The 57,671-nt window shown below is 47.7% G+C and carries 54 protein-coding genes (2 of these 54 cut by a window edge); 50 read left to right on the forward strand and 4 right to left on the reverse strand.

What is annotated here, in order from left to right:
* Nucleotides 1-838: the 5' portion of a Mur ligase family protein gene (locus AXX12_RS01440; protein ID WP_066237087.1), read on the reverse strand. Its footprint begins 662 nt before the window's first position; 838 of the gene's 1,500 nt are visible here — the first part of the coding sequence; its start codon is at nt 836-838; its stop codon lies beyond the left edge, outside the window.
* A gap of 83 nt (nt 839-921) precedes the next feature.
* Between AXX12_RS01440 and AXX12_RS01445 the strand changes: the two genes are divergently transcribed.
* The 14 genes from AXX12_RS01445 to AXX12_RS01510 all read left to right on the forward strand — a co-directional run bounded on the left by AXX12_RS01445 (nt 922) and on the right by AXX12_RS01510 (nt 12,702).
* Nucleotides 922-1,728: a VanW family protein gene (locus AXX12_RS01445; protein WP_066237090.1), complete on the forward strand. Its 807-nt coding sequence runs from the start codon at nt 922-924 to the stop codon at nt 1,726-1,728.
* 105 nt (nt 1,729-1,833) lie between these two features.
* Nucleotides 1,834-2,871: a SpoIID/LytB domain-containing protein gene (locus AXX12_RS01450; protein ID WP_156478565.1), complete on the forward strand. Its 1,038-nt coding sequence runs from the start codon at nt 1,834-1,836 to the stop codon at nt 2,869-2,871.
* A 156-nt stretch (nt 2,872-3,027) separates the two neighbouring features.
* On the forward strand, nt 3,028-3,459 hold the full coding sequence (locus AXX12_RS01455; protein ID WP_066237093.1) for a YwiB family protein: 432 nt from the start codon (nt 3,028-3,030) through the stop codon (nt 3,457-3,459).
* A gap of 21 nt (nt 3,460-3,480) precedes the next feature.
* A complete protein-coding gene (gene argS / locus AXX12_RS01460) occupies nt 3,481-5,157 on the forward strand; it encodes an arginine--tRNA ligase (RefSeq protein WP_066237096.1) in 1,677 nt (558 codons plus the stop codon).
* 38 nt (nt 5,158-5,195) lie between these two features.
* The gene (gene rpoE / locus AXX12_RS01465) at nt 5,196-5,564 is read left to right on the forward strand and encodes a DNA-directed RNA polymerase subunit delta (protein ID WP_066237098.1); all 369 of its coding nucleotides are present in this window, start codon (nt 5,196-5,198) and stop codon (nt 5,562-5,564) included.
* Nucleotides 5,565-5,620: 56 nt separating this feature from the next.
* Nucleotides 5,621-7,231, forward strand: a complete 1,611-nt coding sequence (locus AXX12_RS01470) for a CTP synthase (protein WP_066237101.1) — start codon at nt 5,621-5,623, stop codon at nt 7,229-7,231.
* A 92-nt stretch (nt 7,232-7,323) separates the two neighbouring features.
* On the forward strand, nt 7,324-8,241 hold the full coding sequence (sppA, locus tag AXX12_RS01475) for a signal peptide peptidase SppA (protein ID WP_066237104.1): 918 nt from the start codon (nt 7,324-7,326) through the stop codon (nt 8,239-8,241).
* Nucleotides 8,241-8,828: a YIP1 family protein gene (locus AXX12_RS01480; protein WP_066237106.1), complete on the forward strand. Its 588-nt coding sequence runs from the start codon at nt 8,241-8,243 to the stop codon at nt 8,826-8,828. Before sppA ends, AXX12_RS01480 begins: the two co-directional genes overlap by 1 nt.
* A gap of 288 nt (nt 8,829-9,116) precedes the next feature.
* Complete coding sequence (locus AXX12_RS01485) at nt 9,117-9,515, forward strand: response regulator (protein ID WP_066237110.1); 399 nt, start codon at nt 9,117-9,119, stop codon at nt 9,513-9,515.
* An 88-nt stretch (nt 9,516-9,603) separates the two neighbouring features.
* On the forward strand, nt 9,604-10,233 hold the full coding sequence (locus AXX12_RS01490) for a hypothetical protein (protein ID WP_066237113.1): 630 nt from the start codon (nt 9,604-9,606) through the stop codon (nt 10,231-10,233).
* Between the two features lie 26 nt (nt 10,234-10,259).
* Entirely contained in the window at nt 10,260-10,904 is a 645-nt protein-coding gene (gene fsa, locus AXX12_RS01495; RefSeq protein WP_066237116.1) for a fructose-6-phosphate aldolase, read from the forward strand.
* A 39-nt stretch (nt 10,905-10,943) separates the two neighbouring features.
* Nucleotides 10,944-11,909: a class II fructose-bisphosphatase gene (glpX, locus tag AXX12_RS01500; RefSeq protein ID WP_066237297.1), complete on the forward strand. Its 966-nt coding sequence runs from the start codon at nt 10,944-10,946 to the stop codon at nt 11,907-11,909.
* 149 nt (nt 11,910-12,058) lie between these two features.
* The gene (locus AXX12_RS01505; RefSeq protein WP_231881740.1) at nt 12,059-12,454 is read left to right on the forward strand and encodes a hypothetical protein; all 396 of its coding nucleotides are present in this window, start codon (nt 12,059-12,061) and stop codon (nt 12,452-12,454) included.
* Nucleotides 12,455-12,465: 11 nt separating this feature from the next.
* On the forward strand, nt 12,466-12,702 hold the full coding sequence (locus AXX12_RS01510; RefSeq protein WP_066237120.1) for an anti-sigma-F factor Fin: 237 nt from the start codon (nt 12,466-12,468) through the stop codon (nt 12,700-12,702).
* A 189-nt stretch (nt 12,703-12,891) separates the two neighbouring features.
* Here the strand turns inward: AXX12_RS01510 and AXX12_RS01515 are convergent, their stop codons facing one another.
* Entirely contained in the window at nt 12,892-14,538 is a 1,647-nt protein-coding gene (locus AXX12_RS01515) for an alkaline phosphatase (RefSeq protein ID WP_082816636.1), read from the reverse strand.
* A gap of 228 nt (nt 14,539-14,766) precedes the next feature.
* Between AXX12_RS01515 and AXX12_RS01520 the strand changes: the two genes are divergently transcribed.
* The 10 genes from AXX12_RS01520 to phoU all read left to right on the forward strand — a co-directional run bounded on the left by AXX12_RS01520 (nt 14,767) and on the right by phoU (nt 26,929).
* Nucleotides 14,767-15,240 (forward strand): methylglyoxal synthase, encoded by a 474-nt coding sequence (locus AXX12_RS01520; protein WP_231881741.1) that lies wholly within the window; start codon nt 14,767-14,769, stop codon nt 15,238-15,240.
* Nucleotides 15,241-15,346: 106 nt separating this feature from the next.
* Nucleotides 15,347-16,732 carry a PhoH family protein gene (locus tag AXX12_RS01525; RefSeq protein ID WP_066237125.1) on the forward strand — a complete coding sequence of 462 codons (1,386 nt, stop codon included), beginning with the start codon at nt 15,347-15,349 and terminating at the stop codon, nt 16,730-16,732.
* Between the two features lie 270 nt (nt 16,733-17,002).
* Nucleotides 17,003-20,290 carry a transcription-repair coupling factor gene (gene mfd / locus AXX12_RS01530; RefSeq protein ID WP_066237128.1) on the forward strand — a complete coding sequence of 1,096 codons (3,288 nt, stop codon included), beginning with the start codon at nt 17,003-17,005 and terminating at the stop codon, nt 20,288-20,290.
* A 100-nt stretch (nt 20,291-20,390) separates the two neighbouring features.
* The gene (gene spoVT, locus AXX12_RS01535; RefSeq protein ID WP_066237131.1) at nt 20,391-20,960 is read left to right on the forward strand and encodes a stage V sporulation protein T; all 570 of its coding nucleotides are present in this window, start codon (nt 20,391-20,393) and stop codon (nt 20,958-20,960) included.
* A 222-nt stretch (nt 20,961-21,182) separates the two neighbouring features.
* Nucleotides 21,183-22,784 carry a putative polysaccharide biosynthesis protein gene (locus AXX12_RS01540; protein WP_066237133.1) on the forward strand — a complete coding sequence of 534 codons (1,602 nt, stop codon included), beginning with the start codon at nt 21,183-21,185 and terminating at the stop codon, nt 22,782-22,784.
* 2 nt (nt 22,785-22,786) lie between these two features.
* Complete coding sequence (yabN, locus tag AXX12_RS01545; protein ID WP_066237136.1) at nt 22,787-24,241, forward strand: bifunctional methyltransferase/pyrophosphohydrolase YabN; 1,455 nt, start codon at nt 22,787-22,789, stop codon at nt 24,239-24,241.
* A gap of 114 nt (nt 24,242-24,355) precedes the next feature.
* Entirely contained in the window at nt 24,356-24,631 is a 276-nt protein-coding gene (locus tag AXX12_RS01550; RefSeq protein WP_066237139.1) for an HU family DNA-binding protein, read from the forward strand.
* A gap of 92 nt (nt 24,632-24,723) precedes the next feature.
* Nucleotides 24,724-25,416 carry a response regulator transcription factor gene (locus AXX12_RS01555; protein ID WP_066237142.1) on the forward strand — a complete coding sequence of 231 codons (693 nt, stop codon included), beginning with the start codon at nt 24,724-24,726 and terminating at the stop codon, nt 25,414-25,416.
* An 81-nt stretch (nt 25,417-25,497) separates the two neighbouring features.
* Nucleotides 25,498-26,253, forward strand: coding sequence for a phosphate ABC transporter ATP-binding protein PstB (pstB, locus tag AXX12_RS01560; protein WP_066237145.1), 756 nt, complete (start codon nt 25,498-25,500; stop codon nt 26,251-26,253).
* Nucleotides 26,254-26,266: 13 nt separating this feature from the next.
* Entirely contained in the window at nt 26,267-26,929 is a 663-nt protein-coding gene (gene phoU, locus AXX12_RS01565; RefSeq protein ID WP_066237147.1) for a phosphate signaling complex protein PhoU, read from the forward strand.
* Between the two features lie 254 nt (nt 26,930-27,183).
* Here the strand turns inward: phoU and pnpS are convergent, their stop codons facing one another.
* Entirely contained in the window at nt 27,184-28,971 is a 1,788-nt protein-coding gene (gene pnpS, locus AXX12_RS01570; protein ID WP_066237149.1) for a two-component system histidine kinase PnpS, read from the reverse strand.
* Nucleotides 28,972-29,156: 185 nt separating this feature from the next.
* On the opposite strand from pnpS, the gene AXX12_RS01575 reads away from it, so the two are divergent.
* The 12 genes from AXX12_RS01575 to AXX12_RS01625 all read left to right on the forward strand — a co-directional run bounded on the left by AXX12_RS01575 (nt 29,157) and on the right by AXX12_RS01625 (nt 43,753).
* Nucleotides 29,157-30,299 (forward strand): MGDG synthase family glycosyltransferase, encoded by a 1,143-nt coding sequence (locus AXX12_RS01575; RefSeq protein ID WP_066237153.1) that lies wholly within the window; start codon nt 29,157-29,159, stop codon nt 30,297-30,299.
* 23 nt (nt 30,300-30,322) lie between these two features.
* Nucleotides 30,323-31,051 (forward strand): zinc dependent phospholipase C family protein, encoded by a 729-nt coding sequence (locus AXX12_RS01580; RefSeq protein ID WP_082816638.1) that lies wholly within the window; start codon nt 30,323-30,325, stop codon nt 31,049-31,051.
* A 138-nt stretch (nt 31,052-31,189) separates the two neighbouring features.
* Nucleotides 31,190-32,044 (forward strand): phosphate ABC transporter substrate-binding protein, encoded by an 855-nt coding sequence (locus AXX12_RS01585; RefSeq protein ID WP_066237156.1) that lies wholly within the window; start codon nt 31,190-31,192, stop codon nt 32,042-32,044.
* 232 nt (nt 32,045-32,276) lie between these two features.
* Entirely contained in the window at nt 32,277-34,034 is a 1,758-nt protein-coding gene (locus AXX12_RS01590; RefSeq protein ID WP_066237158.1) for a methyl-accepting chemotaxis protein, read from the forward strand.
* 9 nt (nt 34,035-34,043) lie between these two features.
* Nucleotides 34,044-34,346, forward strand: coding sequence for an STAS domain-containing protein (locus tag AXX12_RS01595; protein WP_082816639.1), 303 nt, complete (start codon nt 34,044-34,046; stop codon nt 34,344-34,346).
* A 147-nt stretch (nt 34,347-34,493) separates the two neighbouring features.
* The gene (pstC, locus tag AXX12_RS01600) at nt 34,494-35,378 is read left to right on the forward strand and encodes a phosphate ABC transporter permease subunit PstC (RefSeq protein WP_407922215.1); all 885 of its coding nucleotides are present in this window, start codon (nt 34,494-34,496) and stop codon (nt 35,376-35,378) included.
* Entirely contained in the window at nt 35,378-36,238 is an 861-nt protein-coding gene (gene pstA / locus AXX12_RS01605) for a phosphate ABC transporter permease PstA (RefSeq protein WP_066237163.1), read from the forward strand. The genes pstC and pstA overlap by 1 nt, the downstream gene beginning before the upstream one ends.
* A 17-nt stretch (nt 36,239-36,255) precedes the next feature.
* The gene (locus AXX12_RS01610) at nt 36,256-38,046 is read left to right on the forward strand and encodes a GGDEF domain-containing protein (RefSeq protein WP_066237166.1); all 1,791 of its coding nucleotides are present in this window, start codon (nt 36,256-36,258) and stop codon (nt 38,044-38,046) included.
* Nucleotides 38,047-38,477: 431 nt separating this feature from the next.
* The gene (locus AXX12_RS01615; RefSeq protein ID WP_066237169.1) at nt 38,478-39,446 is read left to right on the forward strand and encodes a SpoIID/LytB domain-containing protein; all 969 of its coding nucleotides are present in this window, start codon (nt 38,478-38,480) and stop codon (nt 39,444-39,446) included.
* 366 nt (nt 39,447-39,812) lie between these two features.
* On the forward strand, nt 39,813-41,462 hold the full coding sequence (locus AXX12_RS01620; protein ID WP_197470611.1) for a spore germination protein: 1,650 nt from the start codon (nt 39,813-39,815) through the stop codon (nt 41,460-41,462).
* The gene (locus AXX12_RS18640) at nt 41,455-42,558 is read left to right on the forward strand and encodes a GerAB/ArcD/ProY family transporter (RefSeq protein WP_197470612.1); all 1,104 of its coding nucleotides are present in this window, start codon (nt 41,455-41,457) and stop codon (nt 42,556-42,558) included. Before AXX12_RS01620 ends, AXX12_RS18640 begins: the two co-directional genes overlap by 8 nt.
* On the forward strand, nt 42,536-43,753 hold the full coding sequence (locus tag AXX12_RS01625) for a Ger(x)C family spore germination protein (RefSeq protein WP_066237175.1): 1,218 nt from the start codon (nt 42,536-42,538) through the stop codon (nt 43,751-43,753). The genes AXX12_RS18640 and AXX12_RS01625 overlap by 23 nt, the downstream gene beginning before the upstream one ends.
* A 9-nt stretch (nt 43,754-43,762) precedes the next feature.
* On the opposite strand, the gene AXX12_RS01630 is transcribed toward AXX12_RS01625, so the two are convergent.
* Nucleotides 43,763-43,990, reverse strand: coding sequence for a hypothetical protein (locus AXX12_RS01630; RefSeq protein ID WP_066237177.1), 228 nt, complete (start codon nt 43,988-43,990; stop codon nt 43,763-43,765).
* Between the two features lie 284 nt (nt 43,991-44,274).
* Between AXX12_RS01630 and AXX12_RS01635 the strand changes: the two genes are divergently transcribed.
* The 14 genes from AXX12_RS01635 to AXX12_RS01705 form a co-directional block, all read left to right on the forward strand.
* The gene (locus AXX12_RS01635) at nt 44,275-44,556 is read left to right on the forward strand and encodes a YabP/YqfC family sporulation protein (protein WP_066237179.1); all 282 of its coding nucleotides are present in this window, start codon (nt 44,275-44,277) and stop codon (nt 44,554-44,556) included.
* Nucleotides 44,557-44,559: 3 nt separating this feature from the next.
* Nucleotides 44,560-45,018 carry a spore cortex biosynthesis protein YabQ gene (gene yabQ, locus AXX12_RS01640; RefSeq protein ID WP_066237181.1) on the forward strand — a complete coding sequence of 153 codons (459 nt, stop codon included), beginning with the start codon at nt 44,560-44,562 and terminating at the stop codon, nt 45,016-45,018.
* A 74-nt stretch (nt 45,019-45,092) separates the two neighbouring features.
* Nucleotides 45,093-45,380: an FtsB family cell division protein gene (locus tag AXX12_RS01645; protein ID WP_066237184.1), complete on the forward strand. Its 288-nt coding sequence runs from the start codon at nt 45,093-45,095 to the stop codon at nt 45,378-45,380.
* Between the two features lie 86 nt (nt 45,381-45,466).
* Nucleotides 45,467-45,877, forward strand: coding sequence for a S1 RNA-binding domain-containing protein (locus tag AXX12_RS01650; RefSeq protein ID WP_066237187.1), 411 nt, complete (start codon nt 45,467-45,469; stop codon nt 45,875-45,877).
* A 253-nt stretch (nt 45,878-46,130) separates the two neighbouring features.
* On the forward strand, nt 46,131-48,542 hold the full coding sequence (gene spoIIE / locus AXX12_RS01660; protein WP_074431316.1) for a stage II sporulation protein E: 2,412 nt from the start codon (nt 46,131-46,133) through the stop codon (nt 48,540-48,542).
* Between the two features lie 281 nt (nt 48,543-48,823).
* A complete protein-coding gene (locus AXX12_RS01665; protein WP_066237197.1) occupies nt 48,824-49,594 on the forward strand; it encodes a threonine/serine exporter family protein in 771 nt (256 codons plus the stop codon).
* Nucleotides 49,595-49,613: 19 nt separating this feature from the next.
* Nucleotides 49,614-50,051, forward strand: a complete 438-nt coding sequence (locus tag AXX12_RS01670; RefSeq protein WP_066237200.1) for a threonine/serine exporter family protein — start codon at nt 49,614-49,616, stop codon at nt 50,049-50,051.
* 15 nt (nt 50,052-50,066) lie between these two features.
* A complete protein-coding gene (gene tilS / locus AXX12_RS01675; protein ID WP_082816642.1) occupies nt 50,067-51,473 on the forward strand; it encodes a tRNA lysidine(34) synthetase TilS in 1,407 nt (468 codons plus the stop codon).
* 2 nt (nt 51,474-51,475) lie between these two features.
* Nucleotides 51,476-52,015 (forward strand): hypoxanthine phosphoribosyltransferase, encoded by a 540-nt coding sequence (gene hpt / locus AXX12_RS01680; RefSeq protein ID WP_066237312.1) that lies wholly within the window; start codon nt 51,476-51,478, stop codon nt 52,013-52,015.
* Between the two features lie 129 nt (nt 52,016-52,144).
* Nucleotides 52,145-54,058: an ATP-dependent zinc metalloprotease FtsH gene (ftsH, locus tag AXX12_RS01685; protein WP_066237205.1), complete on the forward strand. Its 1,914-nt coding sequence runs from the start codon at nt 52,145-52,147 to the stop codon at nt 54,056-54,058.
* Between the two features lie 78 nt (nt 54,059-54,136).
* Complete coding sequence (locus AXX12_RS01690; protein WP_066237209.1) at nt 54,137-54,643, forward strand: CDP-alcohol phosphatidyltransferase family protein; 507 nt, start codon at nt 54,137-54,139, stop codon at nt 54,641-54,643.
* Between the two features lie 348 nt (nt 54,644-54,991).
* Entirely contained in the window at nt 54,992-55,291 is a 300-nt protein-coding gene (locus tag AXX12_RS01695; RefSeq protein WP_074431317.1) for a YhdT family protein, read from the forward strand.
* A gap of 5 nt (nt 55,292-55,296) precedes the next feature.
* On the forward strand, nt 55,297-56,751 hold the full coding sequence (panF, locus tag AXX12_RS01700) for a sodium/pantothenate symporter (protein ID WP_066237211.1): 1,455 nt from the start codon (nt 55,297-55,299) through the stop codon (nt 56,749-56,751).
* A gap of 119 nt (nt 56,752-56,870) precedes the next feature.
* Nucleotides 56,871-57,671 carry the 5' portion of a biotin--[acetyl-CoA-carboxylase] ligase gene (locus AXX12_RS01705; protein WP_066237214.1) on the forward strand. Its footprint extends 183 nt past the window's final position, so only the first 801 of its 984 coding nucleotides appear in the window; it begins with the start codon at nt 56,871-56,873; its stop codon lies beyond the right edge, outside the window.

The raw sequence follows: 57,671 nt of genomic DNA on the forward strand, positions 1-57,671 counted from the left end.
CATAAGCCTCTAAACCGTTAATTGGCCGATTAACCCGTAGCCGAAAGATACTGCCGCGGCGACTGGTTCGCAGCACTTGAATGCTAATGTCTGCTGCCATATTCACACCAGCGGTAATGATAGGACCGCCATAACTTTGTGCGATTGCCCGGCACTCCGGGTCAGCGGCGTTGATGATGAGCGGAGCGCCGGCCAAGAAGGAGGGGAAAAGCCGTTTAGCTGCGAGATAACTGGCAAAGTCACCATGAAAATCAAGATGATCTGGGCAAACGTTGGTTAAGATCCCGCAGGCGAACTTTACATGATCGACCCGATTAAGTTCCATACCCTGGGCAGATACTTCCATCGCTGCGTGAGTCACGCTTCGTTCTCGCATCTGCCGCAGAAAATGCTGCAAACTGATCGAATCCGGGGTAGTTAACTTGCTGGGCAATGAATAGCCGCCAAGATTTACGCTCACAGTGCCAATCATACCTGCACATAATCCGGCTGTGCGATACATTTGCTCAAGCATGGATACGACGGTGGTTTTGCCATTGGTGCCTGTTACTCCAACCAGAGATAGCTCTTTAGAGGGATGCTTGTAAAATTCTGACGCCAGCCAGGCGCAGGCAGCGCGCGCATTGGCAACATAATAGACCGGAATTCCTATATCGCTAAGCTTTTCGTTGGTGTCGGTTACAATGGCTGATGCGCCGCAGCGTGCAGCCTGACTGGCATACTTGTTGCCGTCGTCAGATCGACCGCGAATGGCGACAAAGATATCGCCTGGGCTGACATCTTCTGAGTGGCAGGTAATCCCGGTCGCAGTCTGGAGGATCTCTGCTAATTGATCCATTCTCTCACCTTCCTGCCGAAATAGCGATATATTTTATGACCTGTGAGCCTAATGGGTGACATTTTCTCGATAGGGAGACAAATATGAAACTAATACTAGTTTTGATCATTAGTCTCGCACTTAACGGCTGTTTCGCTAATCAGCCTGCACCAAAGCCGCTTAGCGTAAGTCCAACCGGCGTGACAGTAGAGGGAGTACCTGTCGGCGGACTAACTTCAGATCAACTCCAAGTCGCTTTAACTGAATTGGCACAACGGAAAAATACTTTTCCGCAGAATGCCGCTTTCGATTTAGAGGGGCGGGTTGTTCCTGAAAAAGTTGGTCAAATGCTAGATATTCAAGCAACGGCAGATCTTGTTAACGCTGCTCTGCCACATAGTGAAACGCCAGCAATTTATCAGCAGATCAGTCCAGCGATTACTGGCGGTACACTTGCAGCCGCAAAACGTATCGGCGGTTATGAGACTCCGATTATTGACAATCATCCAGATAGGGTGAAAAACATTGCGCTAACCGCTAGTCTGCTGAATAACACAATTATCGATCATGGTCAGGAGTTTTCCTTTAATGCATTAACCGGCGAACCCACTGTGGAGCGCGGCTTTCGCCGTGCCGGAGTTTTAAAAAACGGTCAAAAAGTGCAAGACATCGGCGGCGGTATGTGCCAAGTCTCTAGTACCATTTATAACGCTGCACTAGAGGCTGGGCTAAAAGTTACTGAGAGACACCCGCACTCCCAGCCTGTGAGCTACGTGCCTGAGGGGAGGGACGCGACCACTTTTACCGATAAAGATTTACGCTTCATGAATTCTACGCGCCAGTCCCTCATTTTGCGAGTCTTCATTGCTGGAAAAACAGTGAAGGCCGATATTTGGTCATTACCGCAATGAATCGTCACATTCCCTAACCCTCTGGGCTAAAACATTCTTAAGGATTCTTAACTTGCCTGTATAAAGAAAAAGTCTTCAAACCAAACTACTGTCGGAGGTGGGATCGTGCGCAGCAAAAATCAAACAACTATTGTACTCGTCGTTGCAATCGCTCTATTACTCATCGCAGGAATTTACACACTATTGCGCCCTCCTGCCCCTAAACCTGTACCCGAGACTCCGCCCCAGCAACAGCAAAAGCCACCAACTCCGCCGGACAAGCAGCCAGAGACGCCGCAACCGATTCAGGGAGTACCGCTTTTGGATATTTCTAAGTACAAGGTGGAACCAAACGTAACAGTTTGGCTGGCGGATAAAGGTCAGCGTGACAGTATGATGCTGGAAAAATATATTGAGGGCGTTATCGCGCAAGAGATGCAGCCAGACTGGCCGCTTGAAGCGCTTAAGGCACAGGCAATCGCCTCACGGACACTGACCTTGATCGCCATCGAAGCGGGGACCATCCGGCGTCTGCATCAAACCGATGTCTCGACCTCTAAGGAAGAACTTCAGGCCTATGCCCCGCAGAAAGTGAATGATACAGTGCGGGAAGCAGTCAGAGCAACCCGGGGGCAAGTTCTTCTCTATGCTGGAGGATTGGTTAATTCGATCTACAGTTCCTGTAACGGACAGATTGCAGCTACCAGAGAGGAAAGCTTTCCAACAGAAATTCCCCATGAAACTCCGTATTTTCAACCTGTTCAGGACAACTGCTTTGAGTATGCTCCAGCAAATATTCAAACCTGGACAGCTAAAATCCCGGCTTCTCAGGTGGCGTCAGCTATTGGCTATCAAGGCAATCCCGGCGACATCAGCATATTGCAGAAGGGGCCTTCAGGACGCATCTTATTTATTGGTGCGGGCGACAAGAAAGTGTACGGTTCAGATTTCCGCCGCGCCGTTGGTTATGATCGGCTAAAGTCCACGCTGGTAACAGAAATGCGGTATGCCGACGGAGACTTTCACTTTAAGGGCCTAGGTTGGGGTAACGGCGTCGGTCTCTGTCAATGGGGCGCGTACACTTTTGCTCAGCAAGGTAAGAAAGCGGAAGAAATTATAAAACATTATTACCAGGGAGTTGAAATTAAAACACTCTGGCAGTAGCGAAAAAACAAAAACATTTCGCCAGTCAGGCGAAATGTTTTTATTTTAGCAGGTGTTTCGACAACTTCGGCGAAATATACTCTGATTTCGACAGCAACTAATGTTGGCAACCTGGCATGATTCGGCTATAATATATTGGTGTATCAGGAGAATGCGATGGAAGATGTTATCGTTACAGTGATCGGAACCCAGCAAGGATTAGATGACGATCAAAATACGATCGAGCTTATTGCCAAAGGTCATTGCCAGCAAAAAGGCGAGATAACTTACATAACCTATAAGGAAGAGTTATCAGGGCTGGAAGGCACCACGACTTTGCTGAAGTTATATTCAGATCATGTATATTTAGTGAGGATGGGCCCATACGAGCAAAAACTGGAATTTGTTCCCGGGCGTAAAACATATAGCCTATATGTCACTCCCTATGGTAGCATGAAGCTAGGCGTTTTGACGCGTGACTTATCGCGTGATATTGTCAGTACCGAAAATCCGATTGATGGACAAACCATTCTGATCAGCTACGAATTGGAAGTTGAAGGGAAATGGCAGAGCTCCAATACCCTGAAAATCTCCTTTTCTAAGACTTGATCAAGTGAGAGGAAGAACACGATGGATATGAAAACCTTGCTTTGCGAAGCTGTGCTCGCGGCTGCAGAGTCTGCTAAACGAGAAGGCGTGTTTTCGCTTGATACGATGCCGCCAGTGCAGTTCGAAGAACCGCCGCAGAAAGAGTTTGGCGATTATGCCACAAACTTTGCCATGCAGGCAGCAAAAGCTGCTAAGACCAATCCTCGGGCCCTAGCTCAAGCCATTTCTGACCGCATTCAGGCACCTTGGCTGGAGAAAGTGGAGATTGCCGGTCCAGGATTCATGAACTTTTACCTAAAACCAGATTGGTTGTATGAAATGCTGGATCGTATCCTCAAAGCAGGCGACAAGTGGGGAAGTCTGACTGCCACTGTCCCCAAAAAAATTCAAGTAGAGTTTGTCAGCGCCAATCCTACCGGGCCGCTGCATGTTGGCCACGGGCGAGGCGCCGCGCTGGGGAGCGCATTGGTGAATCTTTTACGCGCTGCGGGACACTTGGTTGAGGCTGAATTTTACATCAATGATGCGGGCAATCAGATTGATAATTTGGCAGCATCAGTTAACGCCAGATATTTAGAACTATTGGGAAAACCCTTTCAGTTTCCTGAAGACGGCTATCATGGCCAGGACATTGTGCAAACAGCGCAGCGGATTATTGACCACAATGGTGACCGCTACCTAGCAGTAGAAGATTCTGAGCGATTGGCTTTATTCAAAGAACTTGCTTTAACAGAAAAGCTGGCTGCGCTTAGAGAAGATCTAGAAGCCTTTAAGGTAATGTTTGATGTCTGGTACTCTGAACGCAGCTTACACCAGCGCAACGCTATCAACGATACCTGCGACATGCTGACAGAAAAGGGTTATATGTATCGGCATGATGGTGCATTGTGGCTGAAGTCGACTGCCTATGACGATGATAAAGACCGGGTTGTTATCCGCGATAACGGCGTGCCTACCTACTTGGCCGCAGATATTGCCTATCATCGGGATAAGTTAGAACGCGGCTTTGATACGATCATCAATATCTGGGGCGCTGATCATCATGGCTATATTCCGCGTGTAAAAGCAGCTATCGCCGCCATGGGCTATGACCCGCAGCGATTAGAAGTGCTGATTTTGCAAATGGTTAGCCTCTTCCAGAACGGCGAACTGGTGAAGATGTCCAAACGTACTGGTCAGGGTGTAACTTTGACTGAACTGATGGAAGAAGTCGGCGTTGATGCTGCTCGTTTCTTCTTCATTATGCGCTCAGCCGACAGCCAACTGGACTTTGATCTTGATTTGGCGAAGTCGCGAACCAATGAGAACCCGGTATACTATATTCAATACGCTCATGCGCGTATTGCCAGCATTTTTCGCCAAGCAGAAGAAGCAGGTATCGATACCGGTGCAGCACTTCAGGCTGTCAGCACTGCTTCTCTGTCAGTTTTAAATCAGCCAGCAGAGATTGATCTAATTAAAAAAATGGGGAGTTATCCCGGGGAAATAGCCGACGCAGCCAGAGAACGCGCACCCCACCGGATCGCGCGATTTGCTCATGAATTAGCCGGATTATTTCATACCTTCTATAATCAATGCCGGATCATCGGTGTTGAACCTGAAATTCAAACTGCTCGTCTGGCACTGGTTGCAGCGGTGCAGTCCACTGTTCGCCATGCGTTGGCTATACTCGGCGTTACGGCGCCTGACAAGATGTAACAATGGTTTCGTAGTTTAATATTTCGCGGAGGTATTATATGTCTAAGGAACTCAGATCAGAGGCTGATATTGCCTATCGGATTTTGCGACAGGCTGGCAGCCCGATTCATTTTCGTGATTTGATCAATCAGGTGCTCGCCGAGAAGGGAGGCCCCATTTATTCGCGGGGGCATGCCATGGCGGAAGTTCATACCCAAGTTAATATCGATAGCCGATTTTTTCATGTAGGTAAAGGCGCGTGGGGATTGGTCGAATGGACGCCGCAGCGGGTTTCCGGGCGTGCGACTGAAGAAACGGCAGATAAGTCCTTTCAGTCTAATTTGCGTAGGGAGAAGCTGTTAGAGGAAATTCAGCAAGATTATGTCAAGCTGCCGACCGAGCCGGAAGACATTGATGATAATTCCTGACACGACAGACATCAAGCGAAGAGAAAGCCGGCATGAGCTGGTTATAGGAGGAGCAAATGGCTAAGTATATTTTTGTCACAGGCGGGGTTGTATCCTCGCTTGGAAAAGGAATCACCGCAGCGTCGTTAGGCCGGTTGTTAAAGAGCCGAGGTCTACAGGTTACCATTCAGAAATTCGACCCGTATATCAATGTTGACCCTGGTACAATGAGCCCTTATCAGCATGGCGAGGTGTTCGTCACTGAGGATGGCGGCGAGACAGATCTCGACTTGGGACATTATGAGCGCTTCATTGACATCAATTTAAGCAAGAGTTCTAGTGTAACTGCAGGCAAGGTATATTTGTCTGTCATCACTAAAGAGCGTAAGGGCGATTATCTTGGCGGTACTGTTCAAGTTATTCCTCATATTACGAATGAGATCAAGGAACGAATTTACCGAGTCGGCAAAGAAGACAACGCTGATGTCGTTATTACGGAAATTGGCGGAACTGTTGGCGATATCGAAAGTCTGCCTTTTTTAGAGGCGATTCGTCAAGTTAGAAAAGAGGTTGGTCGCGAAGACACTCTTTATATTCATGTTACTCTCGTTCCGTATATCACCGCAGCCGGCGAGTTGAAAACCAAGCCGACTCAGCATAGTGTTAAAGAATTGCGCAGCATCGGTATTCAACCGGATATTATTGTTTGCCGTACAGAACAGGAAATCTCTTCCGACATGAAGGACAAGATCGCCTTATTCTGCGATATCGATGCGGAGGCAGTCATTCAAAACAGAAATGCTGCCAGCATTTATCAAGTGCCGCTGATGCTTGCTGAGCAGGGCTTAGACCGTATTGCATTGGAAAAGCTGGGACTTAAAGATGGTCCTTCAGATATCTCCGGCTGGCGTGAAATGGTCAATAAAATCATGAACCCCTCGACAGCGGTAACCATCGCGATTGTCGGCAAATATGTAGCTCTGCAGGATGCCTACCTCAGCGTGTCTGAGGCTTTGCGCCATGCCGGCATAGCTAATTCGGCGGCCATCAACATCAAATGGGTTAATGCCGAAGAAATTGAAGGCGCACAAGACATGGAGCCATTTTTCCACGATGTAGACGGTATCTTGGTACCGGGTGGCTTTGGCGATCGCGGCATAGAAGGAAAAATTGCTGCGATCCAATATGCACGTGAACACAAAATTCCGTTTTTCGGACTGTGCCTAGGCATGCAATGCGCCGTTATCGAATTTGCGCGTCATGTCTGTGGTCTGGAGGGGGCGAACAGCAGTGAATTTGCTCCTGAGTCTACCTATCCGGTTATCGATTTAATGCTAGATCAAGCAAATGTAGTTGATAAAGGCGGCACAATGCGCCTAGGGGTTTATCCCTGCAAGGTGATGGAAGACACTCTCACCTGTAAAGCCTACCAGGAAGAAGTCATTTATGAACGTCATCGCCACCGTTTTGAGTTCAATAATGCGTTCCGTCAGCAACTGACTGACGCTGGCTTGGTGATCGGTGGTACCTTGCCCAATGGACGGTTAGTTGAAATTGTGGAACTGCGCGACCACCCCTGGTTTGTCGGAACGCAATTCCATCCTGAGTTTAAATCGCGGCCGACCAACCCTCACCCGCTATTTCGTGATTTCGTAAAGGCAGCACTGGCTTGCCGCCAAGCTAGATAATTTAAAGACGGCTCAGCCGTTATTAGCACTTCGGACTGTTGGTTTGCCAACAGTCCGAAGTGCTAATAGGCGTAAAATGAGGAGGGGATAGGATGTATAAAAAAGCTGTCATTGTCGTTATCCTCGTTCTGATCGTTGTCTCCTTAGTCGGACTAGTCCTCGTATCCAGTGAGCGAAGATCAGCGTCTGGCGAGGGTAAAATCGCATTAATATATGTCGACGGAGTAATCATGGGCGGCCGTGGGCAGACTTCCGTTTTTGGTGAAACCGGTGGAACTGACGCACTAATGAAGGAATTGCGTGAAGCGAGGGATGATGAATCGATTCGTGCAGTCGTGCTCAGGATTAATAGCCCTGGCGGCAGCGCCCCCGCTTCACAAGAAGTCGGCGAGGAAATTAAGCGACTGCGGCAGTCAGGGAAACCTGTGGTGACCTCGATGGGAGACGTCGCTGCTTCCGGTGGTTATTGGCTGGCCGCCGTTACTGACAAGATTTATGCTAATCCTGCTACCTTGACTGGTAGTATTGGCGTATACATACCCTATACGAATTGGGAAGAACTGTTTAAGAAAATAGGGGTTCACTCTGAAAAAATAAAGAGTGGGCCATACAAAGACATTTTATCCCCAGATCGTAGCCTTACCGCAGAAGAACGGGCGATTATTCAAACGATGGTAGATGATCTATACGAACAATTTATCACCGTTGTCGCTGAAGGACGCCACCTAGATAAAGAAACGGTGAGAAAGTTGGCTGATGGACGAATATATACCGGCAATCAGGCAAAGGCAGCAGGCCTTGTCGACGAATTAGGCAATCTCTACGATGCGCTTGACGCTGCCAGACAATTAGCCGGTATTCATGGCAAGGCGTCTATCAAAGAATTCGGACGCGGCAATCCTTGGAGTACGCTGTTTAGCAGTCAATTGAATTGGCAGCAGAACCTGTTAAGACAGGTGGAAGGAACGTTTACTCCACTGGCGATTTCACCGCTACGGCAGGTGGAATAATGGCTGTTGTCAGAGAGGCCAGTTCCATTTGGGAAACTTGGTATGATGTACTGTTTAATCCTGCTGATGCAATGAAGACAGTGGCCGCAGAGCAACGAAAAACTAGGGCATTACTCAGCTTGATAATTGGGATCATGCCGTTATGGGCGGCGTACTTCGCCATTAACGGACAAATCACCGAGCTGTCTGGTGCGATCATGGGACTCCATATTCTGGGTGAGGCTATCATCTGGGTTTGTGGCACAGCGCTGCTGCACATGGCATCTGCTCTTCTCGGTGGACGTGGCGAGGCGACTGGACTTTTATGCACTTTAGGTTATGTTGTTTTGCCACAGCTTTTTCTCATCCCGATCATCGCGATTGCCCAGTGTCTGCCTGCAGGATTTAGTGTCTTTACGATTGCCGCCGGGCTAGCGGTTTTAGCACTTTGGTCTTTTAGTCTTAAAGTGTTGGCCATACGGAGTTGCTACGGCTTTACAGCAGCTAAGTCGCTGTTAGTGCTATTGTCGCCATTACTCGTCTTGCTGACAGGAGTAGCCATGACAACCCTGTTGCTTGGCATTTCTGCTTTGACGATGGTTTTTTAAACTACCACTAAGTATATTCTTAATAAGCGCAGAGACACTAGGGAAAGATATTTTTATGATGCCAAAAAATGCAGACAGAGATTTAGCAAAAACTGCAAGGATGGCAAAAATTCTGAATTGCGGCAAACAAACCTACAAAAAAACTGATAAAACCCATTTTTTACCATTATGCTAGCAGGAAATTCGCTATGGAGTCCGAATAGGTTAGAATAGTTGCACTACTTCCCGTCCGGATGTATAACGAAGTAGGCTTTAGTAAAAAGCAATACCGATATGGAGTGATCGAAATTGTCGCTTTTACAGGCAACCATACTAATCGTTGACGACCAACCCGGGATTAGAAGGCTGTTGACAGAAGTGTTATCTGAAAACGGGTACACTGTTGAAACAGCTGCAAATGGTTATGAGGGACTGCAAAAAGCCAAAGAGTTGAAACCTGAATTGGTACTGATGGATATGAAAATGCCTGGAATGGATGGTATTGAAACGCTACGTGAACTGAGACGGTTGGGTCAGTGTCCCAAGGTTGTTATGATGACAGCTTATGGGGAACTTGACATGATTAATGAGGCGAAAGAACTGGGGGCGATTGCCTATATCACCAAACCGTTTGATATTGTTTCGCTATGTCAGTTAATACAAGACAATGTCAGAGATGATTCGCTATTGCATTTGCGGATTGGCTAATTAGCGAATCGATCGGGTTCTCTACTGCCCATCGGCAGGAATTTCATTGCCGCTGGCGAATGTGTCTTATGGGAAGGAGGGCAGGCTTATGGTAATTTACACCAGTGCCGCTCTTGCGCTTTACTGTTCGCATTGCGGTAAAATTCATACCCATAATATCTGCCGTTTCTCGCTGAACGCCTGCAATCAGACTGAATTGCGTTGTAGCTGCGGACATATGCAGGCCAAGATATCCCCTGCCCGAAAAGACCAATTTTTTCTGACGATTTATTGCGAACTATGCCGCAAAAATCATGTGTTGTGCGTCAACTTTACACATTCGGGCGCATCCGAATTGCGCAAGCTTTATTGTGCGAACAATAACCTTGAATTAGGATTTGTCGGCAAGCGTCAGTTGATCGAGCAAACCTTAGAACGACACAGATATGCGGTCAATCGTGCCCTGCCTGACCAGTCTGGAACAGATAATGAAAATTCACAAGTTTTATTGGATGTCTTAAATCGCGTTCATGACATTGCCGAAAGCGGCGGCGTTCGTTGTAACTGTGGCAGTGCAGCAATTCGGGCCGAAGTACTGGCTTCTTGTATCGAGTTACGTTGCCAGACCTGCGGCGCTAGTGTGGCGCTTGCTGCCCGCAATGACATGGATTTGGCTCGCTTAGATGAAGTGAAAAATATTGAGCTGTCATTATCTTGTCATTCTCGGCAAACCTATTAACCAGGAAATAGAATGGAGGGGTATTTGTGAAGCTCTTTATCGATAGCGCAAATATCGCTGAAGTCAAAGACGCTTATGCTCTTGGCATTATTGCAGGGGTAACGACAAACCCATCCCTGATCGCTAAGGAAAAGCAGGAGATTAAAGCGGTTGTAAAAGAGATCGCCCGTATTGTTCCTGGTCCTGTCAGTGCTGAAGTAATTAGTGACACATATGAGTTAATGCTTCCAGAAGCCCGTGAATTGGCCAAGCTGGCTGACAATATCGTGGTTAAAGTGCCTATCAATGTACAGGGGCTAAAGACAGTCAGCGCGCTTCGATCCGAAGGAATCAAGACCAACGTTACATTGATCTTCTCAGCCAACCAAGCGTTGCTGGCAGCTCGCGCTGGTGCTTCCTTCGTCAGCCCGTTTATTGGCCGATTGGATGATATTAGCGAAGATGGTACACAACTGATAAAGGATATTGCCGATATTTTCTCTATCCATGACATCGAATCCGAAATTATTGCTGCCAGTATCAGACATCCGCTCCATGTGACTCATGCGGCTCTGGCTGGTGCGCATATTGCAACAATTCCTTACAAAGTGTTGCTGTCACTGTTGGCGCATCCGCTAACTGATGCGGGGATTAAACGATTCTATGACGATTGGAAAAACGCCAACAGTTAATCATAATTTCAAGAATTACTTTAGAGGTGAACAATGAATATAGATCGCGAACTAGCAATGGAATTTGTCCGGGTTACAGAAGCCGCTGCTATCGCCTGTGGCCGCTGGATGGGCAAAGGAGATAAAATCGCCGCTGACCAAGCTGCCGTTGATGCAATGAGAACAATGTTTGACAGTGTAAACATTAGCGGAACAGTAGTGATTGGTGAAGGTGAAATGGATGAAGCGCCGATGCTCTACATCGGTGAGCAAGTTGGCGCTGGCGGCTTCGAAGTCGATATCGCGGTAGACCCGCTAGAAGGCACAAACCTCGTGGCAAAAGGTTTGCCAGGCGCAATCGCTGTCTTGGCAATTGCACCCAAAGGTGGTTTATTGCACGCTCCTGATATGTACATGGATAAGATCGCCGTTGGCCCGAAAGCTGCAGGGAAAGTCCATATTGACGCTCCTGTCAAAGAGAATCTTAAGGCAGTAGCGTCTGCGCTGGAGCGTAGAGTTGAAGACTTGACTGTCGTTATTCTGGATCGTCCACGCCACGCTAGCATTATTCAGGAAGTTCGTGATGCAGGAGCCAGGATAAAATTGATTACAGACGGTGACGTTTCGCCGGCCATCAACGTGGGTATTGAAGGCACTGGCGTACATATGATGCTGGGTATTGGCGGCGCGCCGGAAGGTGTACTTGCCGCTGCCGCGCTTAAGTGCCTGGGCGGCGATATGCAAGGTAAGCTGTGGCCGGAGAACGACGCGGATACTACCCGTGCGCAAAAAATGGGTATTACCGATATCAATAAGATTTTAACAATTAATGACTTAGTAAGTGGCAAGGATGTTATTTTTGCCGCTACAGCGATCACCCAGGGTGATTTGTTGAATCCGATCCGGTACTTTGGCGGCGGAGTACGCAGCCATTCGATTGTCATGAGACACAGCTCAGGTACTGTCCGCTTTATTGACGCAATTCATACCTATGACCGAACCCCGCTATTCATTAAACGGGCTTAGGGATCTTTAGGTCGAAGGATCAAAACTGCATAGCAAAACAGCCTCAGGTGAATGCTAGAACGAGCAACAACCTGAGGCTGTTTTTTTACTGTTTCGACTGATGTATAGCTCGGGTTCGAAAAGGAAATAATTAGTAAGGGAGTAGGCGAATGAGACTGCAAATGGCGTATGTTATCGCTTGTTTGACGGCAGGCACCAGTTTTCTGCTTAACCGGGCGTTGGTGAAGCTAATTGGCGCTCAAACGATAATCACGCTAAGCCCGGTGATAGAAGAAATGCTGAAAACCCTATTCCCGTATGCGTTTGACGCAGATATCTTCGTTACCCATGTAGTCTTCGGTTTGATCGAGGCGATCTATGACTGGGTACAAACCCGGGGCCGCATTGCAGCCCTATTAAGTATTGGCGGCCATGGTCTGTTTGGCCTTGCAACAGTGCTCACAGCCCAGGCGGCAGGGGTGTATATCGGCTTGGCCGCCGGTATTGTTACTCACTTGCTTTGGAACACCATAATGGTTAGATTTCCGCTCCGCAGCGCTGAATGAGGAGGTAGTCAATGCGTTTAGACTATGTATGTTCCCAGTGCGGGTCTGGTATTGATGAAATTTTTGTCCAGGAACTTGACGAGATTGCGTTTGGCTTTGATTGTCTGAACGATGCAGAAAGGCAAGAACTATTGACCTTTGATCCGGATAGCAATACTCTGACTGTCAAAACCCTGTGCGATTACTGTATAGCTGAAATGAAGCTTGATTTGTCCGCGCCCACTGCTAAGGTGCATTGGCTGCACTAACATACGGTGCAGAGGATACTACAAAAGCGCAAGTGGCTGGCAACTGCAGCAGTCATTCACAACAACCAAAGCAACAGTAATTTGGCTTGAATAAACAAAAAAAGAGCGGTCACCGCTCTTTTTTGTTTTAAATAGTTTCATTTGAGACCAAACCTGACTGCATGAATATTTTGCTGTTGTTGCAGTCGCTTAGAGGGCGGCTTTTACCAGCTCCACCGCTTGCATTGGTACATAAACCTTACCAAGCTTTGCAGTGAATATGGTCAAACCCTCCATTTGCTTGGTTCTCTGATCAATGATTATCGTGTTTGTGCTGAAGGGAAGTTCAGCGCGAACATTACCTTTTGTGACAACAAGACGTGGGTTTTCCTTATTCGATTGATCGATTTCTGTCTTAGCGCCAATGGCGGCAAACGCTTTATCGGCTTCAACAAATAATCGCTTGGTCGTGCTGGCAAGCTCAACTCCCAATCCTTTTGCGCTTATTTTAGCAATATCGGTATTCTCGATCGTCCCTTTAGGGGCGCCAGGTCCAAAACCATACATAAACAAGTCTTCACCCGTATGACCGTTCGTCGTCCAGCCGATCACCGATCGCTTTGAGATCATCGGGCCAACGGCATAGTTCATTTCGCCTTTTTTGGCTTTTTGCATGGTTGTGATTTCATCAGTCGTCAAGTCGGCGATCCCAAAATATTTTTCCATGATATCCCGGATATTAGCTTCAGAACGGTTACCTGCCAACATCTTTTCAATGCCTTCACCGGTCAGCATGGCTTTGCGCAGCGGTGAGACTAGGGCGCTATATGGCAGAGTATCATAATTTTTATCGGTGGATTTATTGCCAAGACTCATACCGCCATTGCCATGATCAGAGAAGGCCAGAACCAGAGTGTTACCATCTTTCTTGGCAAAATCCAATGCCGTCTTGACTGCATCGTCAAAAGCTAAGACATCACTGATTACACCCACAGGATCGTTCGCATGAGAAGCCCAGTCGACTTTGCTTCCTTCAACGAATAGGAAGAAGCCTTTATCATTCTTGGCGAGGATATCGATCGCTTTTTGCGTCATCTCAGCCAGTGAAGGCTCCTGTGGCTGAAGCTGTACGCGGTCAAAATCGTAAGCCATGGCATCTTCAGCAAACATACCCCAGACTTTTTTATTCTTTACCGCCAGCAGTTGTTCACGAGTTTCCACAAAATCATAACCTCGGGACTTCAGCACTTCAATCAGATTTTCACCATCTGTGCGTACACCGCCTTGACTCTTTGGCAACAGATATTGCTTACCGCCGCCAAACACTACATCAATGTTCAAATTAACCTGTTGTTCAGCAATATCATTGTAGTCGCCGCGATTGTGATTATGCGACGAATAGCCTGCTGGACTGGCATGCTGGATATTCGATGTAGCAATCAAGCCAGTCGATTTCCCTGCCAGTTTAGCCCCCTCCAACACGGAAGCAACCGGCTGATACTTCAATTCTTCGGCGAATGCTACGTCAGGCATACCTGCTCTAACTGGCAAAACGCCGATAAACTTGGAATTCGATTTGTTGCCTGTGGCGAATGCGGTTGAAGCCGGAGCGGAGTCGGTAATCAGCGATTCAGCACTATAGGTGCGAACCGAGCCGACGACGATTTCCTCCATAGCAAGCGGCTTACCTTTATACCAACGGGACACGGTGGTATGGGTCGCGCCAGAACCATCAACCATCAGGACGATTACGTTTTTCGGTTTAGGCGCAGCCAGCGCCGGCGTCGGGAGGAACTGAGCCGCAACCGTCACCAACAGCAAAAGAATGACCAGATGTCTGCCAAATAACTTGTTCAATGCAAATACCTCCTTAATGTAACCTATTTAATGCCTGTTTTTATTTTGCCAGATAATGGTCTGGAGGGTGTTACGGTTCGGTTAAGATCTGGTAAAGACCGCAGAAGACTTGCGTCTTTTTGGACGAGTTGTTTATATAGCTTTAACACGACCATAACATTCCGCTATACGGCATATGCGATAATAAAGGGGGCTTAGACAATAGTAATTTTGGAACGAGGAGAACATATGACGGCGAAATTAGTTCCGATGGAAAAGCAGAAAAGCATTGCTCTGATTGCTCACGACAATAAAAAGGTAGCTTTACTCGAATGGGCACGTTTTAACCGAGACTTATTGTCCCGGCATTTACTTTATGCGACAGGTACGACCGGACACATACTCGCCACCGAACTTGATCTCGAAATAAGCAGGTTTGTCAGTGGTCCTCTGGGCGGTGATCAACAGGTTGGATCTAAGATAGTTGAAGGTGTGGTGGATTTCATCATTTTTTTCTGGGATCCTCTCGAATCACAGCCGCACGACGTTGATGTCAAGGCTTTGCTTCGTATTGCAGTGCTCTACAATATTCCAGTCGCTTGTAATCGAACGAGTGCCGATTTTCTTATTTCCTCTCCCCTGATGGACAAAAAATACAGCCGAATTGTTGATATTGAATCTTCTTATCCTAGCAAGGCAGCACCACTAAAAATCGCAGAGTGAATGATGTGTTTCATGTACACTGGTTTCGCGAATAAATGATAATTAGAGTCCCGCCCCATTTTTGAAGACGCAGCAGATGGACGTCAAATTACGAAGGGGGATTTCGGTGGTCAAATGTTATGTGCTTGATACAAATGTACTTCTACATGCGCCCAATGCAATATTTGCTTTCAATGAACATACAGTCGTAATACCTGAAGTCGTAATTGAAGAACTCGATCGATTCAAAAAAGAAGCTTCTGATCGTGGGGCTAATAGTCGACATGTAAGCAGAGTGATAGATAAACTTCGACTAGAAGGGAATTTACTGGAAGGAGTCCCGCTTAATGAGGCAGGTGGCCTTCTGCGTCTTGAATCGAACCACCTAAATACTGAGATGCCTCTGCACTGGAGCCGGGATAAAGCCGACAATCGTATTCTGCAGGTCTGTAAAGGGCTGATGGAATCTGGACAACCAGCAATTCTAATTACTCGTGATACCAACTTACGGGTGAAAGCAACTATCCTAAAAGTCCCGGCTGAAGACTTCAGGAACGACAAGGTTGCGGATATTGACAGTCAATATACTGGACGTTTAACAGTCTACACATCAGGCGAGGTTGTTAACGCCTTCCATAAAGACGACACCCATTGGATTGACCCCGCAAAATTATATGTCTTTGATGAGACAGTCGGACTCCTTGTGCCCGCATCACTGGTAACCAATCAGTTTCTTGTTATCAAATCAACTGACAATGAACGTCACAGTGCATTAGGCCGATTTGATGGGCAAAAAGTTGTGCATCTTCGATTCCGGAATAGAAATCCCTATGACGTTATCCCACGAAATGTCGGGCAAATTTTCATGCAAGAATGTCTCATGATGAGTGCCGAAGAAGCGCCAATGGTAATTATCAAAGGTCCCGCCGGGACGGCAAAAACTTTTTACTCCCTGGCAGTTGGGCTATACAAGCATATGGAGGTACGTCCCAGAGAATACCATCACATTCTAATCTGTCGCCCGCACGCTCTTATGGACGAGACGCACGGGTTCTTGCCTGGCAGTGAATCGGAAAAACTTGAACCATACATGCGCTCAATCAAAGATAATTTATTCACGCTCTTATCAGGGGAATCTCTCTCCGAGGAAAAACATGTAGCGCAGGCCGAAGATACAGTAAACATGATGTTCGAGAAACGAATTATTCAAACCGAGGCGCTTGCTTACCAGCGTGGACGTTCACTTCAGAAATACTGGGTCATATTTGACGAAATGCAAAACTCAACACCTAGACAAGCCAAAGCCGTTCTGACTCGCTCTGGACTCGGGACAAAGGTGATTCTTCTTGGTGACCCGGCGCAAATCGATAATCCGCTACTTGACAGCCAGTCAAATGGATTAAGCTACGCCGGCGAAAAGATGATGGGGTCGAAGCTGTGTTTCCAGGTGGCTATGCTTCCTGAGGAGTGCGAGAGATCGCCACTGGCAGCAGAAGCGGCCAGCAGACTGTAGAATACACGGAACTTTGAAGACCGCAGCAATGTGCTGCGGTCTTCAAAGTTCCGTAAATACTCTGTAATATGCGTGGACTCGCCCGGCGCTTGCTAGCTTATGTGCTTCTTTGTAAATGTAAACTGGTTCTCTGTTGCTGCAGGACGCATTTCATGGTATTGTTAGGAATAGACTATTAGAAACAGCAAAACATAGCATGTGAGTACAGAGTTCCGCCGCCAATGTTGGTTTGGGCGGTCATTTCTGCTTGCCTAAAATGCCGAGGTGTGTATGAGTTATTTATTTGATTTTCTCAACCAGGACAAATCGTTTGCTCGGGCGACCGCCGCTTATGCGGCAGATCGCTTTCAAACGATGATTTATGGGCTGAGCGGTTCGCCAAAGAGTGCATTGATTGCCCATGGCTTTACGTGCAGTCCGCGCGCAACTCTGCTGATTACAGGATCGCAAGAGGCGGTCGAGCAATATCGGTTAGACTTTGAGACACTTTTACCAGGGGTGCCTGTTTGGGAATTGCCTGCCACCGATATTATTACCTTTTCGGCTGATGCCAAGAGTTTGGATTTGGCTGCAAAACGGATGCAGGTCCTAAGCGTTATGGCTACAGGCAAACCGGTGATTGTATTGGCAACTGGCGAGGCCGCGATGCAGAAGGTAATCCCACTAGCTGATTTCCTTAATAACCGCATTGTTTTGTCTGATTGCGGAGTGCTTGACCGGGATGAACTGTTGTCAACATTGGTTCGCTTTGGCTATGAACGGACTGATGAAGTGAATTCTGTCGGTCAATTTGCAGCCCGGGGCGGCATTATTGATGTGTTTCCACTGAATCGCGATTGGCCAGTACGATTGGAACTATTTGGCGACGAAGTGGATTCGTTACGTGAGTTCGATCCCCATACGCAGCGCTCCGTCAGTTCTGTCTCAACGGTCGAGGTTTTGCCAGTCATTGAGCCAGAACACAGTGGTAAGCTGACAGACCTATTTGCCTACCTGCCAGCTAAGGCAACAGTAATATTTGATGAGCCCTCACGGGTGAGAGAACAGCTGTCACGCTTAAGTCGCGAGAATCCAGCGATTAAAAAACAGGTTTGGGACTGGCAGAAGTTAGTCATTTCTGCTCAACAGCGCAACGTTCTTTATCTGTCTCTAATGGCGCAAAAGTCGCCTCATACTGAACCTGTTGAGATGATTAGTTGCACGATGCGCGGGATTGCCCCCTATCATCGGCAGATTGATTTATTGACAGAGGATCTGCGTGACTGGCAAGCAAAGGGAACTAGTGTGGTTATTTTTATGTCCTCACAGGAGAAGGCTGCCGCCTTCAGCCAGTCTCTGGCAGAGGAAGGCTTGACAGTGATTCTCGGCGGCGCGGACACGAAGCCGGTGCGGGGGGCAACGCTGATTATGCCTGGTGGTATCAGTGGCGGCTTCGAATTGTCGCATGCAAAGTCGGTGTGGCTGGCGGAAAAGGATATCTTCGGTCGTCAAAAGCTTAAGCGTCGCATGCGAATTGCTAAAGACAAGCAGATCCAATACTTTCGGGACATTAATATTGGTGACTATGTTGTGCACATCAACCACGGCATTGGCAAATATGTTGGGGTGGAGACTCTAGCTGTGGACGGAGTCCATAAAGACTATCTGTTCATCCGCTATGCGGGTGAAGATAAGTTGTATTTACCAACCGACCAAGTGCACATGCTGCAAAAATACATTGGCTCTGAAGGTGAAGTTCCGCGTCTAAGCAAGATGGGAGGCAGCGACTGGCTAAAGGCTAAGACTAAGGCCAAGGCTGCAGTTGCTGATATTGCGAAAGAATTGTTGGCTTTATATGCAGAGCGACAGGTGGCTAAGGGGTTTGCGTTCCCGCCTGACACAACCTGGCAGGCTGAATTTGAGGAAGCATTTGCTTATGAGGAAACCCCAGACCAGTTGACTGCTTTAGTTGAAGTAAAAGCAGATATGGAAAAGCCGCAACCTATGGACAGGCTGCTGTGTGGCGATGTTGGCTTTGGTAAAACTGAAGTGGCCATCAGAGCTGCGTTTAAAGCTGTCGTTGGCGGTAAACAAGTCGCTGTACTTGTTCCCACCACGGTGTTAGCGCAACAGCATTTCCAGACGTTTAGTGCTCGCTTTGCCGGATTTGGCCCAGTGGTCGATGTGATCAGCCGTTTTCGCAGCGCAAAACAACAAAAAGCGACGATCGCCAAACTGGCTGCCGGGCGAGTTGACATTCTCATCGGCACGCACCGCATACTGCAATCTGATGTGGCGTTTAAGGATTTGGGTCTGCTCATTGTTGATGAAGAACAGCGTTTCGGCGTTTCACAAAAGGAGCAACTGAAGCGGTGGAGAGCTGATGTCGATGTCCTGACACTAACCGCTACGCCGATTCCCCGCACTCTTCATATGTCACTATCGGGAACACGCGATATGAGTATTATCGAGACGCCGCCGGAAGACCGTTTCCCAGTCCAAACCTATGTTGTCGAGTATGAAGAAACCATTATTCGTGAGGCGCTGCGCCGCGAGCTAAAGCGTGGCGGACAGGCGTATTTCGTTTATAACCGGGTACAGACGATTGACAAAATGCATGAACACCTCAGTGAGATGTTGCCAGACGCGCGTATTCGTACAGCTCATGGACAGATGCCGGAAGAGCTGCTAGAACAAGTCATGTTTGAGTTTTACGAAGGCCAGTTTGATATCTTAGTATGTACCAGTATTATCGAGAATGGACTCGATGTGGCGAACGCTAACACGATGATTGTCTATGATGCTGACTTCTTTGGCTTATCCCAACTGTATCAGATGCGCGGCCGGGTTGGCCGGTCGCACCGTATGGCATTTTCTTATTTTACTTATCGACGTGATAAAATATTGACTGAAGTGGCGGAAAAGCGCTTGCAGGCCATTAAAGAGTTTGCTGAGCTGGGTGCTGGATTTAAGATCGCGATGCGTGATCTCGAGATTCGGGGGGCTGGCAACCTCTTAGGCGCGCAGCAGCATGGACATATTGCCACCGTTGGTTTTGAACTATACTGCCGACTGCTCGAAGAAGCTGTGCAGGAACTTAGGGGAGGCGGCCAAGTGATCGAAAAGCCGCCTGATCCAGTACTGGAGCTCAACACCGAGGCCTATCTTACCGGTGAATACATCGCCGACGCGATGCATAAAATGGAGATATATCAACGGATTGCTGCTATTCGTAATGAAGAACAAATTGTCGACTTAGTGGATGAACTGGTGGACCGGTTTGGCGATATGCCTGCCCCGGTACTGAATTTGTTGTCTGTGGCCAGAATCAAAAATTTGGCCCGGCTTTGTGGCATTCGTTCGCTGATCGAACGCAAAGATAGCTTAGAAATCCAGTTTACCGCGAATCCTAACGTCAATCCTAACGCGATTATGGACCTGAAGTCACGCTATCCTGGCCGTATTAGCCTGCTGCCCGGACCGCCGCAAAGCATCCGATTGAAGACGGCAAAACTAACGATGCCTGTGCTCGAATGGCTTGAAAAATTACTTGCTGCCATGTGTAATTTATCCCAGTAAATGGGTGATTTGAATCTGTGAGCAAATGAATAAAACCCTCCGACGGGATATATACTATCACTGAACACCTGTAAAAAACTGTAGAAAAGGGGGGATGCTGGTGAAAGCGACTGGAATTGTGAGAAGAATCGATGATCTGGGTAGAGTAGTTATTCCGAAAGAAATTAGGCGTACGATGCGGATTCGCGAAGGTGATCCTTTGGAGATATACGTGGATCGCGAAGGCGAAGTCATTCTCAAGAAGTATTCGCCCGTTGGTGAGTTGGGCGATTTTGCTAAAGAATATGCTGATTCATTGTTCGAAGCCGTCGGTCATATTATCTTGATTGCTGACCGAGACAATATAGTCGCCGTCGCTGGTGCGTCTAAGAAGGAATTTTTGAACAAACCAATTGGTCAAGTTGTAGAGAAGGTGATGGAAGACCGTAAAGCGGTTCTCATCAATAATCCCAACGAACGTAAAAATACAAAAAGCGGCTGCATTATAGACTCAGATGATGATGAGCCGTGCAAGTTTACTGCCGAAGTTCTTGCTCCTATCGTGGTCGAAGGAGATGCCATCGGGGCCGTTATTATTTGCTCTCGTGAACCTAATACACAAATGGCTGAGATGGAGCAAAAACTTGCTGAAACAGCGGCAGGCTTCCTTGGGAAGCAGATGGCTCAATGAATGCTGAGGTAATGACGTAGCTTTGGAGCAAAGTAGCGGACAGGGAGTTCGCTACTTTTCTATTGCCAGCTACTCGCGAGGATCAGGGTGTTGCATAACCGCATAGGGGAAAAGAATGGTAACGCTGACTCTATTCTGTTATAATAAGTGAGATATACGATGCCAATTGGTGCTAAAACCTTGGTATATTATGAGAGACAGATTTAGGAGAGGATGACTCGATTGAGTAGGGATACATTCTTAAAAGGCGCACTGATCCTGACTGCGGCCGGCGTCATCGTCAAAGTGATTGGCTCGGTGAATCGGATATTGCTGTCGCGGTTGTTGGGCGGCGAAGGTATCGGGCTATACCAGATGGCTTACCCGATCTATCTCTTGGCTCTTAGCATATCATCAGCGGGAATTCCGATTGCTATCTCGATTATCGTCGCAGAAAAAATTGCTTTGCGGGATTATCGCGGTGCTAATCGCGTATTTCGCATTTCACTGGCCCTACTTGCTGTGACAGGCGTTGTTTTTACGATTCTCTTATATAACGGCGCTTCCTGGCTAATTGACCATCAATTTGTTCGCGATCCGCGTGCTTATTATGCAATTGCCGCATTGGCGCCAGCTATCTTCTTTGTTACTGTTTTATCCAGTTTTAGAGGCTACTTCCAGGGCATGCAGATGATGACTCCCACAGCGGTTTCCCAGATTGCTGAACAGCTTTTCCGTGTTGTCACCATGATCCTGTTTGCCTATCTGCTATTACCGCGGGGGCTTGAGTTTGCGGCTGCGGGCGCTAGTTTTGGCGCCGGTCCAGGCGCTGCGGCCGGTTTGCTGGTTCTGATTTACTTTTATTGGCGGTATCGTCCACGATTAAAGAGCAATATCGAGCACCAGCCTAGCGTCATCCAAGAATCCGGCTGGAGTATTATCCGTCGCATAGTGAGTCTTGCCCTGCCTGTTTCCCTTGCCAACATTATGATCCCGGTCGTTTCAAACATTGATCTGTTTATCGTGCCTGCCCGTCTGGAAGTTGCAGGTTATACAGTGGAGCAGGCAACCGAGCTGTTCGGTTATTTGACTGGTATGGCTGTACCGCTCGTCAATCTGGCGACTATTTTGACCTCTTCCTTGGCTGCCAGCCTTGTGCCGGCTATTTCTGAAGCATATACACTGGGCGATCATGAGACAATATATCAACGCACTTCGACAGCGATGCGGATCGCCAATCTGATCACCATCCCCAGCTTCGCCGGCCTGTGTCTATTGGCTACGCCAATTTCGCAAATGCTTTACGGCACACCCAATGCGGGAACATCAATTGCTGTGATGGCCTTAGGGATCTTTCTACTGGGAGTGCATCAAGTCACAACCGGTGTTCTGCAGGGATTGGGCCATACTGCCATCCCGGTGGCCAATATGGTCATTTCAGCTGTGGTCAAAACCATTCTTAGCTGGGTACTAACCGCTATGCCGGCCTTTGGCATTATTGGTGCCGCTTGGGCGACGAACGCTGACTTTGGCGTTGCCGCTATCTTGAATGTTTATTTTGTCTATCGCTATGTCGGCTTTGGTATTGGTGTGAAAGACCTGTTGAAGATTGTGGCCGCCACTGCTGCCATGGGTGGGGCTGTTCTCTTGGCCTATGATCTGGTCATGTCGAAGACCCTGCATAATACTATTGCTACTCTCTCGTCGATCGTTATTGGCGGCGGCGTCTATGGTGCTGTGTTGCTGCTGGTGGGTGGTATTAGTGCTAGTGACATAGAACGTTTGCCGCGGGTCGGCAAATTTTTGGCTAAAATTATTCGAACATTGGGATTGTCGAGGCGATGAAAATGGATATCACCATCGTGGGATTAGGACCCGGTCCGCTGGCGCTGATTACGCTAGAAACCTTAGAAAAAATTCAGACAGCAGACGTGCTGCTGTTGCGCACCACCCGCCACCCGGCCGTAGCTGATTTGACGGCTAGGGGCATCAAATACCAGGAGTATGACCGTCTCTACGATGAATTGCCAACCTTTGACGCAGTTTATCAGGCCATAGCCACTGACGTGATTGATCGGGCGAGCCAGGGGCTGCGAGTCGTTTACGCCGTCCCCGGCAGTCCGTTAGTAGCTGAGAAGACGGTACCGCTAATCAGAGAACAAGCTGCCGCTGCTGGCATAACCACAAAAATCCTGCCAGCCATGAGCTTTCTCGACATGCTGTACGCTAGGCTTGGCATCGATCCGCAAAATGGGCTGACGATTATTGATGCAGCTGAGATTGCACGCTTGCCAGAGACGGATACAGCACTGATTGTCACTCAACTGTATAATCGGCAAGTCGCATCAGACGCAAAATTATCGTTGATGGAGCTATTGCCTGATGATTATGAGGTATCTCTTTGCTTGCGCTTAGGACTGAATTCTGAGGTTGTCCGTAGGCTTCCTCTGTATGAACTGGATCGTCAACAAGATATTGATCATTTAACGACGTTATACGTTCCACCCTATCAGCGGCAGATTGAGACATTTACCTTGAATCCATTGATTGATGTCATGGCACGTCTACGTTCACCAGGCGGTTGTGTCTGGGATATCGAACAGACCCATGCAAGCCTCAGACGCTATATCGTCGAAGAAGTATATGAAGTGCTTGAAGCCATCGATGAAGCGGATGGGGACAAGCTGTGCGAAGAACTGGGCGATCTATTGCTGCAAATTGTCTTTCATGCCCGTATGGCTGAAGAAACTGGCGTATTCAGCATGCAGGATGTTGTGCATACTGTTACTGAGAAGATGGTGCGCCGTCATCCACATGTATTTGGTGAAATTTCGGTGCGAGATGCTGCTGAAGTCATTGTCAACTGGGATAAGATCAAACAACAGGAGAAAGGCAGTGAGCGAACCTCTGTCCTCGACGGCATACCTAAGGGATTGCCTAGTTTAATGTATGCCTATAAGTTACAGGCTAAGGCAGCTAAGGTAGGCTTTGATTGGACAGAAATCGACCCTGTCTGGGGGAAAATAGCCGAAGAATTGACAGAACTGCGTGAAGCGCTGGAAGCAAAAAATCTGGATTCGGCTGAAGCTGAACTTGGTGATGTACTTTTCTCTGTTATCAACCTAGCACGTAAATACAACCTTGACGGCGAGATTGCCTTAAATCGTACCAACCGTAAGTTCGCCCAACGCTTCGGCTATATTGAGGCAAATCTTAAGGACAGAGGGCTCAAATGGCGAGAATGTAGCTTAGCAGATCTTGACAAACTGTGGGAAAAAGCTAAACTAAAGCTACCAGAGTAGGACTTTAGCAGGAAAAGTGCAGAAAAATGGTATTTTTTTTCGAAAGGGGAAGGAATAAAAAGACAAGCAGCGAATTAAGCTAAACGTAACAATTAGCACAAGGAGGCAATATTTATGAATAAGACAGAATTAGTTGCTAGCGTTGCCGAGAAGGCTGGTATGACCAAAAAGGATGCGGAAAAAGCTGTAAGTGCATTGCTTGATAGTGTTCAAGAAGCGCTTGCTCAGAATGACAAAGTTCAATTGATCGGTTTTGGTACCTTTGAGACCAGAGAACGCGCCGCTAGAACAGGCCGCAATCCCCAAACCGGCAAAGAAATCAGCATTGAGGCTTCTAAGTCGCCAGTATTCAAAGCAGGTAAAGCTTTGAAAGACGCTATTAACAAGTAGTTTTTTTGGGATAGAAAAAGACCAGGTTGTGTTTCAACCTGGTCTTTTCGGTATCTGGAAGCGCTAGTAAAATGTACGGGAGGGACGCCGCAATGTCAGGTAAGATTTTAATTGTTGATGATGAATTATCGATTCGAGAACTGATTAAATTCAATCTGGAAAAGGCGGGGTTTTCTGTACTCGAATGTGGTGACGGCGCCGAGGCTCTTCAACTAGTGAAAACCCAAAAGCCGGAGCTTCTAGTGCTTGATTTGATGCTGCCAGGCTTGGACGGAATCGAGGTATGCCGAAATCTTAAAAGTCACCGTGACACGTCAGGAATCCCAATCATCATGCTCACTGCGAAAAGTGATGAAATTGATAAAGTTATTGGTCTTGAGATGGGGGCAGATGATTATCTGACCAAACCGTTTAGCCCGCGCGAATTGATCGCTCGCGTCAAAGCCGTACTACGCCGCAGTCAGATGACCAGCGCACAAGAAGGTGAGCTTGCCATCGGGAAGCTGAGAATGAACTTCAGCCGCTATGAAGTCTTCCTTGGCAATGAAAAGCTGGAGTTAACGCCCAAGGAATACGAACTGCTCAAACTATTTGTGACAAATACCGGCAGAGTATTCAGTCGTGAAAAACTGCTGGAAAAGGTATGGGGCTATGAATATTTCGGCGATACCCGGACAGTGGACGTGCATGTACGTCATATTCGGGCAAAACTAGAACAGGATCCAGAAATTGCTGACGCGATTGAAACTGTTCGCGGTGTGGGATATCGTATGCGAGAAATTTAACAGAAATTTAACCTGTCTTTAACAAATAATTTAGGCTAAGCGTGGTATAGTACCTGCAGAGACTGCCGCAGGAGGATCATAATGGACGTAAAGATTCAGGTTAGTAAACTCAAATTGTATTATGGTGAGGCGCTTGCCCTCAAAAAGATATCGCTCGATGTTGAGAAAAATCACGTCCTGGCGCTAATCGGACCTTCCGGTTGCGGCAAATCAACGTTTCTCAGGACGCTGAACCGGATGAACGACCTTATTCCGGGTGTAAAGATTGAGGGCGACGTGCTCATCGATGGCGAAAACATCTATCATCCCAGCACAGATGTGGTTATGTTGCGCAAACGTGTAGGCATGGTTTTTCAGAGACCGAATCCGTTTCCAATGTCGATTTACGAAAACGTCGTTTATGGGCCGCGGATACACGGCCAGAGCGCCAAAAGCAAACTTGACGAAATTGTAGAGAAAAGCTTAACAGCAGCCGCGATTTGGGACGAGGTAAAGGACCGCCTGCGAAGCTCAGCCATGGGACTTTCCGGCGGACAGCAGCAACGGCTATGTATCGCTCGCCTATTGGCAGTCGAACCGGAAGTATTGCTGATGGATGAACCATGTTCGGCGCTTGATCCGATTTCGACCATGAAGATAGAAGAATTGATTACCGAACTGAAAAAGAAGTACACGATTGTGGTGGTTACACATAACATGCAACAAGCCGCCCGCGTGTCTGACCACACCGCGTTTTTCCTAAACGGCGATTTGGTTGAGAACGGTAAAACGGACGCCATGTTCACCAGACCTCACGACAAACGCACCGAAGACTATATCACCGGTAGATTTGGTTAGAGGAGAGCGAAGAATGAGCGTTAGACAAAGCTATGATCATGAATTGGAAGCTCTGCGTCAAGACTTGTTGACAATGGGAAATTTTGTCGGAGAAGCGATCCAGCAAGCTGTTCAGTCTCTGATTAAGCAAGATGTTGAGCTGGCTAACCAGGTCATTGCAGGTGATGACGTTGTCGACAGCATGGAAATTGACATTGAAGATAAATGCATGGTGCTGATTGCCACTCAGCAGCCGTTGGCCCGTGATCTACGAATCATTGGCGCGGCGATGAAGATCAGTACAGACTTGGAGCGCATGGGCGATCACGCATATGATATTGCGAATGTCGCGCTTCGCTTGGCTGATAAACCGCCGCTCAAAGAGTTTATTGTTATTCCTCGCATGGCCGAATTAGCTCAGCAGATGGTGAATGACGCGCTTGACGCTTATGTTCGTTTAGATACTCTGCTTGCAGAACAGGTCTGTGAAGCAGATGACGAAGTGGACCGTCTCTATGATCATGTGTTTCGGGAGCTCCTGACCTATATGATCGAAGACCCGCGTAATATTTCCCAAGCCACACAACTAATATTTGTGGCCCGTTACCTGGAGCGAATTGCTGACCATGCGACAAATATCTGTGAGTGGACCATATTTTTGGTAACCGGCCAACGCATGCGCAAAAAGAGTATTTGAAGATAGAAAAAAAAGAGCCTTGAAAAGCAAACGCTTTTCAAGGCTCTCCTCTTAAGCAAGGGCCGCCGCTCATAGAAGAACGATACCACAGAGTGCACAGAGGTCGCAGAGTGGACACAGAGGGGAACAAATGAGTATGGTATTTTCTATAGGAAAACCGTATTTAGTAACCCTCTGCGGGTACCCTCTGTGTTACTCTGCGGTTAACGTTCTCCGTCTCCGTAACTCCTAAAGGGCCGCCGCAACTGTTTATCTTACTTTTTCTCAGCCAGCGGCAGTGTAAAGCTAAAAGTCGTTCCAGAGTTTACTTTGCTTTTCACCCAAATACGGCCGCCTAGCGCTTCGACGATGAATTTAACGATGGCCAGCCCCAGGCCTGTTCCACCGGCAGAGCGGGAACGCGCTTTCTCCACTCGATAAAAGCGTTCGAAGATCAACGGTAAATCACTTGCGGGAATACCAATGCCGGTGTCTGTAATAGAGACCTGCGCCAGACCTTCACTAAACTGACTGCAGATCGTTACATTGCCACCGGCTGGAGTGTATTTGATGGCATTATCTAAGAGATTGATGAGTACCTGTTTGAGCCAGTCAGGGTTAGCCAGAACCGTAAGCGGTATCGAGTTATCTACTTTGATCGTCAGTGATAGCTCTTTGTGCTGCCAATGTGGTGACAGCTCTTTGGCAACAGTATCGATGAATAGATTAAGGTCAACAGGCTCAAGATAGACATGGTGCCGGTATTCACTCGAATCCAGTTTAGCTAGCTGTAGTAGATCGCTAACCAGGCGCTGCATCCGTTCTGCTTCGGAGTGGATGATAGTGAGGAATTTCTTGCTCAGATCTTGGTCTGAGAGGGCGCCGTCAAGAAGCGTTTCGGCGAAGCCTTTAATTGCAGTTAACGGGGTTGCTAACTCATGAGAGGCGTTGGCGACGAAGTCAACTTGGCGTTCATGTAGTTCCTGTAAAGCGGTTATATCGTGAAACACACATAACACGCCGCTAACATCGCTTTCATTGGTGAACGGGGCGAGTGCAAGCTGAAACACCCGTTTTTTGCCACGCAACTCAATTTTCAATTCAATGGATCGATTCTCTCTAACTGTTACTGACTCTTGCAATGCACGGTCGAAAGCGTTGTTGCCAATGACCTGGATGTTATGCATACCTAACATCGAGTAGGTGATGTCGAAAGTGGTTCTGGCCATTTCGTTGTAGGTTTCCATCCGGCCATAGCGGTCAAACAGAATAACAGCGTTGTCCATGTGAGCCAAAATTAGCTCAAGTTTTCGCTTTTCAGCCAGCGTTTCACTGACTGTATCATCAAGGCTTGAAGCAAGTTTGTTCAGAGTATGTGCTAATAGCTCGATTTCGTCGCCGGTTCGGATATGAACTCGCTTATCTAGATGTCCTTCAGCCATTTTCTGAGCCACTCGAGTGATTTCTTCCAATGGAGAAGTGAATTTTCCTGCTAAGCGAATGCTGATAAGAATGGCAAGCAGCGAAGTGATAGCAAAGGCTGCGAACAATACTGAGCGGACATTAGCGAAATTGGCCTCAATCGGGGCAAGACTACTAGCTAGGCGAACCACTCCGACAATCTTGCCTTGCTCTGTTATTGGTACAGTGGTATAAATAAAGTTTTCCTTCATGGTATTGCTGTAACGAATGGAACTGCCGGTTTTTCCTGCCAGCGCATCAATTACTTCTGGGCGGTCGCGATGATTATCTAAACTATCCAGTGGCTCATACGAGTCGGCGATTACCGATCCTTCAGCCGTGATGACCGTTATCCGCAAGCCTATTTGGCTGCGCATTTCTTTTATTTTCTCATTAAGCTGCGAGCGGCTTCCAGGGGTAAGGTAATAAGCACTCACTAATTCTTCGGTGATTCTAGTCTGCATGATCAACTGAGCAGTCAAATTTTCCACATTAGAGCGATGAAAATACCAGAGTATATAAGTTCCCAGCGTCGCCAATGATCCGACTGTCAGCAACAGCAGCGTGATAATCAAGCGAGTACGAATGCTTCGTATCAACATAAATCTGCTCCTTCTCTAACGACGTTTGTATTAACAGTAGAGGATATTTACCAGAAATACAAGATGCTGTTGAAATAATCCTTTATTAGTATTGCGCTTAACGTGATAACAACATAGCGTTAACAAACATTTCCCTAGCACATGCTAGAATTAAACTGTACTCTATGTCGAAGGAGGTGAAGGTAGTGTCACAGCGTCCTAAGACCATATTGCTTGTATCTGCTTCAATTGGAGCAGGCCATACGCAGGCTGCGCGGGCGATTCAGGCCGCCTGGAACTCAACCTTTCCCGGGGATACTGTAATTATCGTAGACTTTATGGATGAACAGAATTCGTATCTAAATTATATGATTAAAGAAACCTATCTCAAGATGATTGAAGTAACACCGTTTCTTTATGATGTGCTCTACCATCTGTCACAGGGACTTCGACCAGCATCACGACGGCAAAATCTTTTTTCTTGGTTTTTGAAAAAGACAATGCAGAATATTTTAGCCACCTATCAGCCGGATATTGTCATTTGCACCCATCCTTTCCCTTGCGCCGCTATGGCTTATTTGAAACGGCATCACCGAGTTACCGCCCCATTGGCCGGGATTATTACCGATTTTACTGTCCATAGCACCTGGATATATTCAGAGGTAGACCTCTATGCCGTTGCGGCCGAAGAGTTAAAGGATGATTTGCTCAGCTATAAAATCCCGTCAAACCACGTTGCTGTTACCGGCATACCAATACGACCGCCGATTGCGCCGGAAACGAAGGTTGACTTCAGAGAACTGGGCTTGCAACATGCGGATAATCCTGTCGTGTTGGTCATGGGTGGCAGTCTTGGTATTGGTCCACTGCAGGAGGTCGTGCTTGCCCTAGACTCCATTTCTGCTCCCTTGCAGATTGTTGCTGTGACGGGAAAAAATCCAGAGCTTGCACGCGAACTCAACCGATCAATCAAAAGTCTGAGACACTCTGTAACCGTGTTAGGATATACTCCACTCGTGAGAGAACTGATGCACGTTGCCAGTTTGCTTATTACTAAGCCCGGAGCGTTAACACTTAGCGAAGCCATGGCAGCCGGGCTACCTATGCTCTTCTACGAATCGTTTCCTGGTCAGGAAACAGACAATGCTTCCTTTCTCATTGCGCGAGGTGTAGCTGATTGGTTTCGACCGGAGCAACCGGAGGCGATAGTGCGTCTGCTAACCGATAGCGTCGAGCGCGAGCAGATTCAGAGAGCAATTTGCCGTATTGCGCAGCCAGATTCAGCCAAAGCTGCTGTCAGGGCCATTGCAGCACAGCTCTTAACGGCTAATCAGGCGTCAGGCATGTAGAAAGAAAGGGGATTGAAAGTACTATGCAATTTCAAGCGATAGCACAGGCTTCGGTTGTTGGCAGTGTAAAGATCTTTCTAGCTACGGCAAGCCCGCTGCAGTCCTTGCTTGACAAACCGTGTGTTACTCATGAATTCTGCAACCGGCAAGCGATAACTATTTTGTCTGCAGATGGATTTTCCTCGTGTGCTGACTTCTTTTTACGGTATGTGGATGAGTTGAACGCGGGAGTAGTCTGGGCAGATCAGGGATGGAAGAATGTCAATCACTACTTTGAACCCGATTCTCGCAAAGGGCTTTGGCAATTCTCAACAGCCATTGAGGAGTTTAGTCGCTGCCTGAATCGGGCGACACGTTGCATGCGGCGCCACGAAACGCGTAAAGCTTGCTTCTTCTTAGGTGCAGCGGCTCATTTGCTCCAAGATTTGTGCGTACCGCACCATGCCAGGGGCAAAGTCTTTTACGGACACAAACAGTATGAAACGTGGGCGCGTGATCATTGCAACGCGTTTGCAGTGACTAACGGTGGGGTATATAGACAGGGGCACCAGACTAATAGCCTGTTAGTTGACAATGCTTCTGTCAGCGCTGATTTACTCGAATGGGTTGTTCACGAGGGCGATGAAGCTTTGTATTCGAAAGCCACGTCGATTCTATTGCCACTGGCTCAGCGTACGACAGCAGGCCTCTTGGTTCGTTTTTACAACAATCTATGTGGCCATGCTAGCGCTCATGCGGTTTCTGTTGCATAACCGTCAGGCGCTTTTTTAATTCCATTCACTGTTAACAAAAACGTAACACTTGCTTAACATATTCGCATAACAGATGCGGTAACATAGTCTTTGGAAAGACAATACAAGACAAGCAAATTAATAGGAGGAGATTCATTCATGAACTTCAAAAAAGTTATTGCCTTTGCAGCTGTTGCCGCACTGTCAACTGGTCTGATCGCTGGTTGCGGCGGTTCGAAAGAAGCTCCCAAGCAAGCTCAGCCTCAAGGTATTGAAGGTAAGGTTTCCGCATCTGGTTCAACTGCGCTGCTGCCATTCTTGAAAGCAGCTCAGGAAGACTTTCAAAAGCAGAATGCAAAAGTTACTGTTAATATTTCCGGTGGCGGTTCCTTTACCGGTCAGAATCAAGTAGCATCCGGCGCTGTCGATATTGGTAACTCTGATGTTGCACTTCAGGCCAGCCTAAATGATAAAGGCCTAGTTGAACACAAACTGGTTGGGATTCCTTTCGTGTTCATCGCCAACCCTAGTGTTACAGTTGATTCCTTAACTGAACAACAGTATATTGACATTCTAACCGGTAAAATTACCAACTGGAAAGACGTTGGCGGCAAAGATGAGAAGATTACTATCCTCAGTCGTGCTAAATCCTCTGGTTCGCGTGCTACCATCGAGCAAGTTGTTTTGAAGGGCAAATCTATTACTGATAATGTGGTCATTCAAGACTCTAACGGCGCTCTCAGAACTGCAGTTGCCAGCACTCCCGGTGCGATTGGCTATGTTGACGCCGCCTATGTGGACAAGACTGTCAAAGGCCTTAAATATAACGGCGTTGAGTATTCAGTAGCTAATGCAACTACTGGCAAATATCCTGTTTATACCTTCGGCCGTATGTTTACGAAAGGTCAACCGACCGGTGCGGTCAAAGCTTTCATCGATTATGCTACCAGCAAGGAATTCCAAGAGGCATACGCTGAAAAGAATGGTTTTATCCCTGTAACCAAAATGAAATAAGTTAGCTGCCTGATCGGCCCCCGACCTGCTTCGACCGTATACACAAGTATGCGAGCGTTGGTCGGGGGCCGTCTTGTATCTATGGCAAATGTACTTTTGACGTAAATAAAATAAAGATAGTCTTAATAAATACTTAACATAAGGTTAACCTTGCCTTTACAATCAGCAAGAGGAATTATCATGCTAAAAGCCCAATCTATAAGGTGTGAATAAAAATGGAAATGGGTGGAGTATGAAAAGTAAACTAAATACAGCCTGGTTGTTTAATTTGCTGGCAGCTTTTCAATTGGCGAAAATTAGTTTGCAAAAAAAGATGCTCTTGGTGGTAAGCTTATTAACGTGTGTCTCCATTGTGATGGCGATTATTGGCTTGCAGGGAATTGATACTGCAAACGATCGTCTAAAGGACACCTATAATCGCCGGATTGTTCCGTTCAAGGAGCTAAAGGTTGTTAATGATAATTATGTGATGATCATTGATACCGCCCATAAGGTTCGCAACGGCAATATGACCTGGCACGTCGCGGCCGAGCGGCTGGAACTGTCGATCAACGCGATTCAAGAGCATTGGACTGGATATCGCTCTCAGGTCAATAGTGAGAAAGAAGAACAACTGACAAATCGGATTGAAATGCAGTTTGATATTGCAAATGCCGAACTACAAAATCTCAAGCAGATTTTTATCCGTCAAGATAGGGATGCACTCGCGGCGTTTATGATTGATGTTATGTACTCCGGTATTGAACCAATATCTGTCCAACTATCTGAACTCATCGATTTGCAACTCCAGTTGGCGCGCGAGGAGTACGAGGCGGCCCAAGCGCATTATCAGATGCAAGCCAAGCTATTTATGGCTCTGGTTGTCGCCAGTCTGGTTATCTCGATAGGCTTAGCAACGGTGATTATCCGTTTGATGTTATTACCCATACGTGACATGGTAGCATCGGTTGAACAGGTAGCTGTTGGAAATTTAGCAATAAAGGAAATTGCGGTCGTTAGTCAGGATGAAGTTGGCCGTCTAGGAAACGCCATCAATACGATGGTACGCAATCTGAGCCGTCTGGTCTATCAGGTAAATCTTTCATCAGAAAAAGTTGCCGCCGCCTCTGCTGAAACTGCTGGTGCAATCAGTGATGTTAATCAGACTGCGTTAGGTCTTTTCGCCAGCAGTACTCATCTGCTCAATAACGCTTCGCTCGGCAATGCTTCGCTCGTAGAGACGTCGAAGGTGCTTGTCGAATTGTCATCACTGATGGAGATAGCCAAGATTCGTGCGACGTCGACAGTCGAAAAAGCGCAGGAAACGACGCAGGCGACGTTAGAAGGCAGAAAAACTGTAGCTGCTACTGTAGTGCGAATGCAGGAAATCGAGAACAAAACTATCGATACGGAAAGTCGGATGCAAACCCTTGAACAGTATTTAGGACAAATTGCCGAGATCAACCAAACGATCACCCAGATTGCAGCTCAAACGAATTTGTTAGCTCTTAATGCGGCCATCGAAGCTGCCAGAGCAGGAGAGGCGGGCAGGGGGTTTGCTGTTGTTGCCCGTGAGGTCACAACGCTGGCAGAGCAATCCCGAAGCGGGGCCCGGCAAGTGTCAGAGCTTGTGAGAAAAATTGGTGATAGTACAACTGCCGCAGTCAGCTGCATTTATGAAAGCCGCAAGTTAGCTGCTGAGGGTGTGCAATTAGCAGCACATGCAGACACAGCGCTTGAACATATTGTCAGAACAGTGGAGGCCAGTTGCCGGGAAATCGACGGTGTACTGAACGTAACCCAGGAAGAAGTTGCACAGTCTGACATTATCATCGAACTAATTGATTCACTGGCTACTGTGATTGAGAATACGGCCGAAAGCGCGCAGCAAGTGACAACAGCGACTCAGCAAACCTCATCTGTCATGGAAGTATTGACAAGTACTTCGGCAGAATCAAATACTCTGGCAGGCACTTTGCGCTCAGAAATAGGACATTTTCAAACTGCATAAGGAGGCTGGATGATGAATGGCAATTTGCGAGTAGAAGGGGAACAGGTGGTTCTTACGGTTGGTGGAGATTTCCAGGGCCGCAACGCTGCCGATGTTCGCGATGCTTTGATTGAATGTCTGCAGAATGGTCATCATAGTATCGTGGTTGATTTAACAGATGTGTCAGCTATCAACGCAACCGGACTTGGTGTTTTAATCAGTATTCAGCAACGGCTCGAATCTCTTGATGGCAAGCTGAGCTTACAGGGTGTTAACAACTCTCTGAAGCAGGTATTCGAGCGAACTCGCTTGTGTCAGACCTTTGGCATTTGATCGCCTTTGTCTTAACCTTAACAAAAACTTAACATGAAATTAATAGAATGCCTGTCCATGTCCATTATAATTGCTTTGAAGACTATGTTGCCGCTATCATTCCGTTCTCTATATGCTCATAAGGATGTGAACAAAGTAATGCCGGTAATGGATCAGGGGACTCACCACAAACTGAAACTTATGTATGACAAATATGTCCACATGCTATTCGTGGCATCTGCCGCGTTAATGGCAATCATTATTTTTGCGATTATCTTGTTTATCGGTCAGCAGGGATTGTTAACGTTTAAAGAAGTTAGTCCATTAGAGTTCTTCTTTACAGCAAAATGGGACCCCAGTGATGGTCTCTATGGTGCCGCGAGCTTTATCTTGGGCTCGCTTTATGCTACCTTCCTCGCCGTGATTATCGGAGCGCCGTTGGGACTGGCTGGTGCCATCTTCCTGGCCAAGATTGCGCCAAAACGGATCCGCCAATTTATGCGACCGGCGACAGATTTATATGTGGCTGTTCCCTCGGTTGTGTATGGATATATCGGTCTCACCATTCTTGTTCCCTTTATCAGAGTATATTTCGAAGCCGGCTCAGGTTTTGGCTTGCTGGCGGCGTCGCTGATTTTGGCAGTGATGATTTTGCCAACTGTAATTACTATTTCTGAGGATGCTATCCGTTCTGTACCATCGACATTGGAGGAAGCATCGCTTGCTCTCGGCGCCACACGCTGGCAAACGATTCGTCGTGTTTTGCTGCCAGCCGCTGCTCCAGGCATTCTTACCGCGATTATCTTGGCGATGGCCAGGGCGATTGGCGAAACCATGGCGGTGCAAATGGTTATCGGCAACACGCCGCTATTGCCTAAATCATTGTTAACACCAACCGCGACTCTGACCAGTGAAATTGTCGTTGAAATGGGCAACACCCCGTTCGGATCGACCTGGGGTAATTCGTTGTTTTTGTTAGCGTTAGTGCTACTGGCAGTTTCGCTGTTGATGATTATATGTATCCGTCGTATCGGTAAAAGGAGGTTTGCCTAATGTCACCACGCCTTACCGATAAGCTGGCAACCGCTGTGATGTGGCTTGCGGCGCTGCTGATACTTGGCATTTTGTTCTGCTTCCTTGGTTATATGCTCATTAAAGGGCTGCCTGTGCTGTCCTGGGATTTTATCTCTGGCATGCCGAGTGATACCCGCGCTGGCGGCGGAGTCGGCCCCCAGTTATTTAACTCGTTCTATATTCTTTTCTTGTCAATGGCGCTCGCGATGCCTGTCGCGATTGGGGCCGGAATTTATCTTGCCGAATATGCGGGAAACAATTGGCTTACCGACTTGGTCCGCCTAAGCACGGAAAGCTTGGCGTCTGTTCCGTCAATTGTTCTGGGTTTGTTTGGCATGATTGTGTTTGTCAATATGGCTGGATTCAGCATCAGTATTATCGCTGGCGCTCTTTCACTAATGCTGCTTAACTTACCGGTGCTTGTACGCGTAACAGAGGAATCTGTCCGAACTGTCCCCGCTTCGTTCCGTGAAGCCAGTCTAGCGCTTGGAGCAACCAAATGGCAAACCATTTGGCGGGTAGTTTTGCCTAATGCCTTGCCTGGTATTATTACTGGGGTAACGCTGACTGCAGGCAGGGCTCTTGGTGAAACTGCTATCCTGATTTTTACTTCCGGTACGACCGTATCGCGGCATTTGCCAGATTTTGATCTTCTCGCCTCAGGCGAAACACTGGCTGTGCATATGTGGTATGTCATGGCTGTTGGTCTAGTGCCTGATCGGATGGACATTGCCAACGGCATTGGAGCACTCTTGATTCTTATGGTACTATTATTTAACCTTGCGTTGGCTATTCCGGCCGAATTGCTGCGCCGGCGAATGACCGGATCGGGACGCTGACAAACAGGAGGCGTATCATGCTATCAGGTTTTGACGTTGATACCACAAGCAATGAGTGGGATTTTTTGTGCGCTGAATTGCGTGATATAATAAATAATCGTCGTATTAAGACTGTGTTCCAACCAATTGTTTCGCTCACTGATGCTGTTACTCTTGGCTATGAAGCGTTGAGCAGGGGGCCGTCCGGTTCACCACTGGAGCAGCCAGATCGGCTGTTCGCTACTGCAACTGCTTGCGACTTGCTGTGGGAGTTAGATTTGCTTTGCCGATTCAGGGCCTTGGAGATGGCGGGTAAAATAATGGAAAAGCACTTGCTCTTCTTGAATGTTGATCCCAAAATAATCAATGATCCGCGTTTCCAAAAAGGATTAACCCGCGGTTATTTAAACTCATCCCAGACTGATGTTCTAGGAATTGTCTTCGAAATTACTGAAAAAACGGCTATACAAGATTATAAAGGCTTTCGTCGGATTCTGGACAATTATACCAGTCAAGGTTATCAAATTGCGCTTGATGATACGGGATCAGGCTATTCTGGATTGACACTGCTGGCTGAGACGCGGCCTCAGTATGTAAAGCTAGACATGGAATTGGTAAGGAACATTGACAAGGATTCGCTGAAACAGGCATTAATCAAAGCTCTTTCTCAATTCGCTAATGCCACCAACATTAAACTTGTCGCCGAAGGAATCGAGACCATTAATGAACTCAATACCCTAATCGATATCGGCGTTCACTATGGTCAAGGCTTTTTGCTGCAACGTCCATCCCCTGATATCTTAGAGTTAGGGTCTGACATTATACAGCATATTCAGGAACGGAACGATGTGAAGCAGAGAGAATTATTCTATTCGCCATTGACGGCTCCTATCGGCGAAATTGCCCGCCTGGATTTGCCCTTCTCACCTCAGGCCGCCGGTCAAGAGATTATCAAGTATTTTAACAACAACCCGGAAATACTAGGAATTCCGATCGTTGATGGCGATAGACCGGTTGGCCTGTTGTCTAAAAATGAGTTTTTGGGCCGTCTGGCAACACAATATGGGGTTGCTGTATATATGAATCGGCCTGTGCATCTGTTGATGGATAATAAACCGTTGATTGTTGACTATAAAACGCCGCTGGATCAAGTGAGCAAGTCCGCTGTGGCGCGCTCTGATGAAAATATGTATGACTACATCATCGTGACAAAGGACAATGCTTATTATGGCATAACAACCGTGAAGGCTCTGCTAGAGAGGACAACCCAGCTTGAGCTTACGCGTGCGAAATACTCGAATCCATTGACAGGTTTGCCTGGGAATTTCCTAATCGAGCAAGAGCTAAAGCGAGTGGTTGCTGGTGAACAGGACTATGCTGTTTTGTATTTTGATTTAGATAACTTCAAGGCCTATAATGATATATATGGTTTTGAAAACGGCGATAAGATCCTTTTTCTTACAGCGAAAGTCATTCAGGCCCTACTGAACCAGCGACAGCAGACAGATACGTTTTTCGGCCATATCGGTGGGGACGACTTTGTCGCTGTTGTACGCAATGAGAATATCGCGGGCTTATGTGAAGACATTATTGAAGCATTTGACCAACAGGTTGTCGAGTGTTACAGCGAGCGGGATCGTAACCGAGGGGTTATCGTGTCGAAAAACCGTCATGGCTTTGACGAGCAATTTCCGTTAGTCGCTATTTCTATTGGTGTAGTTACCGGTAAGAAGAACAGCTTTCGAAACCATTTTCAACTTGGTGAAGCAGCGAGTCAGGTTAAAAAAAGGTGTAAATTGACCTGGACCAGTTGCTATCATATTGCCTGATGTGCAGACGCGTAAGCGTCTCAGACCGTTGATAAACGCCCATCTGCGTTGTTAGCCCTGCGGGAGCGCGCTTGCCGTACCTGCGAACGTACTGTCTGCGCGCGCTTCCTCGGGCTGCCTAGCATCTGGACATTTCTCAACGGTCTAGAAACTAGGTTTGTCAACAAGCTGAGACGCGTAAGCGTCTGTTTTTTACGTCTAGAAACTATAGTGCGAGAGTACGCTTTACCGCAGAGTACACAGAGGGTTCGTCGAGTACGCTAGGGTTTCGGATTTGTTTAATAAATCGTAGCCCTCTGTGGACCCTCTGCGTACTCTGCGTACTCGGCGGTTAACGTACTCGTCACTTAAGACCTTCACAACAGTTTTTCTTACGCATGGAGATGCGCTTCCTCCGCCATACTAATAAAAAAATGGATGGGGGAATAACGATGAGAAACATCAAATGGCAACTTCTGATTGCCGTCCTTGTCATAGCCGCCGTTAGTCTTAGCGGCTGTAATCTGTTTAAGTCACCGCAAAAGAAACCAGACGCGCCGCAGCAACAGCCGCAACAAACTGCAAATGCAAAGGAACCGGACATTACTGTCTATATGCATGAGACAGGTGAGAAAAAGACGATGAAGATGGAAGACTATATCGCCGGGGTGGTCGCCGGTGAGATGAAGCCGGATTGGCCGGTAACGGCGCTGGCGGCTCAGGCGATTATCGCCCGGACCTTTACCCTTGAGGCGATTGAAACAAAAGGCGGCGTTAAAGAGCGCGGCACACAGGCGTCGACAGATATAAAAGAATTTCAAGCCTATAGCGGCAAAGCAGTCAATGACAATGTGCGAAAAGCAGTAGAAATGACTCGCGGCATGGTGGCGGTTTACCAGGGTAAGCCAATTAAGTCCTGGTTTCATGCCAGCGCTGGCGGCAAGACTGCTACTGCCAAAGAAGGGCTGGCGTACAATGATCCTGAACCACCCTATATTCAATCGGTACAATCACCTGACGACTTGGCGCCGGATGATGTAAAGAATTGGGAAGTCAGCTTCACGAAAGACGAAGTCATTGCCGCTCTGACGAAGACAGGTAAGAAGGTTAGCGATATATCAAGCCTGGTGATTGGGCAAAAGGGCCCATCTGGCCGGGCAACGATGTTTACAGTCAATAACAGCGAGCAGATATCGGCTCCGCCGCTCCGGGTTGCACTGGATAGCACGAAGCTCAAGTCGCTGCTGTTAGACAAGGTCGAAGTATCCGAGGATCACGTCATCTTTAGCGGTAAGGGCTACGGCCACGGTGTTGGCATGTCCCAATGGGGGGCAAACAAGATGGCTGTTGACGGGAAGAAGCCAGAGGATATTATCACCCATTACTTCAAAGGCGTAACAGTAGAAAAACGCTGGCAATAATGCAGAAAAGGAGTCGGGAAACCGGCTCCTTTTTCATTCTACTAGAATTTATAAGTTTTTTGAGGCGACAAAGCCAGATAAGATAAGGGCCGGGAGCAATTGGCCGCGAAAACGCGAAGGGCGCATAGCGCCTGCGCGAGGGGTTCCGCAGGGGAACAAATACGCATAACATGCGCATAATATTTTTCTTTTTATGCATTCCCGCTTTAACCGTAGACGCGCAGCGTCTTTCGCGTTTTCGCGGCAAAAAAACGTTTTTTTCGTTCTCAAAGACCACACAGCGGTTTTTCTCATGCCAGTTTCAGCATTAAAAACCATATTTTGGGCAACATATAACAGATGATCATACAGGTAGGTGGTGAGAAAATGACGAATCAGCCCCGCCGTTTTGGTAAATTATCTGCTGTTGTCGATGGGGCGTCTAGACAGATCGCCAGCACGCGACTTGCTGATTTACGCAGGATCATCCTCCAAGCGCGCGAAATCGCGCAGGAAATGGCTACTTTGGGTGGACTGCTGGCGCGAGGCACTGCTGAAGCCAATCAGCCGTTTCTCTTTACCCCAAACCTATCTGTGAACGAAAGTCAATTACGTAAGGTATTTACAGACTGTCAGGATGTCGTTTTCCGCCGCTTTACACTTGCCGGCAGGGCCGCGCGGCTGATCTACATCGACGGTCTTTGTGATAAAGACCTGCTGGAACGCGGCGTGCTACAACCGCTGTTGAGTCAAATAAATCTTGATTTCGGGTCAGGCCTGCTGGAAACCTTAGCTCGCTATCTGACTGTTCCTGACTTAGATGCTCCTGCAAACGCCGGTAAAGCCATTCAGGCGATACTTATGGGTAGTGCTTTGATAATGGTAGACGGAATCGACGAAGTTGTGACTGTCGACGTCGCGAAATATGTTAAGCGAGCTATTGAGCAACCCAAAAGTGAAGGCGGCAATGTTCGCGGACCACAGGATGCGTTCAATGAGACAATAAAAGATGGCGTGGCACTGTTGCGGCGGCGGTTGGCAAACGCGAATCTAAAAGTCCATTACAGCTCAATCGGCTATCTAACGAAAACGACAGTTGCCGTCGTTTATATCTCGAATCTGGTTAAACCCGGTCTGGTAGAAACCGTTGAACAGCGTTTGGCATCGATTCAGACTGATGCCGTCTTTTTTTCCGCAACCGTCGGCGAGTTTCTTGCAAATCGTAACTGGTCTCCCTTTCCGCAAATTTTCGCCACCGAGCGACCGGAAACGGTTGCCATGGGATTATGTGAAGGCCGCGTTGGCATCTTGGTGGATAATACTCCCTTCGCCATAATCGTTCCCTGCACATTTACTTCGATGCTACAGACGTCGGATGACTATACTCTACAACCGATTATTGCCAGCCTGATTCGCATAACCCGCCATATATCGGCCATCATGGCGATATTTTTGATGCCGCTGTATATCGCAATGATCTCATTCCATCCCGGCACTCTGCCTGTATCTCTGGCAATTTCCATTGCCGAGCTTCGCGCTAAGACACCGTTTCCGACACTAATAGAGGTCTTGTTTATGGAGGGCCTGTTAGAAATATTTCAGGAGTCGATCGTTCGTCTGCCAATTCGTTTGGCTGGAGCCGCCAGTATGTTGGGCGCCTTTGTTATCGGCAACACGGTCGTGCAGGCAGGGTTAATCAATCCTTTGCTGGTAGTGGCAACCGCATCCACAGCTATCGCTTCTTACACCATGCCGTCCCCTAATCTGTCACAGGCAATGCGGTGGCTGCGGATTCCGGCGATCTTTGCGGCGGCTGTTCTTGGTTTGTATGGGATTGCGCTAGCGTGGCTATTGATGGTCGTTCATGCCTGCTCTCTGCGCAGCTTTGGCGAGTCCTTTCTAGGCAATTTATTTAATGTGTCGCTTTGGCAAGACTGGAAAGACAATGTGGTGCGAATGCCGGCTGTTCTGCAGAAAACTCGCCCAAAAGTGTACGGCGCAAAAAAAGAAGATCGGAGTGGAATTGACAATGCCTAACTTGGAAGCAAAATCTAAGCTGACTGCCGTAGAGTTTGCGATTCTACTGGCCGGAGTTCAAATGAACGTTTTCGCGATTAGCTTTGCCCCGGCGCTGGAAACCGCCCGCGGTCAAGCTTGGTTGAGTGTCATTATGGCCGGCGGAGTGTATTGTCTGGCTGCATGGATGATGATCAGACTGGGACAGCGATATCCGCAAAAAACGATTGTCGAATATATGCCAGAAATATGGGGCAAATATCTGGGCGGAACAATGGTCTGGTGGTTCATTGTTGCCGTGACTTTGCGCTTGAGCGCCTCGCTGCAGGCCTTTAGCCGGGAAGTGACTTTCTTTCTTTTTGACCGAACACCTTATGAAATCATCATTATCACTTTTGTTATTGCAGCCGCTTATTGCGCTGTTCAGGATTTAGGGACAATTATCCGGGTGACGCAGATTGTATTTTTCATAGGCAATGCTTTGTCGATAATTCTGCTGCTACTGAGCTTAAGCACTTTCCAAATAACCAATGTCTTGCCATTATGGCAAGGGAATTGGTCTCAATTAGCTGGCGGGGTAGTTGATGATTGGCTGTTGTTTGCAGGCTATTCAATACTTTTTATTCTGATGCCCCAGGTAAGCGAGCAGAAACAGCTTGGCCGCACTGTAGGCTTAGCATTTGGTTATTGTACGGTACTGTTTACCGCTATCATTTTGACTATCATCGGCTCGCAGGGCATCAACTCAGCATTGAAGAGTCCGTTTCCACTAGTGACGGTTATCCGCGCGGTGGAAATCCCGGGAACCTTTCTGGAGCGTCTGGACACATATCTGATTGTCGTCAAGGTGCTCATTCTCTATATCAGCGTCTACACCTACTTGTATGTGTTGGCCGAGACGTTGCGCCGTCTCTATGATTATCGCGACCGCCGCCCATTTGTATTATTATTGCTGCCAGTCATTTTTTTTATCAGTGATGCGTTACACACCACTTGGCTATTCGCGTTGACTATACAAATTGCCAACGCGATGGGGCTGATCGAATCGTTTGCGCTGATTCCGTTAACGTTATTCTTGGCGAGGAGGAAGAAATGTGCTGACAAGCAAGCGGTGTGAGCCAAAGCAATTATGCGCCATTGGCCTACTGATTGTCCTCTGCATGATTTTGACCGGCTGCTGGGATCAGCGCGAATTACAGGATCGAGGTTTCGTCTTAGCCTCTGCCATCGATGCCAACGATGAAAGTTCCTCTTCTCTGAAACAGCAGCGAATTGAGAGCTTTGCTTATCCACATGGCGGCAGTCCATACCGCCTAAGTTTGCAGATGCTGCGCTTAGGCGGCCAGACAAGTGAGGAAGGCTCGAAGAAAAGCAACGGCGGTAAGACATATGTGCTTTCAAACACCGGTCATTCTCTGTTTGAGATGGCCAGAGACATGTGGGGGCAAAGCAGCAAGGCACTCTGGTTTGAACACCAGCAAGCTATTATTATCAGTGAGGCGGCTCTAAAACATGCAGGGCTGGCTCACTTTCTCGACTTCTTTCAGCGCGACAGTGAAATGCGCTGGAGAACCCGTATTTATATAACCCCGGGCAAAGCGCGGCCCCTGCTTGAGTACGAGCCGCCCAGCGGTGAACCAGGCGGATTATTCTTTACCGCTCTCTCCCGTCAGTACGGCAAAGATCCGCATTTGCCAACATTTAGAACCGATCTGGGGTTTACTACCTTTGACTTGGATAACGGCAGCGATATCATCCTGCCACGCATCGAAATGGTAGATAACGACGTCAAGGTAAATGGCGCCGCTCTATTTAAAAAGGACCGGCTGGTCGGCTATATTGATGAATATGCGGTTAAGGGACAAAAGTATATCCTCGGGATGGAGAAATCGGCGCTTATTACGTTTGAGTGCCCGCTCCATCCCGGCGGCGTGACCGTGTTTGAACTATATCGGCATCATACCGTTCTTACGCCGCATGTCGAAGGCGACTCCATCTACTTTACTTTGGACATTGCCATGCGAGGCAACCTGGGTGAGGCTACCTGCGCGCTTAAGCATAATACGACCGGCAGACAGTACCAAGAGGATGCGCGTCAGATGTTTGCGCAGGAAGTGAAGCGCAATATCGAATATGGCCGCAAAACCGCTCAGGATTTAGGAGTTGACGTTCTAAATTATTCCCGGTTGCTGAAAGCAAAGGAACCTAAGACTTGGGAGAAAATAAAAGATCGCTGGGATGAAATATTCCCAACGATTCCATTAATTGTTTCGGTCAACATAACCATCTTAAATGTAGGAGAACATCAATAGCCTGCCTAGCTATTGTAAAAGCTGGCTAACGCCCCACGTTGTAAATAGAAGAGCAGCATAGAAGGCTGCTATTTTACGCGCCAACTGCGCCTCCTTAAGACGAGCGTCGTGTTTATTAAGAACAACAGCCAGCCGCCAAGATGAAAGGGCCGTAAAGAGCAGTATCAGTGGCAATTCAAACTGGCTCATGTGTGCCACGACAAACGCAATTCTTTGCCAAATCATGGGTAGATCCATACTCTCGCCTCCTTCGGTTCGTTATTAGAGCGTGTTTCAAAAAAACACGCAACCATAAAAAAAGGGAGGCTGTTAGAAAATGCCCAGATGCTAGGAACAGCGAGGCTTGCGCCGCGCCGCGTACAAAAGGTACGCAAGCAAGCAAACGCAGTCGTGACAACGCAGATGGGTGTTTTGTAACAGCCTCTATTAGTATATCCATGTTGTCATGTGAGTAATTGTGTACTACATCATTCCTGACAAGCATATACATTTGATGAAACAAGTTGATGGGAGGAGAAGATATGCCAGCTGACGATAAAAATCCTCAATGGCGCCATCAGATTATCCTCACCGATCGTGAGGAAATGCTGGTAGAAGGCGTGCTCGGTCTGGGTAGTTTTGATGAACGGGAAATCTCCATGGATACAGAACAGGGATCGTTGCTGATTAAAGGCGAAGAATTGGATATCAAGCAACTGAACCTGGATAAGGGCAGTGTTGTCATTGAGGGTTTAATTAAGCTGATTTCCTATGATGATGAAACACGCAGTAAAAAGGGTCTGCTGGGCCGCTTACTGAAATAGGCGATGAACGAGCAACTATATACATTTCTCTTGCTAGCGGCAACCGGAGCGGTGTTGGCCTTTGTATTCGACTGCTACCGAGTAACCCGCAATACACTTAAATTGCGGCGGTTTGCCACAGCTCTCGGAGACCTGTTTTATTGGCTGTTGGCGACAGTCGTAGTATTCCTGGCCTTGCTCAAAGGGAACTGGGGAGAAATCCGGTTTTTTGTTTTTCTTGCGCTATTTTCCGGAGCTGGTCTTTACTTCCGCTTTCTTAGTGTTTATGCAACGTTAATTCTCGGGAAAACCGCCAGAACCATTGGTAAAATTCTTCGACTCGTTGGAGTAGTCATCAGCTATCTTCTTATCCGGCCTATACTATTGCCAACACGCTGGGTTTACCGTCGCGCTATTTCAGGAGGAACAAGACTATTTCGTTGGGCGACCGTCCCTAAGGACGGAAAACCGCCAGAAGTATAAGAAAGAAAGAGGGAATCGGCATTGTTATGCCGAATGCTTCATCAATGAAAGCCAAACGAGGGGTGAGATGAGGCATGCCTGCGCCCAAGCGATACAAAATCAAGTGGTTTAACTTGGCGCTACTGCTGCTGAGTGCTTATTTTTGCTATCTTGTTACCGATCGGTATCTAGAAATGTCGTCAATCCAGCGGGAAACCAGTGCTGTCAGCCAGCAGCTAGAACAAGCCCAGACAGTCAATCAACAACTTCAGGCTGAACGTGATCGGCTGTTGGCTCCGGCCTATGTTGAAAAACTTGCCCGCGAACAGCTTGGCCTAGTGAAACCTGGCGAATTGCCTTACGTTCCGTCTGGGAAAAAGTAAACCAATTAAGATTCTTGACACATTTTACAGTCCGAGAGTATAATATGGATGCATAACACACATTTAAGGGAGGACTTTTGATTAGTATGTCCATTGAAGTTGGCAGTATTGTTGAGGGAGTAGTGACAGGAATCACGAACTTCGGAGCGTTTATCGAACTGCCGGGGGGAAAGGTCGGTCTGATTCACATCTCAGAAGTGGCCGATGTTTACGTCCGTGATGTGAAGGATTTTCTTAAAGAACAAGACCGCGTTAAAGTAAAAGTGCTGTCAATAGACGATCGCGGCAAAATCGGCTTGTCGATTAAACAGCTTCAGCCTCCCGCGCCACGAAAACCTGCCAACGATTTTAGACGTCCGATGCATCGGGTTGGCGCCGTTTCCTTTGAAGATAAGCTAAATAAATTTCTAAAAGACAGTGACGAACGTCTTACCGACCTGAAACGGAACACTGATTCCAAGCGGGGCGGCAGAGGCGGCGCGCGCAAAGCCGAATAATTAATGAACTCTGACCGGGACCTGAAAAACAGGTTCCGGTTTTTGTGTATCTTCTACATAATATCCGCCCATTCGCCTTGGCCCGCCGTCTCGTGGCGGGTAACATAAAAGAAACACACTTTCTTAAGCCGATTTTTTGGATTTGTTGTCAAATTTGTAAAGTATTTCATCATGACAAGCTTCTTCCTTTAGACAAATCCTTTTGTCAGTATTGTGTAGAATGAGACCTGACAGCTGAAGAGGAGTGGAGATTATGTCTAAAGGGAATGTCGCAACACTGGAAAGAGGTGCGGTTCTACCGTCTGGATCACGCTGGCGCGTCAAACCATCTTTGTTTTTGTCAGTAAGCGTGATTAGCAGAATTCTTGCTTCCTGCTTAAGTAAAGACATGATAGCGCTTAATCTGCTAGCTTTCTTACTAGGACGTATATCTATCATGGGAGAATTGATGCCATTCGGGCTGGCATACTTCATCGCCGTCACCAGAAAAAAACGAGTAGGCGCACTCGCCGTAGGGGCCTGGACTTTGGCCGGGTCTTTATCGATTGGCTATTCAACCGAATCTGCTTGGTATTTATTGAGTATGGTTTCCTATCTTTGGCTAACTGCTCATGAGACTAGATGGCAGAAGAAAATGTGGACTATCCCGGTTATTGTTATCGTTGGCGCGGGGATAATTGGCGCTACACTCCTGCTCTGGCAGTCAATCAGTTTGTATCAATTGCTGTTGGTGGGTTTTAATCTCGCTGCCAGTCTGGTTCTGGCGACGATTTTTTCCACCGTTCTGCCGTTGCTAGATTCTGCTGGGTCCAGACAAGCTAGTGAAGAACAGGTAGTGTGTTTGATTATCCTGTTGGCGGCTGGCATTGCCGGGGTGGGACAAGTCCAATTGATGGGCTATAGTTTACGCAATGCATTGAGCGGCTTCTTTATCATGGTTATCACGCTGCAGGGAGGAGTGGGGATTGGTGTGTCTGTTGGCACAGCAGTTGGTATTGTCACAGGATTAAACGAGGGAAATATTACTCTGACAGTAGCCTATTACGCGCTTGCTTCACTAGTGAGTGGCGCTTTCAGCAGTCTAGGTAAGTTTGCGATAGCGCTCGGTTATATAACTGGTTGTGTAATTGCGGTGTCGTATTTTACGACGAATGAACGGATACTGGTTGTTCTTGTCGAAACCATTACCGGTGCTTTGCTATTCTTAGCTGTTCCCAGCAGTTGGTGGGATACTTGGCGAAAGAAGGTGTGTCAAGCCGAGCCGATGCCAGTCAGTCCTAACCAAGCTGTAACTGTTGCTGCGGTTAAGCTTAGCCAAATTTCAGAGATGTTTATTGATTTGGCAGGCATATTTGGGCAGACTAGGGAAACGGCGCTTGAGCCAACTGAAGATATTCGACAAGTAATTGACCGTTTAGGTGCTCAGGTCTGTAGGACATGCTCTAAGAAAGATGAATGCTGGGAAAGTCAATTTTATAGTACGTACCAAGCGTTTCTTGACTTAATGTCATTGCCGCCCAATGGTAAACTAGATACTCGGGCCTTGCCGCAAACGCTTAAGGATTCCTGTCAACGTCAACAGCAGTTATTGATGGCTGCGAGCGAAATCATCGAACACAATCGGGTAATGTTCTTCTGGCAAAAGCGAGCGATGGAGCACCGTGCTATGCTGGCGGAGCAGATGCGCTCAGCGGGCAGCATTGTTGCTACTCTCGCTACTGAGATTCAACGTGTTTCCATTGCGGACAGGCAGGCTGAGCTTTATTTATCCGCAGCGACACTAGCGGCAGGGTGTGAACTCGAATCCATAAAAATATCCGGGCGCGGCTGTGGATTACGAATTCTTGGCCGCAAAGAACCCTGTAATGGCGATCAGGCTTGTATGAACAAAGTAATGCCCTTGGTTGCCGAGACACTTGGCAAACGGCTGACTGTTACAGGAGAATGTGGCAGTAGATTGCTGCACCGGAAATGTCGGCTAACGATGAGTGCCGCTAGCCGCTATGCGGTTGATGTTGGCGCAGCGGCGATAGCAAAGAATTTACACGATATTTCTGGTGATACTTGCTCTATGTCAGAAGCAGGGCAAGGCAGGGTAGCTGCCATTATTAGCGACGGTATGGGCAGTGGTGCACATGCTGCTCGCGAAAGTCAGGCAGCAGTACAATTCCTCGAAAAGCTGCTTGCCGCCGACTTTTCCGTTGATGCGGCAGTTAAGTCAGTCAATGCCATGTTATTGCTGCGACTACCAGGAGAATGCTATGCGACGATCGATATAGCAATCTTTGACTTATATAGCGGTGAGGTCGAATTTCTCAAAACAGGGTCGGCAGTTAGCTATATCAAGCGAGTTCGCGAAGTGTCGGTTGTTCAAAGTACATCGCTGCCTGTCGGTATTATCGAGCAAGTGGAAATTGAGCCACAGCGTCGCCAACTGGCGCCAGGTGACACAGTTGTTATGGTCAGCGACGGGGTCACAGAAGCAGACAGACAAAAGCCCAGACGTGATTGGGTAGCAAACTTTCTGCGGATGGCGCCTGACGATAATCCGCAACAGCTGGCCAATCTGCTGATCGAACAAGCGCAGAAACTGGCTGGCACATCGGTAAATGATGATATGACGGTTTTGGTGATCAAGGTGCATGAACGGCTTGGCAGCATGTAAGACTCCTTTATAGCGGGAAGATTTGATTATCATAAAAATCTTGGGCAAATAGAGAAGATCGCCGCGCTTCGCTCGTGATGACAGGTGAATCAAATCTGTCATTACAAGGGATCGAGACGCAGCGATCTTTTATGTGCTCTTAGCTGCTTCTGGCTGTGACGCAAGGATATTCAACGGTGTTTAGACTAGAAACCTGCCAATATGGAAAAATATTAGCAGGAGAACGCAGGCAATCGGCAGAACTATTTGAGATGAGATAAGCCAGAAAGGGCAGATCATTGATGGAAAACGTCAGTTTAACGCTCGACCAAATGACTGAATTTGCCGTTTCAGCCGGCGCAATTATGTTGCGAAACGGGGCTGATACCTCGCGGGTGGAAGAAACGATGGGTCATATCGCCAGGTCGTGCGGAGCCGTCAATGTTGAGAGCTTTGTCGTTCCGACCGGCGTATTTCTGAGTGTAACCGGCGCAGACGGCAAAACACTCACAAGTATGCGGCGCATAGCAGAGCGGACAATTAATTTGGATCGGATTGCAAAGGTGAATGAATTATCCCGGCGTTTGGCTGATCAGAGGATGCAGTTTCACGTAGCCAAGACAATCTTGGCTTCTATTGCGAAAGAACGCACTGGTTTTCCGATACTCCCCACCATTTTTGCCTCTGGTGTGCTCGGCGGCGGCTTTGCTGTCTTGCACGACGGCGGATTACCGGAAACAATTGCTGCGTTTGGCTCAGCTATGCTGGTGCGATTAATTGCGCATGTTATTACACGGCTGCATGGAGTGCGCTTTACATTTGAATTTCTGGGCGGTTCTGCCGCTGCACTGATTGGAGTGAGTTTGGCGCTGCTCCGCCCAGAGTGGAACAGCGAGATTATGATATCTGGCGGCATAATTCCCCTTGTGCCCGGGGTCGCAATCACCAATTCGATTCGGGATGTTATCGCCGGTGATTTGATAAGCGGCTTGTCGCGTGGCCTCGAGGCGGCTCTGACTGCTGTCGCAGTCGCTATGGGGGTAGTTCTTATTCTGACCATGTTTGCGTATTGATGGATTGGTGGGGAGCGTCATGCTTATCTATAAAGCGGTGACTGTGTTTTGTATGGGATTGGCCATCGGCGTTCTGTACCGTATTCCGCGTGCAGTGCTGCCGTATGCTAGTGGCAACGGAGTTTTCGCTTGGCTGGTTGTGACCGGACTCTCGGCGCTTGGTGCGAAGCTGGTTTTAGCTACTTTTTTTGGCAGTCTGGCTGCTGCTCTTTCTTCTGAACTATTGGCCCGCCGCTTGAAAAAGCCAGCCACGATTTTTCTTCTCCCTGGCTTTATTCCCTTGGTTCCAGGCCGGGAAGCGTATGCAACCATGGCGAATATCGTCAATGGTCACTATACACAGGGTGTCGCAATCGGGGTGCAAACCGTGCTGATTGGCGGCGCGATAGCGTTTGGCATCTTTGCCAGTACCACTGTCTATCGTCTGGCAGTCAATTACAAAGCAGGCATTAAATAAGGCGGGAACACGATTATGATCATCAATAAGGTGAGAGACTTTATTATCGCACATCAGCTAATTCAGTCAGGCGAACATGTGCTGGCTGCCTGCTCGGGAGGACCGGACTCGCTGGCACTGGTAGATATACTTAGGCAAATCAGACTAGAATTCGGTTTTGAGCTTGCTGTTGGTCATGTAGATCATATGTTTCGAGGCAAAGCCTCAGCTGCAGATGCTCAGTTTGTCAGAGACTACTGTCAGAGGCATGGCTTAGTCTGTTTCTCAACAGCGATTAATGTTCCTCAGTATCTGCTTGAGCAAGGCGGCTCATCACAGGATACGGGTAGAAAACTGCGCTATGAATACTTGCGTGAGACAGCCCAAACCTGGGGCAATGCGAAAATTGCTACAGGCCATCACCGGGATGATCAGGCAGAAACGATTTTACTGCATCTGTTCAGAGGCTCAGGCGGAGCTGGTTTAAGTGGTATGCATGCGCAAGCTGGCCGCATAATCCGTCCGCTTTTGTCGCTGACGCGCCAGGAGATTGAAGACTACTGTCAACAACACGCTTTGGAGCCGCGGCAAGATTTGTCCAACCTGAAAACTGACTATCTGCGTAATAAGATCCGCTTGCGCATTATTCCCCAGTTAGAAGCAGCAGTCGGTAGCAGTGTACGTGAGCCGCTTTGCCGAGTTGGGCAAATCCTCGCAGATGAGCAGAAATTTTTAAACGAGTCGGCACAAGCTATTTGGCCAAACCTGACGCGAGAGACCCCGGATGCAACTTGCGTGTATACAGAACCACTGTCAAAATTGCATATTGCCCTGAAAAGGGTGATTTTTCGACTGCTAATTGAAAAAAAACAGGGCAATCTAACAGGAATAACCTTTCATCATGTGGAAAAATTGATAGAAATGGCTGATAGCTGGCCTGTAGGCAGCAAATTCGATCTCCCGGGCGGCTGGAGAGCCGAGCGAGAATATGATGCCATTCAAGTTCGCCGCAGGGAGGTTTGCTCAGTTTCGCGGGGAATTGCTCCGCCAGGTGTACGGCTGCTGATACCTGGAGAGACCGAGGTTAGCGAGCTTGGAGTGCGGGTCAGGGCATCTGTGCAGACCTACTTGCCCCAACACATTGACTCAGCTACTGCTGTGTTTGATTTAGCTGCGCTGCAGCAACCGCTGTTTGTCAGAAGTCGTCAACCGGGTGATCGATTTTCTCCACGCGGCATGCAGGGCGATAAAAAACTGAAAGATTTCTTTATCGATAAGAAAGTTCCTCGCAGTCTGCGCGATCAAGTACCGGTTTTTTGCGATAGTCATGGCGTTATTTTCTGGCTGGGAGGACTACGGGGCTCCCGGCAAGGCCAGACAACTGCGGCAACAACAGAGTATCTAGTTCTACAAATTATTGGAATACAGGAGGCACTACCGTGAGTATGATGAATGATATTAAGGAAATATTAATTGACAAAGACCAACTGGCTGAGCGGGTCCGGGAATTGGGGGAAGAGATTTCCGCAGATTACGCTGGCAAGGAGATATTAATGATTGGTGTTTTACGGGGAGCAGTTATTTTTATGGCCGACCTGGCGAGAGCCATTTCGGTGCCGGTAGCACTTGATTTTATGGCTGTTTCTAGTTATGGAGCATCCACATCCTCAAGTGGTGTTGTCCGTATCCTCAAAGATCTTGATGAAGAGTTGGATGGACGGCATGTGCTGATTGTCGAAGACATCATTGATTCAGGTTTAACGCTTAACTATCTGGTGGAGAACTTGAAATCCCGGCGCCCTGCCAGTGTTAAACTGTGTACTTTGCTGAATAAGCCCAGCCGCCGCAAGGCGCCGGTGCATGTAGATTATAACGGCTTTACTATTCCGGACTATTTTGTGGTTGGCTATGGTCTGGACTTTGCTGAAAAATACCGCAATCTGCCTTTCATAGGAGTTTTGAAGCCTGAGGCGTACGGCGGTTAACTATCGCATACAAATTATTGTCTGCCGAATACTAGAAACACCGGTTCTGACTTGTAAATCTTGAAAAATTTGTGTTATAATATTACCCTGTGGATATATGTCTGTCGTCTAGCGAGAGGAGGCTATTGCTTGAATAAATTTTTTCGGAACGTCAGCTTTTATCTGCTGATTATCATTATTGCGATTTCCATAATTGATTACTATTCCTCGCGAACGACCACCAAGCAGGAAATCACATACACACAGTTCATTCGCCTGGTGGAAGAACAGAAAGTCGAGAAAGTTACTATTGTTGAAAACACTATCCGCGGTAAGCAGAAGGACGGTCCTGAGTTCACTACGGTAACACCGAATGACCCGACTTTGATTGACACACTGCGGACAAAGAATGTTGAGATTAAGGCTGAACAACCGCCACAGCCGCCATGGTGGACAACGGTGTTTTCCTCTTTGTTGCCGATGCTATTGCTAATTGGTGTTTGGTTTTTCATCATGCAGCAAACGCAAGGTGGTGGAAACCGAGTCATGTCGTTTGGCAAGTCACGAGCTAAACTGCATGGCGAGGACAAAATCAAGATCACATTTAACGATGTTGCCGGGGCAGACGAAGCCAAAGAGGAATTGCAGGAAGTCGTTGAGTTCCTTAAACATCCCAAAAAGTTTAATGATCTTGGTGCCCGTATTCCTAAAGGGGTCTTGCTGTTTGGACCTCCCGGCACAGGCAAGACGCTGCTAGCGCGGGCTGTCGCTGGTGAAGCGGGAACTCCGTTTTTCAGTATCAGTGGTTCAGACTTTGTGGAGATGTTTGTCGGCGTAGGCGCATCTCGAGTTCGCGATTTGTTTGAACAGGCGAAAAAGAGTGCTCCTTGTATTGTGTTCATTGATGAGATCGACGCAGTTGGACGCCAGCGCGGCGCCGGCTTAGGCGGCGGTCATGATGAGCGGGAACAAACCCTCAACCAGCTACTGGTGGAAATGGACGGCTTTGGCCTGAATGAAGGTATTATCATTATTGCCGCAACCAACCGGCCGGACATTCTTGACCCGGCGCTCTTGCGCCCAGGTCGCTTTGACCGTCAGGTTGTAGTTGATAAGCCTGATGTCAGAGGTCGCGCAGATATCCTCAAAGTGCATGTTCGTGGCAAACCGCTTTCCAAAGATACCGATCTTGAAGTTCTTGCACGTCGCACGCCTGGATTTACAGGCGCCGATCTCAGCAACTTGGTTAACGAAGCCGCCTTGCTGGCAGCTCGCCGTAACAAGAAGAAAATTGAAATGAACGAATTAGAAGAAGCGGTTGAACGAGTAGTTGCTGGCCCTGAGCGTAAGAGCAAAGTGATTAGCGATAAAGAGAAAAAACTGACTGCGTATCATGAAGCTGGTCATGCACTGGTTGGCATGCTGTTGACCCATACAGACCCTGTACACAAGGTTTCCATCATTCCCCGCGGGCGGGCTGGCGGCTATACGTTGATGCTGCCAAAAGAAGATCGTTACTATGCAACAAAATCAGAACTGCACGACCAAATTAAGACATTTCTCGGCGGTCGGGTGGCAGAGGCACTGATTTTGAACGAAATATCGACTGGCGCGCAAAATGATTTAGAACGTGCAACCGAGTTGGTACGTAAAATGATTACAGAGTTTGGCATGAGCGAAGTACTGGGACCAATTACTTTTGGTCGTCGCCAAGAACAGGTCTTTTTGGGCCGCGATATTTCCCGCGATCGCAACTATAGTGAAGAGGTCGCCTCTGCGATCGACAAAGAAGTACGCCGTATGATTGAGGACGCCTATAAAAAGACGGAAGAAATGCTAAAAACCAACATTGATAAATTGCATTTAATTGCCCAGGCGCTGCTTGAACGGGAGACTCTTGAGGCTGAGCAACTTGATCAATTGTTGAAAGATGGCAAGATAACCGATTCTGATAATGTTGCTGATAGTGATAACCCAGCCCTGGTTGCCCCGCTTAGCGAGACTGTGGAAACGCTGCAACAGCAAACTGAGGAAACAAAGCCTAAGATTGTCTATATCCGATAAGACTGAAAAGGACTTGGTGAAAACCAAGTCCTTTTCTAAAACATATAGAAAACCAGATACTGACTGGAGTGTGATGTTATGGCAAAGCGCTGGAGTCCGAATGTGTTGACAGCGACTAGGTTAGTTTTAGGAGTTGCCTCTATAACAGCAACAGTAAACAGTTATTGGCTGGTTGCCGCAGGATTTGTTTTTCTGGCCGCGCTATATGACAACTGGGCGAATCGTCTGGCAAGACGATTGAACACAACTGCTGAGTTTGCGCGCGATATCGACATGTTGTCAGACTTACTCGTGTTTGGCTTAGCGCCTGCAACGCTCTACTTTTTTGCCCAGTTTTCAGAGAACGGCCTGACAGGATATCTGCTGGCATTAGTGTATCCGGCAGCTTGTGCGTTTCGTCTTGCCCGCTATACGGTTGCTGGCGCCAAAGTCTATTATCCTAGCGATCCGCTGCCTGTGGCTGGTCCGGCTTTATCTGGTTTGGCGCTTGTAGGCTCAATGTTACCAACTACGGTTCATGTGATGATTATCATCTTAGCATCAGTCTTAGTGATAGCAAATGTAAGAGTTCCTAGACTGTGGTAATTTCATCCCGGGCGTTGAATAAAAAGTGCTTGCAAATTGATTTTACGGCGTGATAAGATTGGCTAGGCATTTGGCATTTCTATGGGCAGTATCGCTTGCGAGCTACACCGGCTGTTAGGCTAATCTTCAAAGAACCAATCCGCTTAGATCCTTTGAGGGCTAAGACGGAAGGCATTGCCAACGTATTGGTCTTGTTCTGCCTTCCTTTCAGTCGAAAGGGAGGCTTTCTTATGTATATCTTACCGTAGCAAAGAATGCGCTTGCCATAGAGAAACCGAATTGGTGGCATGCTATTCTAGAAGACCGCTTGGAAGCTGTTACGGGGAATTCGCTCGAGGAGGCGTGAAAGTGAAAAAACAAGAGTTTATTGACGACCCCCGCTATCGCATAGCAGCTAAAGAAGCCTGGATGGCGATTGCCCTATTTTTACTCAATTTCTGTTGGTGGTATGCTTTCGCTTTTTGGCTAGGGGATCAGCCGCCACAGGAATATTCCTATATCTTAGGGTTTCCTGCCTGGTTTTTTTGGAGTGTCATCGTGGGAACTGCTGTATTTTGTGCACTGGCCTACATCATGGTCAAACACTTTTACACCGATATGCCGCTGGGACCTGATCCGTGTGATTCTGCGGCTGATGAGGGGAGGTAGCGCTCATGCAGTGGGAAATAATTATTGTTATGTTCGTATACTTAGCAGCTATGTTTCTGATTGGTGTGTGGAGCGCAAGAGAGACTGTTAAAGCCAAAGGCGGTTTTATCGAACAGTATTTTCTCGGCGGGCGCGGCATGGGCGGTTTTATACTGGCTATGACTCTGACTACTACATATATTAGTGCTGGCAGTTTCATCGCTGGGCCAGGTATGGCCTATTCTATGGGGCTAGGGTGGGTATTGCTGTCTATGTCCCAACTGCCGGTCGGTTACTTGGTGCTGGGAGTACTCGGCAAGCGTTTTGCAATTGTAGCTAGAAAAATTCATGCTGTGACGATAATCGATTTCTTAAAGGAACGTTATCAGAGCAAGACTGTGGTAATTTTATCGGCAATCGGCATTTTACTCTTCTTCTTAGCCGCTATTTCAGTCCAGTTTATCGGTGGAGCCCGGCTATTTGAATCAATGACAGGTCTTCCTTATCAAACAGCACTATTTGTTTTTGCCGGGGTAGTTATTGGTTATGTTACTATCGGCGGCTTTCGAGCAGTTGTGTTGACAGACACAGCTCAAGGGATTGTCATGTTTGTTGGTACAGTGATTTTGATCGCCGGAGTCTTTATGTATGGAGGTGGAGTTAGGCCGATCATGGACAAGCTAATGGCGATTAATCCCGATCTGATCACCCCGTATGGTGTCAAGAGCTTTATTACGGTTCCTTGGATTGTGTCGTTTTGGATTTTGGTCGGTTTTGGCGTCATTGGGCTACCGCAAGTAGCGGTTCGTGGAATGGCCTATAAGAGCTCTAAAGCGATGCACAACGCAATTATTATCGGTACTATATTTACAGGGTTTTTAATGCTTGGCATGCATTTGGTCGGCGCGGTCGGTCAGGCAATTTTACCGAATATTAAGGTGGCCGACACTGTCATTCCGGAAATCACTAAGACAACGCTCAATCCTTGGCTAGCCGGGATTTTCCTGACAGCTCCCTTAGCAGCAATCATGTCGACAGTCAGTTCACAACTCTTGGTGTTATCAAGTACAATCTGTAAAGATTTATATATCAACTATATCAACCCTAATCCCAATGAAGCATTTGTGAGAAAGCTGAGCTTTTTCATTACGGCTTTAGCAGGATTGACGGTTTTTCTGCTTTCCTATAACCCGCCTGACTTTCTGGTTTGGCTAAATTTATTTGCGCTCGCTGGAATGGAAACAGTATTTCTCTGGCCGACACTGCTGGGCCTTTACTGGAAACGGGCTAACGATGCCGGAGCAATTTCTTCAATACTTGTTGGCGTATCCAGTTATTTGTATTGCCACTATTACTGGTCACGGCCCTTTGGCGCCCATACGATCATTCTGCCGCTGATCTTGGCGCTCGTGGTCTTCATTGTGGTAAGCTTAATGACTAGACCGCCGAGACCAGAAACGATTCGGAAATTTTGGGGGTGATCAGGTAGCAGGTGCATATAGTGTAGTTCTAAACGCGGTCAACCTTTTGGGTGATGGCGGTTGACAAACAGTTAAGCTTGCCGTATTATTGGGCTAACTGAAATGTGGGAGGGGCTAACTTGAGGGCGGAAATTTTACGTTTGCTACGGCAAAACGCCGGTGGATACGTTTCCGGTGAAGATATTTCAAAAGTACTAAACGTTTCACGGACGGCTATTTGGAAGCATATGCAAGCACTGAAAGATGAAGGCTATGAGATCAGTTCCCATCCGCGATTGGGATATTGCTTGCAAACAGTTCCGGATTTACTGCTGCCGAATGAAATATGCCCGCGTCTGACTACTGACTTCATAGGCCATTCTATACACTATTACACTACTGTTAGTTCGACAAATAATGAGGCAAAACGCTTAGCTAATGAAGGCTGCCCGGAAGGAACTATCGTGTTAGCGGAAGAGCAGAAGGTGGGTCGGGGGCGATTGGCGAGAGGTTGGTTTTCACCATTTGCCAAGGGAATCTGGCTTTCTGTTGTTCTGCGTCCTAAGTTTCCACCACAGGAAGCACCAAAATGTACTTTGCTTGCAGCGGTGGCGATGGCCAGGGCTGTTCGGGCGACGGGAGTAAACTGCGGGATTAAATGGCCAAACGATATTCTCTATAATGGCAAGAAACTGGTTGGGATTTTGACTGAGATGAATGCCGAAATGGATGCAATTAACTATGTAGTCATCGGCATGGGGATTAATGTAAATACCGATGCCAGCGAATTCCCTGAAGAGCTTCGTGATATTGCTACTTCGCTCTCTTCTGTCCTCGGACGGACAGTCTCGCGTACAGACTTACTGATTGCTTTGCTCCATGAGCTGGAGTTGCTATATACACAAGCTGGAGAAGAAGGCTTTTCACCGATTTTAGCAGAG

Source organism: Anaerosporomusa subterranea (assembly GCF_001611555.1).
In the GTDB taxonomy this organism is placed as follows: domain Bacteria; phylum Bacillota; class Negativicutes; order Sporomusales; family Acetonemataceae; genus Anaerosporomusa; species Anaerosporomusa subterranea.

What these genes read in the sequence shown, in the direction of transcription:
- pstA (WP_066237163.1), top strand. Translation starts at nt 35,378, where the DNA reads ATGTCACCACGCCTTACCGATAAGCTGGCAACCGCTGTGATGTGGCTT.
- panF (WP_066237211.1), top strand. Translation starts at nt 55,297, where the DNA reads ATGCAGTGGGAAATAATTATTGTTATGTTCGTATACTTAGCAGCTATG.
- hpt (WP_066237312.1), top strand. Translation starts at nt 51,476, where the DNA reads ATGATGAATGATATTAAGGAAATATTAATTGACAAAGACCAACTGGCT.
- rpoE (WP_066237098.1), top strand. Translation starts at nt 5,196, where the DNA reads ATGTCTAAGGAACTCAGATCAGAGGCTGATATTGCCTATCGGATTTTG.
- AXX12_RS18640 (WP_197470612.1), top strand. Translation starts at nt 41,455, where the DNA reads ATGCCTAACTTGGAAGCAAAATCTAAGCTGACTGCCGTAGAGTTTGCG.
- AXX12_RS01550 (WP_066237139.1), top strand. Translation starts at nt 24,356, where the DNA reads ATGAATAAGACAGAATTAGTTGCTAGCGTTGCCGAGAAGGCTGGTATG.
- sppA (WP_066237104.1), top strand. Translation starts at nt 7,324, where the DNA reads ATGTATAAAAAAGCTGTCATTGTCGTTATCCTCGTTCTGATCGTTGTC.
- AXX12_RS01650 (WP_066237187.1), top strand. Translation starts at nt 45,467, where the DNA reads ATGTCCATTGAAGTTGGCAGTATTGTTGAGGGAGTAGTGACAGGAATC.
- AXX12_RS01580 (WP_082816638.1), top strand. Translation starts at nt 30,323, where the DNA reads ATGCAATTTCAAGCGATAGCACAGGCTTCGGTTGTTGGCAGTGTAAAG.
- AXX12_RS01520 (WP_231881741.1), top strand. Translation starts at nt 14,767, where the DNA reads ATGACGGCGAAATTAGTTCCGATGGAAAAGCAGAAAAGCATTGCTCTG.
- spoIIE (WP_074431316.1), top strand. Translation starts at nt 46,131, where the DNA reads ATGTCTAAAGGGAATGTCGCAACACTGGAAAGAGGTGCGGTTCTACCG.
- AXX12_RS01590 (WP_066237158.1), top strand. Translation starts at nt 32,277, where the DNA reads ATGAAAAGTAAACTAAATACAGCCTGGTTGTTTAATTTGCTGGCAGCT.
- AXX12_RS01595 (WP_082816639.1), top strand. Translation starts at nt 34,044, where the DNA reads ATGATGAATGGCAATTTGCGAGTAGAAGGGGAACAGGTGGTTCTTACG.
- yabN (WP_066237136.1), top strand. Translation starts at nt 22,787, where the DNA reads ATGGATATCACCATCGTGGGATTAGGACCCGGTCCGCTGGCGCTGATT.
- AXX12_RS01505 (WP_231881740.1), top strand. Translation starts at nt 12,059, where the DNA reads ATGAGACTGCAAATGGCGTATGTTATCGCTTGTTTGACGGCAGGCACC.
- AXX12_RS01480 (WP_066237106.1), top strand. Translation starts at nt 8,241, where the DNA reads ATGGCTGTTGTCAGAGAGGCCAGTTCCATTTGGGAAACTTGGTATGAT.
- AXX12_RS01555 (WP_066237142.1), top strand. Translation starts at nt 24,724, where the DNA reads ATGTCAGGTAAGATTTTAATTGTTGATGATGAATTATCGATTCGAGAA.
- phoU (WP_066237147.1), top strand. Translation starts at nt 26,267, where the DNA reads ATGAGCGTTAGACAAAGCTATGATCATGAATTGGAAGCTCTGCGTCAA.
- AXX12_RS01455 (WP_066237093.1), top strand. Translation starts at nt 3,028, where the DNA reads ATGGAAGATGTTATCGTTACAGTGATCGGAACCCAGCAAGGATTAGAT.
- AXX12_RS01635 (WP_066237179.1), top strand. Translation starts at nt 44,275, where the DNA reads ATGCCAGCTGACGATAAAAATCCTCAATGGCGCCATCAGATTATCCTC.
- tilS (WP_082816642.1), top strand. Translation starts at nt 50,067, where the DNA reads ATGATCATCAATAAGGTGAGAGACTTTATTATCGCACATCAGCTAATT.
- AXX12_RS01470 (WP_066237101.1), top strand. Translation starts at nt 5,621, where the DNA reads ATGGCTAAGTATATTTTTGTCACAGGCGGGGTTGTATCCTCGCTTGGA.
- AXX12_RS01490 (WP_066237113.1), top strand. Translation starts at nt 9,604, where the DNA reads ATGGTAATTTACACCAGTGCCGCTCTTGCGCTTTACTGTTCGCATTGC.
- AXX12_RS01610 (WP_066237166.1), top strand. Translation starts at nt 36,256, where the DNA reads ATGCTATCAGGTTTTGACGTTGATACCACAAGCAATGAGTGGGATTTT.
- AXX12_RS01620 (WP_197470611.1), top strand. Translation starts at nt 39,813, where the DNA reads ATGACGAATCAGCCCCGCCGTTTTGGTAAATTATCTGCTGTTGTCGAT.
- AXX12_RS01645 (WP_066237184.1), top strand. Translation starts at nt 45,093, where the DNA reads ATGCCTGCGCCCAAGCGATACAAAATCAAGTGGTTTAACTTGGCGCTA.
- pstC (WP_407922215.1), top strand. Translation starts at nt 34,494, where the DNA reads ATGGATCAGGGGACTCACCACAAACTGAAACTTATGTATGACAAATAT.
- pstB (WP_066237145.1), top strand. Translation starts at nt 25,498, where the DNA reads ATGGACGTAAAGATTCAGGTTAGTAAACTCAAATTGTATTATGGTGAG.
- AXX12_RS01670 (WP_066237200.1), top strand. Translation starts at nt 49,614, where the DNA reads ATGCTTATCTATAAAGCGGTGACTGTGTTTTGTATGGGATTGGCCATC.
- AXX12_RS01445 (WP_066237090.1), top strand. Translation starts at nt 922, where the DNA reads ATGAAACTAATACTAGTTTTGATCATTAGTCTCGCACTTAACGGCTGT.
- pnpS (WP_066237149.1), bottom strand. Translation starts at nt 28,971, where the DNA reads ATGTTGATACGAAGCATTCGTACTCGCTTGATTATCACGCTGCTGTTG.
- mfd (WP_066237128.1), top strand. Translation starts at nt 17,003, where the DNA reads ATGAGTTATTTATTTGATTTTCTCAACCAGGACAAATCGTTTGCTCGG.
- AXX12_RS01615 (WP_066237169.1), top strand. Translation starts at nt 38,478, where the DNA reads ATGAGAAACATCAAATGGCAACTTCTGATTGCCGTCCTTGTCATAGCC.
- AXX12_RS01630 (WP_066237177.1), bottom strand. Translation starts at nt 43,990, where the DNA reads ATGGATCTACCCATGATTTGGCAAAGAATTGCGTTTGTCGTGGCACAC.
- AXX12_RS01665 (WP_066237197.1), top strand. Translation starts at nt 48,824, where the DNA reads ATGGAAAACGTCAGTTTAACGCTCGACCAAATGACTGAATTTGCCGTT.
- AXX12_RS01690 (WP_066237209.1), top strand. Translation starts at nt 54,137, where the DNA reads ATGGCAAAGCGCTGGAGTCCGAATGTGTTGACAGCGACTAGGTTAGTT.
- AXX12_RS01510 (WP_066237120.1), top strand. Translation starts at nt 12,466, where the DNA reads ATGCGTTTAGACTATGTATGTTCCCAGTGCGGGTCTGGTATTGATGAA.
- argS (WP_066237096.1), top strand. Translation starts at nt 3,481, where the DNA reads ATGGATATGAAAACCTTGCTTTGCGAAGCTGTGCTCGCGGCTGCAGAG.
- AXX12_RS01585 (WP_066237156.1), top strand. Translation starts at nt 31,190, where the DNA reads ATGAACTTCAAAAAAGTTATTGCCTTTGCAGCTGTTGCCGCACTGTCA.
- yabQ (WP_066237181.1), top strand. Translation starts at nt 44,560, where the DNA reads ATGAACGAGCAACTATATACATTTCTCTTGCTAGCGGCAACCGGAGCG.